This is a genomic window from Brevibacillus sp. HB1.2, assembly GCF_013332495.1.
Taxonomy (GTDB): Bacteria; Bacillota; Bacilli; order Brevibacillales; family Brevibacillaceae; genus Brevibacillus; species Brevibacillus porteri.
This window is the reverse complement of sequence record NZ_JABMIU010000003.1, coordinates 1-57,671: the sequence shown is the minus strand read 5'-3', so window position 1 is coordinate 57,671 and position 57,671 is coordinate 1. Positions and strand designations below refer to the sequence as shown.

Annotated in this window: 48 protein-coding genes and 1 pseudogene (1 of these 49 running past the window's edge); 15 read left to right on the top strand and 34 right to left on the bottom strand. The window is 43.9% G+C overall.

All coding sequences use genetic code 11. The annotated features are described in order from the left end of the window. A protein-coding gene (locus HPY28_RS08355) for an ABC transporter substrate-binding protein (protein ID WP_174230390.1) crosses the window boundary here: on the top strand, positions 1–733 show its 3' portion. It extends 206 nt beyond the left edge of the window; 733 of the gene's 939 nt are visible here — the last part of the coding sequence; the start codon falls outside the window, past its left edge; the stop codon is at positions 731–733. A gap of 1,219 nt (positions 734–1,952) precedes the next feature. On the opposite strand, the gene HPY28_RS08350 is transcribed toward HPY28_RS08355, so the two are convergent. From HPY28_RS08350 to HPY28_RS08315, 9 genes and pseudogenes are all read right to left on the bottom strand, one after another. Next, entirely contained in the window at positions 1,953–2,702 is a 750-nt protein-coding gene (locus HPY28_RS08350; RefSeq protein ID WP_254613086.1) for a TIR domain-containing protein, read from the bottom strand. Positions 2,703–2,945: 243 nt separating this feature from the next. Continuing rightward, entirely contained in the window at positions 2,946–4,694 is a 1,749-nt protein-coding gene (locus HPY28_RS08345) for a DUF2326 domain-containing protein (protein WP_174230389.1), read from the bottom strand. Further along, positions 4,691–5,107, bottom strand: coding sequence for a hypothetical protein (locus HPY28_RS30395; protein ID WP_254613085.1), 417 nt, complete (start codon positions 5,105–5,107; stop codon positions 4,691–4,693). The genes HPY28_RS08345 and HPY28_RS30395 overlap by 4 nt, the downstream gene beginning before the upstream one ends. A gap of 3 nt (positions 5,108–5,110) precedes the next feature. After that, positions 5,111–6,565, bottom strand: coding sequence for a metallophosphoesterase family protein (locus HPY28_RS08335; RefSeq protein WP_174230388.1), 1,455 nt, complete (start codon positions 6,563–6,565; stop codon positions 5,111–5,113). A 491-nt stretch (positions 6,566–7,056) separates the two neighbouring features. Further along, positions 7,057–7,196, bottom strand: a pseudogene (locus HPY28_RS30390) (IS3-like element ISBth8 family transposase); the annotation flags it as partial. Between the two features lie 459 nt (positions 7,197–7,655). Then, on the bottom strand, positions 7,656–8,375 hold the full coding sequence (locus tag HPY28_RS08330) for a YebC/PmpR family DNA-binding transcriptional regulator (protein ID WP_017250864.1): 720 nt from the start codon (positions 8,373–8,375) through the stop codon (positions 7,656–7,658). Between the two features lie 160 nt (positions 8,376–8,535). Continuing rightward, positions 8,536–9,480 (bottom strand): metal ABC transporter substrate-binding protein, encoded by a 945-nt coding sequence (locus tag HPY28_RS08325; RefSeq protein WP_017250863.1) that lies wholly within the window; start codon positions 9,478–9,480, stop codon positions 8,536–8,538. 14 nt (positions 9,481–9,494) lie between these two features. Next, positions 9,495–10,355: a metal ABC transporter permease gene (locus HPY28_RS08320; RefSeq protein WP_017250862.1), complete on the bottom strand. Its 861-nt coding sequence runs from the start codon at positions 10,353–10,355 to the stop codon at positions 9,495–9,497. Further along, on the bottom strand, positions 10,355–11,098 hold the full coding sequence (locus tag HPY28_RS08315; RefSeq protein WP_017250861.1) for a metal ABC transporter ATP-binding protein: 744 nt from the start codon (positions 11,096–11,098) through the stop codon (positions 10,355–10,357). The genes HPY28_RS08320 and HPY28_RS08315 overlap by 1 nt, the downstream gene beginning before the upstream one ends. 416 nt (positions 11,099–11,514) lie before the next feature. Here HPY28_RS08315 and HPY28_RS08310 point away from each other — a divergent pair, with 416 nt between their 5' ends. Further along, positions 11,515–12,885 (top strand): amino acid permease, encoded by a 1,371-nt coding sequence (locus HPY28_RS08310; RefSeq protein ID WP_026043272.1) that lies wholly within the window; start codon positions 11,515–11,517, stop codon positions 12,883–12,885. 49 nt (positions 12,886–12,934) lie between these two features. Here HPY28_RS08310 and HPY28_RS08305 read toward each other — a convergent pair whose 3' ends face one another. After that, the gene (locus HPY28_RS08305; protein WP_174225659.1) at positions 12,935–13,276 is read right to left on the bottom strand and encodes a hypothetical protein; all 342 of its coding nucleotides are present in this window, start codon (positions 13,274–13,276) and stop codon (positions 12,935–12,937) included. A gap of 107 nt (positions 13,277–13,383) precedes the next feature. On the opposite strand from HPY28_RS08305, the gene HPY28_RS08300 reads away from it, so the two are divergent. Beyond that, the gene (locus tag HPY28_RS08300; protein WP_174230387.1) at positions 13,384–15,213 is read left to right on the top strand and encodes an adenine deaminase; all 1,830 of its coding nucleotides are present in this window, start codon (positions 13,384–13,386) and stop codon (positions 15,211–15,213) included. A 56-nt stretch (positions 15,214–15,269) separates the two neighbouring features. Here the strand turns inward: HPY28_RS08300 and HPY28_RS08295 are convergent, their stop codons facing one another. Further along, positions 15,270–15,977 carry a MerR family DNA-binding transcriptional regulator gene (locus tag HPY28_RS08295; RefSeq protein ID WP_174230386.1) on the bottom strand — a complete coding sequence of 236 codons (708 nt, stop codon included), beginning with the start codon at positions 15,975–15,977 and terminating at the stop codon, positions 15,270–15,272. A gap of 165 nt (positions 15,978–16,142) precedes the next feature. On the opposite strand from HPY28_RS08295, the gene HPY28_RS08290 reads away from it, so the two are divergent. After that, entirely contained in the window at positions 16,143–16,778 is a 636-nt protein-coding gene (locus HPY28_RS08290) for a DUF5701 family protein (protein ID WP_174230385.1), read from the top strand. A gap of 24 nt (positions 16,779–16,802) precedes the next feature. Here the strand turns inward: HPY28_RS08290 and HPY28_RS08285 are convergent, their stop codons facing one another. Both HPY28_RS08285 and HPY28_RS08280 read right to left on the bottom strand, forming a co-directional pair. Next, on the bottom strand, positions 16,803–17,405 hold the full coding sequence (locus tag HPY28_RS08285) for an MSMEG_1061 family FMN-dependent PPOX-type flavoprotein (RefSeq protein ID WP_173624190.1): 603 nt from the start codon (positions 17,403–17,405) through the stop codon (positions 16,803–16,805). 90 nt (positions 17,406–17,495) lie between these two features. After that, entirely contained in the window at positions 17,496–17,876 is a 381-nt protein-coding gene (locus HPY28_RS08280) for a MerR family transcriptional regulator (protein ID WP_174225657.1), read from the bottom strand. A gap of 115 nt (positions 17,877–17,991) precedes the next feature. Between HPY28_RS08280 and HPY28_RS08275 the strand changes: the two genes are divergently transcribed. After that, the gene (locus HPY28_RS08275; protein WP_173624192.1) at positions 17,992–18,753 is read left to right on the top strand and encodes an SDR family NAD(P)-dependent oxidoreductase; all 762 of its coding nucleotides are present in this window, start codon (positions 17,992–17,994) and stop codon (positions 18,751–18,753) included. A gap of 59 nt (positions 18,754–18,812) precedes the next feature. Here the strand turns inward: HPY28_RS08275 and htpG are convergent, their stop codons facing one another. Next, positions 18,813–20,693 carry a molecular chaperone HtpG gene (gene htpG / locus HPY28_RS08270; protein WP_017250852.1) on the bottom strand — a complete coding sequence of 627 codons (1,881 nt, stop codon included), beginning with the start codon at positions 20,691–20,693 and terminating at the stop codon, positions 18,813–18,815. 377 nt (positions 20,694–21,070) lie between these two features. On the opposite strand from htpG, the gene HPY28_RS08265 reads away from it, so the two are divergent. Continuing rightward, the gene (locus HPY28_RS08265) at positions 21,071–22,063 is read left to right on the top strand and encodes a GNAT family N-acetyltransferase (RefSeq protein WP_174225654.1); all 993 of its coding nucleotides are present in this window, start codon (positions 21,071–21,073) and stop codon (positions 22,061–22,063) included. A gap of 211 nt (positions 22,064–22,274) precedes the next feature. Here the strand turns inward: HPY28_RS08265 and HPY28_RS08260 are convergent, their stop codons facing one another. The 6 genes from HPY28_RS08260 to HPY28_RS08235 form a co-directional block, all read right to left on the bottom strand. Continuing rightward, positions 22,275–23,438 carry a PstS family phosphate ABC transporter substrate-binding protein gene (locus HPY28_RS08260; protein WP_174230384.1) on the bottom strand — a complete coding sequence of 388 codons (1,164 nt, stop codon included), beginning with the start codon at positions 23,436–23,438 and terminating at the stop codon, positions 22,275–22,277. Between the two features lie 81 nt (positions 23,439–23,519). Further along, a complete protein-coding gene (gene catA, locus HPY28_RS08255) occupies positions 23,520–24,179 on the bottom strand; it encodes a type A chloramphenicol O-acetyltransferase (protein WP_174230383.1) in 660 nt (219 codons plus the stop codon). Between the two features lie 297 nt (positions 24,180–24,476). Beyond that, positions 24,477–25,856, bottom strand: coding sequence for a HAMP domain-containing sensor histidine kinase (locus HPY28_RS08250; protein WP_017250847.1), 1,380 nt, complete (start codon positions 25,854–25,856; stop codon positions 24,477–24,479). Further along, the gene (locus HPY28_RS08245) at positions 25,843–26,550 is read right to left on the bottom strand and encodes a response regulator transcription factor (RefSeq protein WP_174230382.1); all 708 of its coding nucleotides are present in this window, start codon (positions 26,548–26,550) and stop codon (positions 25,843–25,845) included. Before HPY28_RS08245 ends, HPY28_RS08250 begins: the two co-directional genes overlap by 14 nt. Positions 26,551–26,600: 50 nt before the next feature. Beyond that, positions 26,601–28,607 (bottom strand): serine hydrolase domain-containing protein, encoded by a 2,007-nt coding sequence (locus HPY28_RS08240; RefSeq protein WP_017250845.1) that lies wholly within the window; start codon positions 28,605–28,607, stop codon positions 26,601–26,603. 153 nt (positions 28,608–28,760) lie between these two features. After that, on the bottom strand, positions 28,761–29,168 hold the full coding sequence (locus HPY28_RS08235) for a VOC family protein (RefSeq protein WP_174230381.1): 408 nt from the start codon (positions 29,166–29,168) through the stop codon (positions 28,761–28,763). 206 nt (positions 29,169–29,374) lie between these two features. On the opposite strand from HPY28_RS08235, the gene HPY28_RS08230 reads away from it, so the two are divergent. Further along, positions 29,375–30,112, top strand: a complete 738-nt coding sequence (locus HPY28_RS08230; protein ID WP_174230380.1) for a cyclase family protein — start codon at positions 29,375–29,377, stop codon at positions 30,110–30,112. 73 nt (positions 30,113–30,185) lie between these two features. Here the strand turns inward: HPY28_RS08230 and HPY28_RS08225 are convergent, their stop codons facing one another. Then, positions 30,186–31,217: a LacI family DNA-binding transcriptional regulator gene (locus tag HPY28_RS08225; RefSeq protein ID WP_174230379.1), complete on the bottom strand. Its 1,032-nt coding sequence runs from the start codon at positions 31,215–31,217 to the stop codon at positions 30,186–30,188. 336 nt (positions 31,218–31,553) lie between these two features. Between HPY28_RS08225 and HPY28_RS08220 the strand changes: the two genes are divergently transcribed. Continuing rightward, positions 31,554–32,606, top strand: a complete 1,053-nt coding sequence (locus HPY28_RS08220; RefSeq protein ID WP_026043269.1) for a 2,3-butanediol dehydrogenase — start codon at positions 31,554–31,556, stop codon at positions 32,604–32,606. A 102-nt stretch (positions 32,607–32,708) separates the two neighbouring features. Here the strand turns inward: HPY28_RS08220 and mleBRB are convergent, their stop codons facing one another. The 3 genes from mleBRB to HPY28_RS08205 all read right to left on the bottom strand — a co-directional run bounded on the left by mleBRB (position 32,709) and on the right by HPY28_RS08205 (position 36,137). Beyond that, on the bottom strand, positions 32,709–33,554 hold the full coding sequence (gene mleBRB / locus HPY28_RS08215; protein ID WP_174230378.1) for a BRB family alpha/beta fold macrolide esterase: 846 nt from the start codon (positions 33,552–33,554) through the stop codon (positions 32,709–32,711). 382 nt (positions 33,555–33,936) lie between these two features. Continuing rightward, positions 33,937–35,418 carry an ABC transporter ATP-binding protein gene (locus HPY28_RS08210; protein ID WP_174230377.1) on the bottom strand — a complete coding sequence of 494 codons (1,482 nt, stop codon included), beginning with the start codon at positions 35,416–35,418 and terminating at the stop codon, positions 33,937–33,939. After that, positions 35,415–36,137, bottom strand: a complete 723-nt coding sequence (locus tag HPY28_RS08205) for an energy-coupling factor transporter transmembrane component T (RefSeq protein WP_174230376.1) — start codon at positions 36,135–36,137, stop codon at positions 35,415–35,417. Before HPY28_RS08205 ends, HPY28_RS08210 begins: the two co-directional genes overlap by 4 nt. A 182-nt stretch (positions 36,138–36,319) precedes the next feature. On the opposite strand from HPY28_RS08205, the gene HPY28_RS08200 reads away from it, so the two are divergent. Beyond that, the gene (locus HPY28_RS08200; protein WP_174230375.1) at positions 36,320–37,294 is read left to right on the top strand and encodes a helix-turn-helix domain-containing protein; all 975 of its coding nucleotides are present in this window, start codon (positions 36,320–36,322) and stop codon (positions 37,292–37,294) included. 45 nt (positions 37,295–37,339) lie between these two features. Here the strand turns inward: HPY28_RS08200 and HPY28_RS08195 are convergent, their stop codons facing one another. The 10 genes from HPY28_RS08195 to HPY28_RS08150 form a co-directional block, all read right to left on the bottom strand. After that, the gene (locus HPY28_RS08195; RefSeq protein WP_017250836.1) at positions 37,340–37,723 is read right to left on the bottom strand and encodes a DoxX family protein; all 384 of its coding nucleotides are present in this window, start codon (positions 37,721–37,723) and stop codon (positions 37,340–37,342) included. 172 nt (positions 37,724–37,895) lie between these two features. Next, a complete protein-coding gene (locus HPY28_RS08190; protein ID WP_174230584.1) occupies positions 37,896–39,131 on the bottom strand; it encodes a HAMP domain-containing sensor histidine kinase in 1,236 nt (411 codons plus the stop codon). 4 nt (positions 39,132–39,135) lie between these two features. Continuing rightward, complete coding sequence (locus tag HPY28_RS08185) at positions 39,136–39,834, bottom strand: response regulator transcription factor (RefSeq protein ID WP_174230374.1); 699 nt, start codon at positions 39,832–39,834, stop codon at positions 39,136–39,138. A gap of 140 nt (positions 39,835–39,974) precedes the next feature. Then, positions 39,975–41,957 carry an ABC transporter permease gene (locus tag HPY28_RS08180; RefSeq protein ID WP_174230373.1) on the bottom strand — a complete coding sequence of 661 codons (1,983 nt, stop codon included), beginning with the start codon at positions 41,955–41,957 and terminating at the stop codon, positions 39,975–39,977. Between the two features lie 24 nt (positions 41,958–41,981). Further along, the gene (locus tag HPY28_RS08175; RefSeq protein ID WP_017250832.1) at positions 41,982–42,668 is read right to left on the bottom strand and encodes an ABC transporter ATP-binding protein; all 687 of its coding nucleotides are present in this window, start codon (positions 42,666–42,668) and stop codon (positions 41,982–41,984) included. Positions 42,669–42,694: 26 nt separating this feature from the next. Continuing rightward, complete coding sequence (locus HPY28_RS08170) at positions 42,695–43,414, bottom strand: lipoprotein BA_5634 family protein (protein WP_174225641.1); 720 nt, start codon at positions 43,412–43,414, stop codon at positions 42,695–42,697. 183 nt (positions 43,415–43,597) lie between these two features. Then, positions 43,598–44,101, bottom strand: coding sequence for a tellurite resistance TerB family protein (locus tag HPY28_RS08165; RefSeq protein ID WP_017250830.1), 504 nt, complete (start codon positions 44,099–44,101; stop codon positions 43,598–43,600). A gap of 143 nt (positions 44,102–44,244) precedes the next feature. Continuing rightward, positions 44,245–45,627: a TraB/GumN family protein gene (locus HPY28_RS08160; protein WP_174230372.1), complete on the bottom strand. Its 1,383-nt coding sequence runs from the start codon at positions 45,625–45,627 to the stop codon at positions 44,245–44,247. 340 nt (positions 45,628–45,967) lie between these two features. Then, positions 45,968–47,437: an S-layer homology domain-containing protein gene (locus HPY28_RS08155; RefSeq protein ID WP_254613083.1), complete on the bottom strand. Its 1,470-nt coding sequence runs from the start codon at positions 47,435–47,437 to the stop codon at positions 45,968–45,970. 164 nt (positions 47,438–47,601) lie between these two features. Then, complete coding sequence (locus tag HPY28_RS08150) at positions 47,602–48,798, bottom strand: DUF418 domain-containing protein (RefSeq protein ID WP_174230370.1); 1,197 nt, start codon at positions 48,796–48,798, stop codon at positions 47,602–47,604. A gap of 208 nt (positions 48,799–49,006) precedes the next feature. Between HPY28_RS08150 and HPY28_RS08145 the strand changes: the two genes are divergently transcribed. The 6 genes from HPY28_RS08145 to HPY28_RS08120 all read left to right on the top strand — a co-directional run bounded on the left by HPY28_RS08145 (position 49,007) and on the right by HPY28_RS08120 (position 57,599). Continuing rightward, entirely contained in the window at positions 49,007–49,441 is a 435-nt protein-coding gene (locus tag HPY28_RS08145) for an exosporium protein C (RefSeq protein WP_174230369.1), read from the top strand. A 143-nt stretch (positions 49,442–49,584) separates the two neighbouring features. Next, the gene (locus tag HPY28_RS08140; protein ID WP_174230368.1) at positions 49,585–52,680 is read left to right on the top strand and encodes a GNAT family N-acetyltransferase; all 3,096 of its coding nucleotides are present in this window, start codon (positions 49,585–49,587) and stop codon (positions 52,678–52,680) included. 13 nt (positions 52,681–52,693) lie between these two features. After that, on the top strand, positions 52,694–53,551 hold the full coding sequence (locus HPY28_RS08135) for an amidohydrolase family protein (RefSeq protein WP_017250822.1): 858 nt from the start codon (positions 52,694–52,696) through the stop codon (positions 53,549–53,551). A 243-nt stretch (positions 53,552–53,794) separates the two neighbouring features. After that, on the top strand, positions 53,795–54,640 hold the full coding sequence (locus HPY28_RS08130; RefSeq protein WP_174230367.1) for a DegV family protein: 846 nt from the start codon (positions 53,795–53,797) through the stop codon (positions 54,638–54,640). A 1,200-nt stretch (positions 54,641–55,840) separates the two neighbouring features. Then, positions 55,841–56,656, top strand: a complete 816-nt coding sequence (locus tag HPY28_RS08125; RefSeq protein WP_174225636.1) for a DUF4097 family beta strand repeat-containing protein — start codon at positions 55,841–55,843, stop codon at positions 56,654–56,656. Between the two features lie 229 nt (positions 56,657–56,885). Beyond that, on the top strand, positions 56,886–57,599 hold the full coding sequence (locus tag HPY28_RS08120) for a hypothetical protein (protein WP_017250819.1): 714 nt from the start codon (positions 56,886–56,888) through the stop codon (positions 57,597–57,599). Positions 57,600–57,671: the final 72 nt, after the last annotated feature.

Sequence of the window (57,671 nt, the reverse complement as noted above, 5' to 3'; positions counted from 1 at the left end):
GGGAATTCCGCCCGTCGCAGCAACCATGGATAAAAACGGAAAGTTCCCTGCGGAATATCAAGCCATGATCAGAAATGCCAAGCATCTCCCTTATAATATTGCAGATCATCTAGGTGAGCTGGTTGCCCTCGAACCTGACGTCATCATGACAACCGACAAGACCTCCAAGGAAGACGTGGCCAAATTGCAAACTGCTGCATCCGTGATTCCCGTCTCTACGAACGGAGCTCATTGGCAAGAAAACTTGCGTCTGCTCGCTGATGTTCGTGGAAAAGATGCCAATTTGGATACTTTTGTAGGTAAAGTGAAGCTAAACGCACAGGACCTCCGCGACAAGCTCGCCGCCCTTCCAGAAAAGAAAGTGCTGACGCTGTGGTTCCAAGAAGGCTCCTTCTACGTCTATCCGAAGGATGAACGGTACAATTACCTGTTATATACGGACTTGGCTCTGCCTGTCCCAGATGTCGTCGCGAATGTGCAGGAGCGTACCGCGCTCTCAATAGATGCTTTGGCAAAAGAAGATCCCAACTTCTTGTTTGTGATGGTCAACAAAGAAGACCAGCCCGCTTTTAAGCAGTTGCAAGAGCAGCCTGCATGGAAAAACCTAAGCGCAGTCAAAGCGGATCAAATGTATATGAATGCAGTTGAACCAGGATTGGCTGGTGGCACTGCCTACAGCAACCAATCGTTTTTAAATGCAATTCGAAAACAGATGCTAAAAATGAGTGAATAAAAAGATGAGCTTTGCTCATACTATACTCATCGAGCTCGGTGGTGTGTTCTCAATCAGGCTGTAGTCCTTTACGGAGGCGATGTGCCATGGATGATTTACACGATCACCTAGTGAGTAAGGAAAACCGCACACTGCTTTAAGCTTCTAACTTCATACTGGAGGTAGATGCGTCGCACGTGATGATCGGTAACACCTCAAAACTAACGAGCTCGATATATGCCGTCTCCTTTATGGAGGCGGTTTTATTTTTTAAAAACCCGTTTGTCGAGTTGTAGTGGTGGGGAGGAAACAGGAGAAAACGCTCAGCTTCTTGTCCCACCCCCAGGGTAGCGTAAGCTGCCCGGCTCCATGAAAAAAAGCGAAACCCGCGTCCAAAGTCGTCCATTCAAGAGGTGTCTCAGAGGTGGACGCTAAAAGCTTGTTTCGCTTTTTTTCATGGAGCCTCGGTCGGTGTACCAAAGATCTTCGCTTATTTCTCCTGTTTCCTCTACGAGCTTTCCGTGTTATCCATTTTTTTAAATCCTTAAAAGAATAAAGAACCTCATCTGTCACGACAGAGAAGAATATTTCCAGACATAGCGACTTGTGGAGTCCTACCGAGCGGAGAAGGGATTTGCGGGCAAAAGAAACTCAACGTGCCCACGCGACGAAGCGGCTACCACTTTTGCGTTTCCCCGCGAATCCCTTCGGAGCGGACAGTCTTAGCCCCCAGCAGGACGGAGCCTGGAGCCTAGACTGGAAATATTCTTCTCTTCACCACAGCAACATAAAAAAAGACCTCTGTTCTTAACAAAGGTCTCCTCCATTGAAAACATTCTTCACCTAAATCAACGCCACCATTTTTGACCTGCTTCCCAATATACATACAATCATAGCAAGTAATAATTGAAAAAGTGGCGTGGTATCTACCTTGTAAGTCTAATGCCATTGTATTACCCATCTCCGAGCTACAGTTTAGGAAACCGTTGCTCTATCCTGCTGAGCTACGGGGATGCGTATAACTGCATTTATTGGCTTTTAGCCTAGCCTAAAGACTGTTGTTACTCCAAAAGTCTCTCGTTTCTTTATCACACAGTTTTAGTATACATTATTCAATTCAAATACAGAAAGAAAGACAAAAAACACCAAACAAATGGTGTTTTCATACTTTGATATTAAAAGCCTTCTGACTTGTGTATCACGCTGACTTCATATTACTATCGTCTGTCTCAATTACTTGCTAAAATGCTTGGAACTGCAAATTAGCTGCCTTAAGTTCCTTTAGTAACGCCATTTCGATTTCTTCGACCGATTGATTATAAGGTAGGTAGGCTACACCATTGATGTCTGAGGGTAATTCTACATTTGACTTATAAATACAACACACTTTAGAACGTCCCAGTTTCCCATAGAAGAAGCCCAATTCAAATATCACGTTTTGTCTTGCTCTAAACCTATAATTAGGATAGTCCTCGTTTAGTGCACCTATATCATCGGGAGTAAGTAAAACAACCGCATACTTTACATCAGAGCACTTTTCGAACTTTTCAATCAGTGTCATCCCGTTGTTTGCCATTCGATGTAGTACCACAGGCTCCAAACCTATCCTTCTTAATAAACTCTCTGTTTCAAGTAATGCAGTTCTATCCCTACCGTGAACTACAAAAACCTTTTTCGAATCGTTGCCTTGTGATTTTGAACTTGATTGGGTATTTTGTCCCGTAGTGGATATAGAAGGTAACATACTTTCCAAAATGGCAATATGATTCATAAGGGACTCATAACCATTTTCATTGATTGTTTTACCAGTGTATGAATAATGAAAATCCTCAAACTTAAACTCTACTAACCCTAAATCTTTTGCCCACTTATTCATATCAGAGACATATTTATTAAAAATGTCAGACTTCTTCCATTCTCCTTTGTATCCTCTGATATCTTGAAGCATTTTTTTCAACTGAAATACCGCCACATCTATATTCTTAATCAAAGGATTCACCCCCTAGAACAATTTTCCATTATCTTATTATACTTTGGGAGCATTTTGGAGAACAAGTTTTTAGTCCTCTTTACCACACAAATACATGTGAATGTAAGCGCTCATCAAAACTTCCAAAAATGCAGTGTGGAAATGATGACCTAACAAAAGATACTGAAAATTATACCTAGCAAAAGACATGTAAAATACAGAAGTATTTGTAATTTAAAAAAGAAAAAGAGAGGTGTAATCCTCTCAAAATCTAATACCTAAAAACCTATTTTCATCTTTGCTTCTATCCAACTTGGCTACTATCAAATTACTATCAGTAAGCTTCTTTATATCTTCGTCTAACAATTCATCAATATTAATTGTTACAAAGTACTGACCAAATTTGAAATCACTCAATAAAAAGTTAACATACTCAAGTAATTTAGGTTTAACTACTACATCAGGTTTTGAATATGAACCATCATGTATCAAAAAATTAATAGCCCGTCTCTGTTCAACTCTGTATAAAAACCAAGTCAAATCGAACATATTTATTTTCATATATAGCCTACCATGTGAGTTTTCATCAGGTATAGAGCAGTTTATTTTTATTCTACCAGTTGGCATGTTACTTCTTGCTGAGTTTTCGTATTCAAAATTCAATACACCTGCTTGATTATATGTCTCAGCCGTTAGTTGATTAAAAACAATATTTAAGTAATCTCTTTGTTCTTCAAATGAAGCAAATTCATCGTTTCTAATAGCTGTAACTCTGAGCTTTTCAGCTTCTAGCATATTAATTTTTTCATTAATACTATTTTTTCTGTTGTATTCCGAAATTCTTACTTTTACTTCCGCAAGTTCTAACTGCTTACTTTCAAGCTCCCTCATTGTGGAAGTAATATCTTCAACAAAATCATTATTAACTATTAACTCACTAGCATACTTTAATTCATTTTCCAGTGTTGCTTTTTCATGTGTTAAATCTATTATTTGTAGCTGAAGTTTTTCAATTTTATCATTGAAATATTTGCCGCGATTTTCAACCATAAACTCATAGAACTCTTCAACTTCTTTGTAATTTTTACTAATGTTATCTGGAAAATATCCAAGTAATTGTTGATAAAAAGGTTTTACATCCTTCAATTCTTTAATATCTTTAGTTTTAATCGTTAAGTTTTCAATATTTTTTTTGTATTGTTTACAGATATGTTCTGCCTCAAAAATTTGTTTTTGAATATTATTTAGCTTAGTTTTAATGTCAGAATATTTAATGGTTTGTTTATTATATTGTCCTGACATATCAAACGTATTAATCGAAGCTTTTATACTATTTATTTCAGATTTAAGCTCTTCTTCCTTGATTTTCAAATTATTAATTTGTACACCGATATTTTCGATAAGTTTAATCTGTTGCTTATACTCATCAATTTCTTTTTTTATATTATTAATTTCAGATTCTGAATTATGTGGAAGCCCAAATAGATACGCCAGATATGCGTAATTATTAGTTGCATTTCTTCCAATTAAAGTTATATCATTAAATCCCTTTTTTTCGTCCCTTATAATGTATTCTCTTAGTGCTGAAAATGAAAAATCACAATATTCATCTTTAAATACTAAATCATGAATGATTTGCTTATACTCGGTGAGAGTATGGGTTTTCCAATCTGCTAAATCAAAAGATAATATACTATTTGTTAAACTAAATCCCTTCTTGGGCATATTGAACAATCTAGCAAAATACGCGGTATTTTTACTTGCTTCGATTTGAAGAATTAACATAACGTTTTCGACAATTAATGTTTCATTCTGCTCATATATTTTATTCATTGTCTTACCTAGTAACATCTCGATGCAATCAACCATTGTAGTTTTACCAACACCGTTTGTTTCATCCTCTTTTGACCGCTTTTCACCAAGAATGATGTTAACACCATATTCATTAAAATCGTATTGTTTAAGTATTTTTTCTTGCTTGAGACTGTAGATATACAATTTTTTTAGAATCATAGTGGGTTCCTCTTTAACATATTTTGATTATTTAATACTAGATTCATTGAAAAAAGCAGTGTTAATGCTAAATATAAAGTTCTTTCAATATTTAAGTTGAGGGTAATATTTCTTTTTTGGGCATAAAGCAAGAACAATTCATCTACATGAAGTTCTTTTTCCAGTAGCTCAAAAAGCACTTTCGAAGTGTAAAGTATATTTTCTTCAACGATCTGATGCTTTGAAACTAAGAAGTAATCATGTTCAGAAATTATATACTCCATATCCAACTGCTCCCTTTTTTCTAATAAAGCAGATTTAAAATCTACAATGTTGTCCAGTAATGATGTAATAAACTTTGTCTGATTAGATTTCAAATACCTTAAGGATGGAATTTTATTATACCTTGGTGCAGAATCAGGAAGCGCCTCCATTCCCTACACCACCTTTATTGTATTCTTCTTTTCATTAAAGATACCGCAATCATAAATACACCATGCAATAAGTATCCTAATGTATCTACGTGTCTCGTTCTCTGTATACGGTAATCTCATTTTAATTGTATTATTAAAGATTATGTCAACAAGATTTATAAAAATTTCATCACCTGTGGAGTAACTATTATGTATCCCAAAGTACGTTTCAATAATGATTTCAGATAAGATTTCTTTCTTCTCTGACTCGATGTATGAAGTTGTATTCATTATTTCTTCAATAGCTGAGAAATACGTGGCATACCTAAGAAACAGGTTTTCAAAAGATTCACTGCACCTCATATTTTCAAACTTTTGTTCTATTTCCTCTTTCTTTGTCTCGTATTTTGATGTATTTCCTTTTTTCTGAGGATGTTGATGAAAATCAATAATAAACTGCTTAAATTCGTCCTCATTTAATTCATTGTCATATTCTTCAACTATGTTTTGAGATGTAGTAACATCTTGTTTTTTTATTCTATCTAAAGGGAATGATAAAATCCCAGTACTAGCTTTTCTTCCTACATTATTATTAATAGTCCAATAATGTGAATCTCGGTTCCAAGAATGATAACGTACATTAATCGTCCCAGTATCCAAAGTTACATTAGCAGTCACAAACCCTCCATTTGCATAAGAGTCAAGTAATCCTGCCCCACTAACAACATTCAGAATAGAAGTATTACCATTTGCTTCAATATGGTATCCCGGTTGATGAACATGACCAGATAGATACATATCTATGCAATAATCTTCAAAGTTTGATTGAATAGCATTTTTGTCTACTGGAAACATACACCCTAAGGTATGGTGACCAATAGCAATGTTTATTTTATTTGATGTATTATCAAGCTCATCTAAACATTTCAATAATTTTTGTTTTCCAACAAGTAAAGAGCCTTCCTCATTCGATTTGTAAGCAACTAAACAAGTATTAATATGAACAATATTGTATTTGTCTGAGCCTTTAATAAAATGTATCTCTTTTTTTGGATAATCTTCGCCTATGAAATCTTTATAAAACTTAAAAAAGTTACTGAAGCTCTTTAAAAGAACTTTATTTGTACTTGTTGATCCGAGAGATTTATCAAGCTCATCAGAAGAAGCCCCATTAGATTTTATTCCTTCAATTACAAGCCCTCTTGTTTCATCTCTATTTAAATCGTGATTACCTGGGACTATATATACATTTTTTCTAGTTAAATTGATCGATGCCAATACTTCATCTAAATAGTCTTTAATAGATTGCTTAAATCTTGAACCTTTATGCGTTATATCACCTGTAATAACTAAAAAATCAAATTGCGTTGTTTTTGACATTTCTGAAAGGTACTTCAACAACTCTTTACGCATTTTTTCAGACTCGTAGTTATTGAAGTGAAGGTGTAAATCTGAAATCTGAACAAAATTTATCTCCATAAATCCCATCTTTTCCTAGTGTAATTTTTTACATTTGATTGGAAAATACGACAAAATAGTTCAAATTCCTCTTTTATAAATTTTCATTGATTTATTTTACAACTATGTTTTTAACTGTTCTGAATCAACATTTTGCTTGTATACTCTATTACCTGTCTGTAAAAAGTATTAGGCTACATATCAATCAAGTCTCTTTATACATTCTCCCGCAGTAATACTGCCTGTTTTCCATTTTCCATTCGTTATACAAGGAAAGAAACGCATCTGACACAAGTCCAAGTAATAATGCACAGGATCGGAGTGTCCATAACTTTATTAAAATCAATCTGTACATAGTAGCTAAAGTTGAAGCTTAATACTGATCGAAGATACCTAGGGGAGTACTTCACAGTCATAGACACATTACATCTAGCTGGAACAGTTTATACACTTTAAAACGTTTTCCCTACAGGCAATATTCCCGATACGAAACCCCTTATAACAATCACCTAGATAATTTGGGCATGACCCTTAATCCCTAATCTTCCTCGAATTACGCATAGGTCAGCCGCTCTTCAAGTCGTAATCGAACAGCTTCTTTCTTGAGTTCATCGCTATAACGCAAAAAGACTTGTCCTTTTTTGGGTGGCATGAAAAAACCCCTCCGGTCAACAGTATTGAGTCCATCGTATCATGAACTCTTTATTTACTGTCTACCATAAGGGGATAATACCAAGTGTCCCAAAGATCTTCACTTATTTCTCCTGTTTCCTCAACGATCTTTCCGTTTAAACGGGTTTTAAATATATTAAAAGCTTGGAGAATCGTATCAGTTCCGACAGGAGAAGAATATTTCCAGACGTAGCGACTTGTGGAGTCCTACCGAGCGGAGAAGGGATGAGCGGGAAATAGAAACGCAACGTGCCCGGGCTACGAAGCGGCTACCACTTTTGCGTTTCCCCGCGAATCCCTTCGGAGCGGACAGTCTTAGCCCCCAGCAGGACGGAGCCTGGAGCCTAGACTGGAGATATTCTTCTCTTCACCGCAGCCAATACGCAGCCACATAAAAAAGACCCTTGTCCTAAAACAAAGGTCTTCTCCATTGAAAACATTATTCACCTAAATCAACGTTATGGTACACCTGCTGCACATCGTCCAGGTCTTCCAAAGCATCGATCAGCTTTTCGAATTGAGCTTGTACATCTTCTGTCAGCGTTACTTCGTTTTGTGGCAGCATGGTCAGTTCAGCTACGGTAAACTCATTAACGCCACCATTTTTGAGTGCTTCTTGAACAGCATGGAACTGTTCTGCATCTGCGTAAACAATGACAGCACCGTCTTCATCCAAAATGTCGCGCACGTCTACATCCGCTTCCATTAAGATTTCCAGCACTTCATCAGAGGTTTTACCTTCCAAGCCAAATACCGCTGTTGGGTCAAACATATAAGCAACCGAACCGGATACGCCCATGTTTCCGCCGTTTTTGTTGAAAGCGGCACGTACTTCAGGAGCTGTGCGGTTTACGTTGTTGGTCAGTGCATCCACGATGATCATGGAACCGTTTGGCCCGAAGCCTTCATAGCGCAGATCGCTAAACGTTTCATCAGAGCCGCCCTTTGCTTTATCAATCGCGCGGTCGATAATCGCTTTCGGTACGCTGTATGTTTTGGCACGCTCCAGGACGACCTTCAGAGCACGGTTGGACTCTGGGTCCGGCTCGCCTTGCTTTGCCGCTACGTAAATTTCCTTTCCGAACCTCGCGTAAATACGACTGGTGCTTGCGTCTTTAGAAGCTTTCTTCTCTTTAATATTGTTCCACTTACGACCCATAATCCCACTCTCTTTCAATATGGCAGATTAAATATGATTACTCCGGATTCCTTTTACACACTAGCCTATTATACCTCAATCTTATGAAATATGTTAAGCAGTGGAAGAATTTAAAAGCACAGCCCCTGATTAGGAGAGCTGTGCTTTGCTTTTACGAATCTTACTTCTTGGTCAATCCTTCGTAAATCGTCTTGATATTCCATTCCATCATTTTGATGTACGTATCGCCATCTTCTCCCGGCTTTCCGAGAGAGTCCGTAAATACTTTGCCGACAATCGGTACACCAGTTTCATTCGATACCATCTCCATGCTGCGCGGATCGATACTCGTCTCTACGAACAGGGCCGGGATTTTTTTCGCACGGATCGTATCGACCACCTGTGTGACCTGCTCTGGTGTTCCTTGGTTCTCCGAGTTGATTTCCCAAATGTATGCCGCTTCAAAATCGTAAGCTTCGCTGAAATATTTGAACGCTCCCTCGCTCGTCACAAGCATACGCTGTTCTTTCGGAATCTGGCTGTATTGCTTAACCGCGTCCTCGTGCAAAGCAGTCAGCTGTTCGATGTACTTCTTGGCGTTTTGCTCATACGTTTCCTTGTGCGCTGGGTCCACCTTGATCAAGGCATTTTTTGCATTCTCCGCATACTTGATGCCATTGCGTACATCCAGCCAAGCGTGCGGGTCTTCTTCGCTCTCTTTGCCTTTGGTTGTCAAGTGCTTAGCCGCTACGCCCTCACTGAGTCGGAACACGGGTGCATCCGGACCTGATTTGCCTGCTGTGTTCATGAGATTATTGAACCAAGAGTTGCCCGCCTCCAGATTCAAGCCGTTGTAGAAAACCGCGTCTGCATCCGTCGTTTTTTGCACGTCAGCAGGCAGTGGATCATATTCATGTGGATTGGAACCAATCGGAGCGAGACTATGGATCTCTACCCGATCTCCCCCAACGTTTTTTACGATGTCATACAGGATGGAATACGTGGTCACGACCTGTAGCTTGTCACTATCTGATTTCGTGGGCTCGTTCGCACTTTGCGGAGCACCACACGCTGCCATTAATACGGTTGATACTAGAAAAACGAAAAACAAATTCCATTTCTTCATTACGATATTCTCCTTTACTTTGAGAGCTCGACTCGTTTTTGTCGGGCTCGGATTGATTTCCATACCACCCCGTGTTTTCGGGAGAAGAGAAAGGCCAGGAAGAATAACACAGTTGCAACCACGACAATCGTGGCACCAGAGGCCAAATTATAAGTAAAGCTAAAATAAAGGCCGATAACCGAAGACAGCATCCCAAAACCGCCAGCCAAAAAGATCATGATCGACAAACGGTCCGTCAAAAGATAAGCAGTAGCAGCCGGTGTAATCAGCATGGCCACGACTAACACGATTCCTACGGTTTGCAAGGAAGCGACCGTTACCATCGTCAACAAGGTCATCAGCAAGTAATGAATGAGGTTGTTACGCAAGCCGTAGGCAGCAGCAATAGTCGGATCAAACGAAGTCAGTAACAGTTCTTTGAAAAAAGCGTAAACGGTCACGATGACGACGATCCCGATGCCAACCGTCACCCACATGTCTGACGAACGTACAGCCAATACATTCCCGAACAAAATGTGATACAGATCGGTACTGCTTTTCAGCATCGTAACCATGATGATCCCGAGCGCAAAGGCGGACGTGAACAAAATCCCAATCGCTGTGTCGTTCTTGATGCGGCTATTTTGGCTTACGTAGCCAATTCCAACCGCGGTGAGTACACCCGTTAAAACAGCGCCCACGAAGAAATTGATTCCAAAAGCATAGGAGAGGGCCACCCCAGGTAAAACAGCGTGTGAGATGGCATCCCCCATCAAGGACATCCCCCGCAAGATGATAAAGCTGCCAATGACGCCGCAGATTAACCCAACCACTACGGACGTAAACAATGCTTTTTGCAAAAACTCATACTGTCCAATTGCCATCAAGAAATCCATTATGCAAGCACCTCGGTCTTTTCGAGAAATGGTAGTTGATAGGAATATGCTCTCGACATGACTTCTCGATTTAGCACTTCATCGACCGTACCGAACTTGATCAATTCTTTATTCATTAGAAGAAGCTGATCAAAATACGCATATGCTTTGGACAAGTCATGATGGACGACGACAATCGTTTTGTCCTGAAACTGCAGCTCTTTCAAAATGCGAATGATGGTGTCCTCGCTCGCCACATCAATCCCCACAAACGGCTCGTCCAGAAGCAGTAGCTCCGGTTTTTGCGCAAGTGCCCTTGCAAGGAAGACACGCTGTTGCTGCCCGCCGGAGAGCTCCCCGATTTGCCTGTCGCGGAAATCCTCCAACCCTACTCTTCTCAAGCATTCCAACGCCCACACTTTTTCCTTTTTTTTCGGAAATTTGAACAGTCCGACACTTGGGTATGTCCCGATCAGCACTGTATCCATGACCGTGATCGGAAACGTCCAATCAATCATGCTCCGCTGTGGTACATAGGCAATTTTCTTCCGGAATTCATTTGTCTCTTTCCCAAAAATCCGTACATTCCCCTTATCTCTCGGAATGAGGTCCAAGAGCGCTTTGATCAGGGTTGACTTCCCTGCCCCGTTTGGACCGATGATTCCAACCATGCTCCCTACTTCAACTTCAAACGAAACATCCCGAACAACTTCATTCCCAAAATAAGAGACATGCAGGTCCCTTACCGTGATAGCAAATTCCATAATTCTTCCCTCCAATAATAGCCCGTTATATGTTCCCGTCCAAAAACCGATGGTGAAACGGGTAATTCCTCTATGCACATATGCCTACACACAACAATGTAGTCTTGTACCAATAATATTCACCTGAGAAAACTAATATGCATTCGTATAAAAAAGTTGCCCTAATGCAAAATTAAATGATTTCCATTATCATGTCAATATATTCTTTTTTCTGAAATACAAAAAAAGTGCAGCCTCTGTTTAAAAGAGACAACACTTCCAAAACATTCCTATTTCGTTCATAATGAAAAGCTTTTTTTCTATAAAAATAAATAAACATATGTGAAACAACAATAGTTATGTTAATATGAACATTATCTGTTTGATAAAAATCTAAAAATTGAAAACTAACTAAAAATAAGAAAGAGGTGGATCGTATGCAGGATCAAAACTTGGCGAGAGGTCTAAAAAACAGACACGTACAACTCATCGCGATCGGCGGTGCAATCGGAACAGGATTATTTTTGGGCGCAGGAAAATCGATTCATTTGGCCGGCCCATCCATCTTATTTGCTTACTTGATTACGGGCATCATCTGCTTTTTAATCATGCGCTCACTCGGGGAGCTCCTCTTGAGCAATTTGAATTACCATTCTTTTGTGGATTTCGTCAAAGACTATTTGGGGAACATGGCCGCATTTGTCACGGGCTGGACTTACTGGTTTTGCTGGATTTCCATCGCCATGGCCGACCTGACAGCTGTTGGTCTGTATACGCAATTCTGGTTTCCGGAAATACCGCAGTGGATGCCAGGCTTAATTGCCCTCGTGATTTTGTTAATCATGAACCTAGCTACGGTGAAGCTTTTTGGAGAAATGGAATTTTGGTTCGCGCTCGTAAAGGTCATCGCGATTCTCGCCCTGATTTTTGTCGGCGTCTTCATGATCATCAAGGGCTTTTCTACGAACGCAGGTGCGTCTAGCTTCACGAATCTCTGGAGTCATGGCGGTATGTTCCCGAACGGCTTCAATGGGTTCCTTCTCTCCTTCCAGATGGTCGTGTTCGCATTTGTTGGGATCGAGCTTGTCGGTCTAACAGCTGGTGAAACAGAAGACCCAAAACGAGTCATTCCAAAAGCAATTAACCAAATCCCGATTCGGATTTTGATTTTCTACGTTGGCGCTCTCATCGTCATCATGAGCATCTATCCTTGGAACGCGATCAACCCGTTGGAGAGTCCATTCGTGCAGGTCTTCGCAGCGATTGGTATTGCAGCCGCTGCCGGTATCGTCAACTTCGTTGTACTGACATCCGCTGCTTCCGCATGTAATAGCGCCATTTTTAGTACAAGCCGGATGGTTTACTCCCTTGCCAAAGAAAAGAACGCACCTGTGCCTCTTACCAAACTGACTGCCAACAAAGTCCCGGCAAATGCACTACTCTTTTCAACAGTTGTTATCCTTATCGCCGTTGTATTGAATTACGTCATGCCAGAAGGCGTATTTACGCTGATCACAAGCGTTTCGACCGTTTGTTTTATCTTTATTTGGGGAATTACCGTCATCTGTCATTTGAAATATCGCAAAACGAGACCAGATTTAGCAAAAGCGAATACATTTAAAATGCCGCTCTATCCTTTTGCCAACTACCTGATCCTGGCATTCCTTGCCTTCATTCTAGTCGTGCTGGCACTCGCGGAAGATACACGAGTCGCCTTGTTCATCACACCTGTATGGTTTATTCTGCTCGTCGTGATTTACAAACTGCGGAAAACGAAGACAAATGAAATAGAGGTAGCAGAACACTAAGCAGCGCCTCCTGTTTTCACTTTCAACATCGGTGAAAATAGGAGGTGTTTTATTTTGGTATGTCCTCGAGTTGTTCCCCTTCAAATACCCCTTCGATCACAAGCCCTTTCTTGCATTTGAGATAGTACATAAACGGAAAATAGGAAACGAAGCCAAACAGAACTGCGCCCATCCCATACAGCAACGGTACAGAAAGCAAATGCAAGATTCCCGCTACCCACCCCTTTACCTGCATACGGAAGAGCAAAGCTTCCGATGCGCTCAATTGCCCCATTACGAGTAAAAGTAGAAAACGGAAGGCCCCATCCAAAACCCCGATCGAAACCCCAGCTCCCACGCACAGCTTTAGATAGGACGATATTTTTATGTATTTGACCTTTACTCTCGTCATCCACTGCACCCCTTTTTCAAAATTTTTTCTAAAAGAAAACTAGCTTCCTTCCGCTTCGATGTGTACTATATGTAAAATACCAAATCCAGCATGAGGTGATAGTAAACATGACACAGCAGCATTCGTCCTATGCAAGACCTCCACTCGCAGATTGTATTCCTGATCTCGTTGCCTTTTCCAGAGGGGAGAAAAAAGCGACCCTCTTCATTCATAATGGCACGCTCGTCAATGTTCTCTCCGGTGAAATCTTGCCGAATATGTCCGTCGCTGTCGTTGGTACCCGTATCGCTTATGTCGGTCCTTATGTGGAAGGGATGACAGATGAATCCACCAAGATGATCGATGCAAAAGGAAAGTATATGGCACCTGGACTGTTGGACGGGCACTGTCATATCGAGAGCAGCATGCTGTCCGTGACGCAGTTCGCCAATGCGGTACTGCCGCTCGGAACAACAGGCGGCTTTTTCGACGCCCATGAGATCTCGAATGTTCTCGGTCTACCTGGTTTACGTATCATGCTGGATGAGGCGAGACAAACACCGATGGCTGCTTACATGCAGGTCGCTTCCTGCGTTCCTTCGACGGATGCTTCCTTTGAAACGGCTGGGGCAGAATTCGGACCAGCAGAGGTCGCAGAAGCATTGAGCTGGGGACCGGATATGATCGCACTCGGAGAAGTCATGAACTTCCCTGGCGTCGTGTACGGTGACCCGAAAATGATTGGAGAGATTCAAGCGACACTGCGGGCAGGAAAAGTAGTGGATGGTCACTATACATGGCCTTCAAGCGATCCGCGTCTGGCTGCTTATGCCGCTGCGGGTGTATCCGGTTGCCATGAGTGTGTGACCAGCGAAGATGTCGCACAGCGCGTACGGCTCGGCATGTATGCTAAAATGCGCCGCGGCTCTGCCTGGCACGATGTTGCAGCAACGATCAAAGCACACACCGAACAGGGAATTGACTCCCGCCGGATGATGCTCGTGTCCGATGACCGCATCTGCGATTCGTTGAAAGAAGAAGGACATATGAACTTCATCGTCCGACACGCGATCTCGCAAGGAGTGAAGCCCGTTACTGCCTTCCAGATGGCGACTATCAATACAGCAGAACGATTCGGTGTCGCAAGAGATGTAGGCTCGATCGCACCTGGTATGATTGCCGATATCATTTTGCTCGACGGAAATCTGGCTGATGTGAATGTCGTGATGACGATCGCGCGCGGTGAAGTAGTAGCAGAGAATGGTGAAATGACGATCGAACTACCTCCGTTCCCTTACCCTGCGTTTGCTGTCAACTCAGTGAAAATCAAGGCTGATCTCACGCCATCTGACTTCATCATCAAGACCCCTGTTCCATCTGGGTCGATCAAGACGCGCGTCGCAGGTGTCCGCGAAAATCATGTAGAGACGGATGAAGTATTTGTGGATATAGCTGTCGCAAATGGTGAGCTTCAGATTACGCCAGAGAGCGCCTTGTGCAAAATGGCTATTTTCGAGCGTCATGGGAAAACTGGCGGCTCTGCCATCGGGATTGTCGGCAATGTCGGATTTAACCAGCCAGCAGCGATTGCCATGACTGTCGCCCATGACTGCCATAACGTGCTTGTCATCGGAAACGATGATGAACGGATGGCACAAGCAGCAAATGCTGTGATCGGCATGCAAGGCGGTATCGCTGTCTTGACTGGAGACGGCAAAATCGTGGAGCTTCCGCTGCGTTTAGCCGGACTGATGTCGACTGAGCCTTATGAAACAGTTGTGAAGCAATCCATGGAGATTAGCCAAGCGTTGGTGAAGGCTGGCTGCACGATGAACTACGCCTTTATGACATTGTCTTTGCTTGCTCTGGTCGTCATACCGACCTTGCACATATCGGATACGGGCTTGATTCGCATTTCAGATGCGGGATTTGAGCGGGTATCACTGTTTGTGGAATAACGACGACATCCCCTCTTTTGCGAATGTGCAGGAGGGGGTTTTCTCTTTTGGCTACCTTATTCTTCGACCAGCTGAGCCACTTTGCATAATTGATAGAAATAGAAAACCCCACGCATTTGTACGCGATTCATCTGATCTAGATAACGCAACGTTTCCAAAGCGATGTTTCGCGCCTCTCTCACATCCTCTTCATTCATGTTCGCGATGGCTTCCTTTAGCTCCACAACCGATAAGGAATAGACAGCAGGTCGCAGCGTACGAAGCAGCATGATTTTGCGGATTTGCGAGCGATTGAATAGGCGGTAGCCATTTTTCTCATCACGGGAAGTCGCAATGAGCCCAACCTTTTCCCAGTGACGAATGGTTGAGCTGGGCAGGGAAGTCATGGCTGCTACCTCCCCAATCGTCATCCATTCGCTGTTTCCAGCTTCCTCGTACTTTCCTGCTCCACCGTCTTCGAGCATTGCCAAGTTTCGTTCGGCTATCTGCTTGTCCCTCTGTAGATTGGCCTGAGCCTCATTCACACGCCAAAGAGCAGCCTGCAACTGTCTATCCTGGATCAGTCGCATCACCTGCGCTGTCACTTCCATCCCAAATCCGGGAGACATGGCTTGAATACAGGTAAAATAAGCGACATGTTCCTCCGAATACTTCCGGTAGCCACTCGCTGACCGTTCCACAGGCGGAACCAGCCCATGTGCTTCGTAATTGCGCAAGGCGCTCGTGCTCAGCTTCAGCTTACGTGCAATATCAATGGGGCGCATGGCAACCACCAGCCTCCTACCCGACTTTCTTCGATGAAGATTAAAGCTTAGTTGTAAAGTTATTTCAATCTTAACCCGCTTTATTCCTTTTTCTTTGGTTAGACCTTAGAATTAGCTCGAATGTTGTAAGATGAATGTGACAAGTGGAAGGAGGCGCATTACCCCATGCACAAAGCTGAATTCGAACGGCAACTGACAACGCTCATTCAAAAGGGCTATCCTGAAATGGCGGGCATGACAGCAGATGTGTTTAGGAAAAATCTGGACCCCCTGCAATCACTGACAGAAGCTCTCCCCATTCAAGAAGATTCCCAACAAGAGGGCCTCGTCCCCTTTGTTCTCGTTGTGAAAGGCGATTGGTTCGACGGAGAAAAAGCGATGCAAGCCATCGAGCGTCAAAAGAAAGCTGGCTTCAGTGTCATGGATGCAGAAGAAATTCGGCGCTTTACACCCATCGAGGGCATCGAGATTCCTACAGGAATGGCTTACCTAATGACCGGAATTGATACAGGAAAAGAGACGTTGAACGTCACTCCGAATGACGCGATGCCCATCCTCTTGGAGCAACAGCGTTCTCCGCTCACGCTGGAGGAAGGGATTGCCCTGATCACTCACTTCCCGGATCTGGTAAAGAAAAACAACGGCTTTTCTCTGCTCGGATCGCGTTGTGGCGACCGACGCGTAACGGCCATGTGGATCAGTGAAAATAAACCGAAGCTAGGTTGGTGCTGGAACGGCAATCCTCATACGTGGCTCGGATCAGCTTCCTGCCAAGCTCGTTTGGACGAAAAAAAACCTTGAAGCTCATTCAAGGTTTTTTCTTTCTTATTCTTTTTCATTCAACGTAACACCATTTATTTTCAAATGAGCGCGAAACATTTCCAACATCGAAGGCATTGCCTCTTTTTCTGGCCATGAATCCGTTTTCCACAAGCTTGCTTGTTTAAATGCGCGCGGGCAATGGAGGAAGCACTCCTCTACCTTCACGATCACGCCGATGCCGCTTGTTTTACCCTTCCATTCTTGCGCGGCGAGTAGCTCTGCATCTTTTGTAATGTGGGCTGATCCGTTAATACGCAACACTTCTTCCAGACCTGGAATCAGGAAAATCATTCCCACCTGCGGATTGGCAATAATATTTAGCAAAGAGTCGACCCGTCTGTTCCCCATTCGCTCGGGAAAGATAATATGGTGATCATCCAGCACTTTAACGAAACCCGGCTCGTCGCCTCGTGGGGAAACGTCACATCTGCCTGAAGCATCTGCTGTGGACAAGAAAAACAACGGCGACATAGACACATAATGGATCACATGCGTCTCAACCTGCGCGATGCTTTTTTTCACAACCGCCTCTTGCGGTTCTCCTACCAGGCTTTTTAGTTCGTCTGCACTGGTTATAAGATCTTTTACTTCCAATGGATTCCACATAGGTTCTACTCTCCTCTCTTTTGTGTATATCCCTGTCTATCATCATAAGTCCCTTGGGAATGGAAAATCAATGTCTACAGCAGCAAGTTTTTAGTCTGCCGGTGTTTTGGCTGCTCGTTTACTGATGAAATCTTTGTAAGCAACAATCTTACGTTCTAGCATATCATCCACAGCGATTAACGTTTTTATTTGTTGCTCAATATATCGTTTATGTTCTTCTAAAAGACCCAATCGAGCTAAGGTCGTATGTTCTCCTTCTACAAACAGGGAAGCGTACTGCTTTATTTTTGAGATCGGCATTTGCGTTTCTTTTAACTTGATAACGAATTGCAGCCATCGAATATGTGAATCGTTATATCGCCTGTCACCGTTTTCATCGCGATCAGGAATAATTATTTTTTCCTTTTCATAATAACGCAACGTATGTGTGCTTATCCCTAATAGCTGTGCCACTTCACCAATTGTGTACATAGGAAACCTCCGCATTGATCTAATACCCTTGACTTAGAGTTTACTCTAATCAGTATAATCAGCTCATCGTTACTTCTCAATGAAAGCTAGTGAATAAAATTCAGGAGGGATTTTCATGAAATATACGGTTATTACGGGAGCAAGTTCAGGAATTGGCTTTGAAACCGCTCTGGCATTTGCTGCTCGCGGAAAAAACTTAATTTTAGCAGCTCGTCGAACGGAGGAATTAGAAAAGCTACAATCAAAAGTGGCTGAAATCAACGCAAAATTGGATGTCGTCATTCGAACCGTTGATTTGAGTGTGAGCGCAAATGTGCATGATTTTTACGACAGTCTAAAGGATTATGAGATTGAGACCTGGATCAACAATGCGGGGTTCGGAAACTTTGCTTCTGTTGGGGAACAAAACTTGAATAAAATTGAGTCTATGCTTCACTTGAATATCGAAGCACTCACGATTCTATCTTCTCTTTATGTTCGTGACTATGCACATGTTGAAGGAACGCAAATCATCAATATTTCTTCAGGCGGAGGCTACAAAATTATTGCTGACGCCGTCACCTATTGCGCAACGAAGTTCTATGTAAGTGCCTTTACGGAAGGTCTCGCACAAGAATTGAGGGAGCATGGAGCAGCCATGCAAGCAAAAGTCTTGGCACCTGCTGCGACAGAGACCGAATTTGCGAAGCGTTCCTTTGATATTGATCAATTTGAATATGCTGGTGCAGTTCCCAAGTTCCATACAGCTGCTGAAATGGCAGGTTTCTTGCTCGATTTATATGACAGTGAGAAGGTAGTAGGAATAGTGAATGGAGCGACATATGAGTTCGAGCTAAAGGATCCGATCTTTACGTATGTGTCGAAGTCAAGAAACTAGTCGAGACGTTATTTTCACATAAAAAAGAGGATGCGCAAGCCGCATCCTCTTTTTTTGAATTACACCATGACTTTGCAAATGTCGTTCGTAAACTCTACCGGGTCTTGAATCGGCAAGCCTTCGATCAAGAGAGCCTGATTGTACAGGAGAGCCGTATACAGATTAACCTTTTCCTTGTCTGTGTCAAATGCACCCTTCAACGACTGGAACACCGCATGGTTCACATTGATCTCCAGTACCTTGTCTGCCTTCACATTCGAATTGTTCGGCATCGCATTCAAGATTTTTTCCATTTCGATCGTTACTTCACCCTCGGTCGACAAGCAGACAGGGTGTGACTTCAAGCGTTTGGAAGCTTTCACCGCTTTGACTTTTCCTTCGAGCAGCGATGCCATATAGTCGAACAGCTCTTTGTTGTTCTCGTTTTCGGCTTCGGCTGCTTTTTCTTCTTCGCCCGGTTCGATTCCCAAATCGCCGCTCGACACGGATTTGAATTCCTTTTCCTTGTAGTTCATCATCATCTTGATCGCGAACTCATCGACGTCATCTGTGAAGTACAGGATTTCGTAACCTTTCTCGGATACGAGCTCTGTTTGCGGCAGCTTTTCGATTCGCTCGATCGACTCGCCAGATGCGTAGTAGATGTACTTTTGATCTTCTGGCATTCTCTCTACGTACTCTTCTAGCGTCACCAGCTTTTTCTCTTTGGAAGAGTAGAACATCAACAGGTCTTGCAATGTTTCTTTATGCATTCCGTAGTCGCTGTACATGCCGTATTTCAGCTGTCTGCCAAACGAATTGTAGAACAGCTCATATTTTTCCCGCTCTGTTTTCAGCAAGCTTTGCAGCTGGCTTTTAATTTTGCTCGTGATGTTTTTCGCAATCAGCTTCAATTGACGATCATGTTGCAGCATCTCACGAGAAATGTTGAGCGACAGGCTCTCGGAGTCAACCATCCCTTTGACAAAGCTGAAGTAGTCTGGTAGCAGGTCCGCACATTTGTTCATGATCAGTACGCCGTTCGCATACAGCTCCAGACCTTTTTCATACTCCTTCGAGTAGTAATCAAATGGCATGCTCTCCGGGATGTACAAAATCGCCTGATAAACAACGGCTCCATCTGCACTGATGTGGATGTGCTTGAGCGGCTTGTCGAAGCCGTAATGCTTGCTCGCATAAAACTGCTCGTAATCCTCAGTTGTCAGCTCGCTTTTATTTTTTCGCCAAATCGGAACCATGCTGTTCACGATTTGTTCTTCCGTCACTTGTTCGTACTCGTTTTCGCTGCCCTCTTTTGGCTTATGCTGCGTAACGTCCATTTTGATCGGGTAACGAATGAAGTCAGAGTACTTTTTGATAATCGCTTGTAAACGGTACTCTTCCAAGAAGTCGTCGTAATTCTCTTCTTCTGTATTCTCCTTGATTTCGAGAATGATCTCGGTCCCGACGGAATCTTTGTGATAAGGCTCGATCGTGTAGCCATCCGCACCACTGGACTCCCATTTGTACCCAGTGTTGCTGCCCAGTGCTTTACTGATGACCGTAACCTTGTCGGCAACCATGAAAGCCGAGTAGAAACCTACGCCGAATTGACCGATGATGTTGTAGCCATCTTTCGCGTCGTTTTCTTTTTTGAACGCCAACGAACCGCTCTTCGCAATGACACCCAGATTGTTTTCCAGCTCATCCTGCGTCATCCCGATCCCTGTATCTGTCAGGGTCAGCGTTCTCGTGTCTTTGTTAACCGCTACTTTGATGTAATAGTTCTCTTTATCGAACACCAATTGATCATCGACGAGCGATTTGTAGTAAATTTTGTCAATCGCGTCACTCGAATTGGAGATCAACTCGCGCAAAAAGATTTCCTTTTGTGTGTAAATAGAATGGATCATCATTTCCAACAGACGTGTAGATTCTGCTTGAAACTGCTTTTTTTCCATGAAATACCCACCCTTCCGGACTTCTTATATATTCCTTTTCCAATGTTAGCACTCTCATCTCGCGAGTGCTATTCACTATTTTTATAACAGTCTTAGATTTTTCTGTCAATATGAACCAGCTAGAAAGAAAAACCGCCAGCGTGACGGTTTTCGAAAGACTGCGCCTATCCAGGAAGTAATCCAACTTTAACAAAATGGAATTTCATCTAGTCAACTTGGTAAAATGGCCGGGACATATTAGTAAAAAGCAGTATGGTAATAGTCTTGGTTTCACTCAAATTGAGGGTTAATGTACGTTTGATCAGTTGGATTAAGGAAACGAATTGCAATAGATGAAGAGCAGCTTTATGATGATAAAAAACAGAGGTGTCCATTTCATGTATTTCATACCATTTACTGATGAGTTAATCTCAGAGGCTGGGCAACTATTGTCCAAACGTCATAAACTAGATCGAGAAATCCTTTCGGTACTACCAATTGAATGTGAAGATGAAAATTATGCAACGACTGCTGTTAAAACGATATGGTCAAAACCAAACAGTAGCGGAGTCGCAGCAATTGAAGATGGTAAATTAATCGGATACCTAATTGGACAAAAGATTGAAAACCCTCTTCGGGATCGACATGTCTGGATGAAGTTGGAGGGGCATGCAATTTCTCGCAATACCTCCGTTGAATTATATAGAGATCTTTATTCAGAGGCTTCTCAACTATGGGTAGATGAGGGGTATTTTAGTCATATTGCGCTAATTCCAGCCAGTCAACCGGAATTACTTCATTCTTGGTTCCGTTTAGGTTTTGGCTTTGAACAAACACATGCATTACTCTCATTACTTGATCGGGAATCTCCCCTTCCCTTGAGCATTCCAGATGTTGAAATTCGCTTGGCATCCCCAGAAGACCGTAGTTTGGTAGAGGATATTGCAAATATTATTAGAACTCATCAAAATAAGGCACCCGTTTTTGGTTATTCTTTACGTGATGACCCTCAGGAATTACGTAAAGGCTATGCAGGTCTCCTTGATGATCATGATGTCGATTTCTGGATCGCCTTAAAAGATGGAAAAATTGTTTCTTTCCAAGGATATTTCCCCTTAGATAAAAGTGATGTAAATTTGAATGTACCGGATCGTTGTGTTGAATTAGGAGTTGCTGGTACTCTAGATCAATATCGCGGACAAGGTATCAATTATGCACTTACACTACATGGACTTGCCCATGCGAAGAAAAAAGGATATGTCTACTGCATGACAGATTGGAGAGAAACGAATTTACAATCTTCACGTTTTTGGCCCCGTCAAGGCTTCCTTCCTGTTTCTTACAGAGTTTCTCGCCTTATTGATAGCAGAATAACTTCGGTGATAGAGTAATTCCAAATTCCCGTCCTCTCCTATTTTGAAATACGGTATTCAAATAATCGTTTCACGAATCCGTCTAATTTTTTCAAATTTCCTTCTAAGCTGATCGGTACGGAGTGAAAGTGATAATGAACCAGTTCACGATCCCCAGATCGAAACAAAGAGAGAACGAAGAAGAAACCCTCGGGTCAATTGCCCAAGGGTCTCCTTTACATGCTGCTTATTATTTCACCGGAATATAGCCCGTTTTTTCTACTAATTCTTGTCCCTGTGGAGACAAAATCCATTCGATCAGTTTCGCTGCATTCGGATTGTCCGTCCCAGCTGTCACTGCGTAAAACTCGGCCGAAAACGGATACGCTCTGTTTTTTATCGTTTCCTTATTAGGCGCAACCCCATCAATTGCGAGAAGACGAATGTTTCCGTTTCGCACCATTTCAGTGGCATAAAACAAGAACGAGTAACCGATGGCATTCGAATAATTTTTATAGTTGGCTGTTTGCTCGATGATTCCACCCATTCCTGTTACCACGTCTTCTTGTGGCGCGGTCATGAGTTCTTTATCCCCCATGATCTTCTGCAGCATCGTCTGACTCCCGCTATTTTCTGGACGCTGAAAGGCGCGAATGCGCTCATAGCCGCCCCCGACTTCATCCCAAGAACTGATGTCTCCCACATAGATGTCCTGAATTTGCTGGGTAGTGAGTCCTTGAACAGGATTCTCTGTATGGACGAAGAAGACAAAGGCTTCCCTACCGATTGGTGTCAGCTTAAGCTCTACTCCTTTTTCTTTTGCTGCTAGGAGCTGCTCCTCAGAAGGACCTGCTACAAAGATGACATCGACCTTGCCATCCAGTAAGTTATCGTACGCTTTTGGCGTCTTACTTACCATGACTTCGCTGTCGTAGAGGTCGTATGTCTTGTCGGGATAAACAGCCTGCACAAAGGAGGCATAGAGAGGATACAAAGCCGTCGCCCCATCTATTTTGGGCAAATCAGACTGTAACGACAGTGTCGCAGGATGATCAAGTTTATTGACCTTGGAATCTGCACCAAACGGTTTATACTGTTCCAGATCGACCTCTGCCTCACTGACCACAGGAATGCTGTTATGGTAATAGCTACTGATCTCATATCCTGCAACCGGCAGCGTACAAAAGAGAAAATAGACAAAGAGGGCTTGGTTCCATAGCCGACTCTTTTGCAGGGCGAACATTTGTCCGATGATGTAGATGATAAAAACGACCGTCGTGACAGCCACGAGAAGGGAATAAACTCTTCCCTGTGCGTTCAGGGCCGTCATTACCACCGCCACGACTCCAATCACAGTGATGATCGCACCCAAAACGATACATCCAAAGATTTTCCCTACCAATTCTTTGTTCATTCCTTCTCCTCCCAGTTCTCCTACCGTTATTATAAATGATTGGAAGAGATTAGGAAGGAGAAGCATACCAAACGAGCCAATTCACTCGACACCTAACCATTCCTTGTAATTTGTCGCCCACTTTTGCAAATCATTGATGAACAGGCTGGCGTGATATCCATCACAAACAGCATGATGGACTTGCAAAGAAACAGGCAATAACGTTTTGCCTTCTTGTTCGAAATACTTTCCACTTGTAATGATTGGCAGCAAATACCGCCCATCTCCCGAAATATTCAGATTAAACCCACTGAAGCTAACCCAGGGAATACAAGAGACAGGGAAAGTATAAGGCGGTTCCAATTCTTTCGCCACAAGACCTTTGTTGTCCCCGTACTGTTTCATATCCGCTACGTAATTTCGATAAAACACAGGGAACTCGTCAGCGAATTCCGTCCACATCGTAGAAAAAGTTTGATCGTCCTGGTGAAAAAAAGTATAGCTGGGTATCATCCTCTCCCAATAGCCCAACTCGCCATCCGCATGAAAAGAAGTTCGAAATTCACGATGCGCATTGACAACGTTTGTCACCATATACAGAAAAGCCGGATACAGCTTCATCCCCTTTTGCCGTAGAGCGGGGAGCAACTCCGTTATATCTATATTGGCAGTCATACTGAAGGTGCAATTCACTCGGTTCAGATAATGCTCGAAATAAGGCTTTCTGCTCCAATTATTTAGATCGATTCGCTGAAATTTCATTGGGTATCCCTCCTAAAATCGAAAACATGATGATTTTAGGAGGTGATTTTGCGTGTCCTTTTCATAACACCATCCCCTTCTCCAATCCTGCCTTACCCCTCCAGCATACCATTTGCATCTCTTCCTGACATCAACCTGTGTATAGCTGCAATGTTTAAGTAGAAATAGGGAAGGGTTCAACTCCCGTGCCTATACAAGCCAGTCAGTTCAGCGATATCCCGGATGGACATTGGGCTCGGGAATCCATTGATTTCATTATAAAAACGACCGTCGTTACATCCACAAGAAGAGTACCGTTCATTCAAGAGGCAAAGTTATTTTAAAAAGAGTCGTATACCGTTGATTCCTTTCCAAATGAATGGTCCCCTGATGTAACGTTATAATTTTTTTACAAATGGCTAGACCGAGTCCTGTGCTATCTTTCACAGGATTACTCCCTTTTATGAACTCTTCAAAAATGTGTTCCCTAACATTCTCTTGAACACCTGTACCGTTATCACCCAACCACAGAACAACGCCGGTCTCTATTTTCTCGCATGAAACGAATAGCTGCGTTCCCGGCGGATTATGTTTTAGCGAGTTACCGATCAAATTCGTAATAACGCGGTTCATATGCATTTTGTCGAACATGACAAACAGCGGCTCCTCTGGAATTTTCACTTCCAACTGAAATCCCCTATCTTCTATTTCTGGATAAAATTCCGCAACAAGCTGCATAAACCACTTACTAATATTCACCTTTTCTTGATCCAGTCTCACGTGCTGGTCTTCCAGCTTTGCCAGTTCGAACAAATTTTGAATCAAATGGGCCATATAAGACGATTTGTCGTTAATATATTGAACATACTGACGCCTTTGCTCTTCTTCTAGCTCCGGCCTATCCAGCAACAACTGAGAATATCCGAATACAGAGGTAATCGGTGTTTTCAGATCATGAGACAAATGCAACAGCATGTTTCTTTTGTTGTTCGCTACCGCTTCTATCTCTGCAGAGGTCTGCTGTAGTCGTTCTGCCATTCCGTTAAATGCTTCTCGGATTTCTGCAAATTCCATTTCAGCCGAAAATGTAAGCCTCTTCTGATAATTGAAGCCTTCCATCTCTTTAATGCCCTCTACAATTTGCCGGAGAGGCTTCTTCATCTGCAAGACGGAGTACCGGGTGTAGAAATAAAGGGCGATGAACAACAGAACGACAAACAACGCTATTAAGATTCCAAACGTCAATGATATAATTTCCGACCGCTCAGGAAATTTCCATAACAGAACATAGTTTTCACCCTCTGGCCCTTGAGCTTGAAAGGCATGGTAGAAAAGTGAATCATCATTTCGCAGTATGTCCACTTTAGCGTACAGCATTCCATCGCTATATGTCATAATATTGTCTTCCTTGTTGCCTTTTACATAGATGACTGTCCCCGATTCATCCACGATCTCGAACCAGCCGCCGTACTCGTCTAACAACCGACCATCAATCTTTTCAAAAGGGTACTGGTATATTTTACTGCCATCCACTTGGGTCAAATCGGGCGTTTTATTAAAATAGTTGTCCATCAACAGGTCTGTCCCCAAAAGAGCAACCATAATCACACATAAGAACAAACCGCTTATCACAACATAATGCCGAAAAAACAGTTGTTTTAACGGCCGCTTGTCGGGGATGCTCTCATTTTTTTTCAAAACGGTAGCCTAACCCCCTGATCGTAATAAGATAAACTGGCTTTCTTGGGTTATCCTCAATCTTCTCCCTGAGTTTGCTGATATAGACCATGATGAGGTTTTCATCCCCTATGTATTCCTGCCCCCAAACATGCTCGTAAATGGATGCTTTTGTAAAAACTCTCCCCGCATGCTTCATCAGTAAAGACAAAATCTTGAACTCGTACGATGTCACTTCTTTCTGCTGTCCATTTTTGTACAGCTTACAGCTCACCAAATCGAGCATGACATCGCCAATTTGTATGATTTCATGGTTCGGCTTTTCACCTTTAGAAAATACATCCATTCTTCTGAATAACGCTTGAACTCTGCTGACGACTTCTATGGGGTTAAAAGGTTTCCCCACATAGTCGTCAGCGCCAAGCTGCAGTCCAATAATTTTATCCATATCGTCCGATTTCGCGGACAGGAACAAAAACGGAACTTCGGAAATATGTCGCATCTTTTTTAATAACTCGTATCCATCCATCATCGGCATCATAATATCAGCAATAACCAGATCGATTTGCACGTTGGAGAATACAGCCAGCGCATCAACCCCATTACCTGCTTCATAAGTTGCAAACCCGTAATTTTTCAAATAAATACTGAGTAGTTCACGAATTTGTGCTTCATCGTCGATGATCAGTATCGTTTTGATTGTACTTCCCTCCATCGCCTCATGTCGCAACGAAGCACAAACAAGAAGTCACGGCTTGTTGTACACTAAAATAATTGGTCTGCGAACCGAGATAGTAACGCAGCCGCTTCTTTCCTTACCATCGGCTGCTCTGATTTATAATCGAGACTGCCATCTCTGCCTTTCACCACTTCTGGTCCGTATAATCCTTTTGCCACTACGAAATGGACTCCCTCTAAAGCCCAAGCATCTGTCCTACCACTCAACTTGGCTTTTTTCGGCTCTGCATGAAAATAGCCAAATGCCATGCGCCATACGATGGTTGCTGCTTCTTGACGCGTCAATGGCTCGTTCGGATAAAATTTGCCATCAGCAGATGCTTTTAGTAAACCTAACTCGTAAGCTGCTTGAATTTCCCGCGCATACTTGTTACCCGAAAGATCCGTGTAAATCGGTTTATGCTTTGATGGGGCAATGCCACTCCACTTGATGAACCAGCCAACAAACTCTCCTTTTGTTATCTGTTGTTCGGGCGAAAAGCGATTGTCTCCTTCCATATCAGCAAAGACACCGATCTGTCTCAGGTGATAAATATAGGACGCATATGGATGGTCATTTTCCACATCCTGATAACGTTGCGGCTCAGGCATTTTTTCTGCCCAACTATCTGATTTTAACTCGTAATAAAAAGCCTGCACATCTCCGTGATCGTTCAGCTTAAAAGCAGCTTTACTACCTTGTTCATCCTGGAATAAGAGTGGCTCCACCTCATATAGGACATGTTCTCCCAGCGAGTCTTTTACAATGAGTTTGCCGCCTTCAGCACGTATACGAGTCGTCCACATCCGGTTTCGCAAATCGCTGTATGTCCCTTCAAACTTCGTGAGTTCTTGTTTCGCTAACGCAAACGCTCCCCTTTTCTGCTCATTTTTCGGGTAGTAATGATCCATAAACGCTTTAATCAAAGGCATACGAATTTCGAAGTCCTTATTGACTGTAACAAATACTCCCACTTTTTCTTCCGGGATCAACCACATCCCGGTATGGTATCCTTGTAAATCCCCTCCTTTTTCAATAACATATTGTCCATTGTAATTTTGCTGGTTGACAAATTCGAAACCAAGCGCCATGTTATTCAGCTTTGGATGCACGGAAAGATGAGGTCTCTGCATTTCTGCCGCCGTTTCTTCTTCCATAATCGTCGCATTCCCAAGCTTTCCTTTATTGAGATGAGCAATCATGAATTTAGCCATATCAGAACCAGTTGAGAGCATTCCACCATCAGGAAGCTCAGTTGGTACCATTGCATAAGTCGGGATCGGCTGTCCGATAATATTATAAGGTACAGCCAACTCTTTGACTATTGAGGGTGTAAGTCGAAAATCACTCTTTTCCATGCCAAGTGGCTTAAAGATGCGTTCCTGCACGTATTCACCAAATGGTTTTCCTGCTACTTGTTCTACAACATAACCTTGAATGGTGAAGCCGAGGTTGTCATATCTGTAAAACTCTCCTGGCTTGCGAATGACATTTGGGAGATTGTCCATAACGTATTTCTTTAAAGAAACCTCCCGTTTCAAGTCGGTTGTTGAACCGTCAGAAGTGTCTCCAAAGTCAAATCCAGTGGCGTTCGTTAACAGATGTTTCATTGTAAGAGGAGTGCCTGTCTTATTCGGAATCCGGGCACCCCCCATATATTCGGATACATCTTTGTTCAAATCTATTTTTCCTTGCTCCACCAATTGCATAACGGCTGTAGCTGTAATAACCTTGGATACTGACGCTACACGGAATACAGTCCGATCAGGATCGACCGGAATCTTCTTCTCTACATCCGCATATCCATACCCTTTTTTCAAAAGGACCTTGTCTCCTTTTACAACTACAAACGAAGCTCCTGCCAAGTTGTTCTTAATTTCTGACCGGTTAAAAAATTCATCTGCAAATTGCTCTACCTCTTTCGGATCATCCGGCCCAGATACAGAAGATGCGAACACTTTGGTTGGAGAAACAACTCCGTTTACAAGGCTGACGCTCATAGTAAATACAAGTACGGTCGCCATTAATGTCTGTAACTTCAAAAATATTTTCATAAGATTGCTCCTCTCCTTTACCCTTATTTCCTTCTCTAGAAGAGTAAGCAATCAATCTTAATCGCATTTCTATACAACCTTAATAGAACATGAATTTTTGCTTGTTCATGCAAAAACCCCTGATTTCTCAGGGGCACGCCTTCTTTATTCTCTCTATATCTGTCTCATATCCATATACAGCACATTCCACCGATGACCATCCAAATCAGCGAAGCCTGCCCCATACATCCCCGGACCATGCTCCCGAGGCTCACTGAAAACAGTGCCCCCAGCCTCTTTCACCTGATTCACCAATTCATCCACTGCTTCTCTGCTTTCGGCATCGATCGAAAACAATACTTCCGTGCCGCGCTTTGTATCTGCCAGTTCATTTTGCGTAAACGATTGGAAAGTAACCTCAGGGAACAGCATAATCAGCATATTTTTTTCGCCGATGACCAAGCCCGCTACATCTTTGCTATTCTCATGGCGAGGATGAAAAGAGAATCCGAGTGCGGCAAAAAACGATTTGGACTTTTCGAGATCCTTGACAGGCAAATTGATCCAAAGCTCTTTTGTCATGGGAATTTCTCCTTCGCTTTTTGTTTGGATGATACTCATTCTTCTCCTTTAAAGCATAGCAGAATCATGCTTGAACGCTTCTTCTCGATTGCTATTTTTTGTTAAATTATTTCCGATATTGACACTCGGAATTAGAAACGATAAAGTATTGGATAAACTCGGTTTTACAAGCGCGAAAATTCTAAAAACAGTAACGAGGTGGGCACATGGCAAACGAGCTGATTCAAGCAATTACCCTGTTAAAACAAAAAGAATGGGTAGATCTCACGCACACATTCGGTCCGGAATCTCCGCACTTCCACGCCTTTGACGCCGCCGAATTCCAAACACTGTTCACACATGACGACGGCTTCTTCGCCCAGCGCTTCTCTTTTCCTGGGCAGTACGGTACGCACTTGGATGCACCAATTCACTTCGTGCGCAACAAGCGTTACTTGGACGAAATCGAACTAAAAGAACTCGTATTGCCACTTGTCGTCATCGACAAATCAAAAGAAGCCGAAGCCAACAACGACTATTCACTTTCCGTGGAAGACATTTTGCATTTTGAAATCGAGCATGGTCAAATCGAGAGCGGCTCCTTCGTCGCCTTGCGTACAGATTGGAGCAAGCGCTGGCCAGATGTGGAAGCCTTCAACAACAAGGATGCAGATGGCAACAATCACGCTCCTGGCTGGTCATTGGAGGCTTTACAATTTTTGTTCGAGGAAAGACAAATCAAAGCAGTCGGTCACGAAACCTTCGATACAGATGCGACTATCGATTACCGAAAAAACGGAGCGCTTTTGGGTGAGTATTTCGTGCTCGATCAAGACACCTATCAAGTAGAGCTACTCAAAAATCTCGATAAGCTCCCGGCAAAAGGCGCTGTCATAGTAAACATTACACCCAAGCCTGAAAAAGCCTCCGGGTTTCCGGTTCGCTCGTTTGCCATATTGCCTTAAATTCAAAGCCGAGGAAACGTCAGGTATCATCACCGATCACCTGTCTATCACTCGGCTTTTCAGCTGAAAATGTCTACGTATCCAACGAGGATTTACGGATAACCGCCACACTGGAATCCCTCACAATCAGTCGCGGCTCGAACTGTACGCGTTCGTACGCTCCTGCCCCCTGCTCTCGAATCCGTTTCAGCAAAAGCTCAGTCGCCAGTCGTGCCACCTCTTCTCCCATGATCGAAACAGAACTGATCTGCGGAGTCGTAATCGTCGTCCACACATTGTTGTCAATTCCCACGATCGCGACATCTTCTGGCACGCGGACTCCAAGCTCCTTGAATCGATTCACGATTCCGATTGCCACCATGTCATTGACCGCATAGATAGCGTCTGGCATGTTTTTCAGGCTATAAAAGTAATCAGCAGCACGAAGGCCCGTCTCAAACGAGAAGTCTTCACCAAAATACACCAGCGAAGGATCGACGTGCTGTAGCGACGCCTCATAGGCAAAATACCGCTCCTCGATCTTGTCCTTTGGCGCACCTGCGTAAGCGATTCGCGTACGGCCAATTTTGATCAGATGCTCCATGACGAGTCGCCCTTCTTGACGGGCCATGCTGACCACATCTGCTTTCACACTATCTTCAAGCTTTTTTCCATAGTTAATAATCGAAACGGGAACACTCGCTTTGTTAATCATCTGGACCAACGTCTTCGGATAGGCGAGTGGCATGATAATCAGCCCGTCTACATGCAGCTTTTTGACCTCACGCACAGTCTCAAGCTCCATTCGGGCATTTCCTGCTGTATTAATTTGTACGACACGGTAGCCATGCTGCTTGGCCGCTTGCTCGACCGACCAAGCGATATCTGGAATGATCGCATTGCGAATGTCAGGGACAGCCAGTGCGATTTGATAGGTTTGGCGCACCTTAAGACTTTGCGCAGAAGTGTTCGGAATAAACCCCAGCTCGTCGATCACTTGCAAAATCAACGCTTTCGTCTTCGGACTGATCCCCCCACTGTCATTGATGGCCCTCGATACCGTTGCGATTCCTACGCCCGCCTTCTTCGCTACGTCTTCTATTGTCACTTTATTTTTTGTATCCAACGCCTTGCTTTCCTTTCCATATCGGAATCGTTTTCTATGTTTCCGAGCTAAAATGTGTTTTCCTACCGCTATTATAGCATACACAAAACCAAGGGTAACGTGGCGTGAGCAAAACATGGCAGGCAACAACGCACCTGTTGCACAACACGTTACATCTTCTCAACTTTGCTAGAATCAGCATCCTTCCCTCAACCGATTGCACACCACCCACAACTCTTGCCTAGGAAATCAAATTGACAAGATGCCAAACTTATGACATATTATTTTTCGGAAACGTTTCCTATTTTACTAGCTGAATTTCATATAGAATCCAAATCAAACGAGGAGATGGCAGATATGAAAGCGTTACGTTGGCACGGTTTGAAAGACCTCCGTATGGAAACCATTTCGGAACCGATTGCGTCCAAAGGTAAAGTGAAAATCAGAGTCGAGTGGTGCGGTATTTGCGGAAGCGACTTGCATGAATACGTTGCTGGCCCGATCTTCATCCCACAGGGAGCTGAGCATCCGCTTACAAGCGAAAAAGCCCCGATTGTAATGGGGCATGAATTTTCCGGACAAGTGGTGGAAATCGGGGAAGGCGTGAACACCATCAAGGTTGGCGATCGCGTCGTTGTCGAGCCGGTTTTCGCATGCGGAACATGCGCTGCGTGCAGACAAGGCAAATACAATCTTTGTGAAAAAATGGGCTTCCTCGGTCTGGCCGGCGGTGGCGGTGGCTTCTCGGAATACGTGGCTTGCGATGAGCACATGGTCCACAAAATCCCAGACAGTCTCTCTTATGAGCAAGGCGCTCTTGTGGAGCCATCTGCCGTAGCCCTTTACGCTGTCCGTTCAAGTCAGTTGAAAGCTGGCGACAAAGCTGTCGTATTCGGTGCCGGTCCTATCGGCTTGCTTGTTATTGAAGCACTGAAAGCAGCAGGTGCGGCTGAGATTTATGCAGTGGAGCTGTCCCCCGAACGTAAAAACAAAGCAGCTGAGTTGGGCGCCATCGTCATCGATCCAAAAGAATACGACGTAGTCCAGGAAATTCACAACCGAACAAATGGCGGCGCAGATATCGCCTTTGAAGTCACAGGTGTGCCTCCGGTCCTCACGCAAGCCATCGAATCTACCAAAATCGCTGGACAAATCATGATCGTCAGCATCTTCGAAAGAGAAGCGTCAATCAAACCGAACCACATCGTCATGAAAGAGCGCAACATGACAGGTATCATCGGCTACCGCGACGTTTTCCCAGCTGTCATTAGCCTGATGGAAAAGGGCTTCTTCCCGGCAGACAAGCTGGTCACCCAGCGCATCAAGCTCGACGACATCGTGGAGCATGGTTTTGAAGCACTGCTGAAAGAGAAAAACCAGGTGAAAATTCTCGTTAGCCCGAGAGCATAAGCGAAAACGATTCCAAGAAAATACACCATTCCGCTACAAAAAACGGAGAGAAAGCAGGATTCATTCCTGTTTTTCACTCCGTTTTTTCTGAAGGATGTGTAATTACGCTTCCTTTTCTTGCGTATGCTCCAAAATCGCTTCGATGACAACATCCCAATCCCCATGTGGAAGCTCATGCCCTGTCCCTTCCAACGCGAGCAAGTCCGCTCCTGGAATGGTGTCCGCAAGATGTAAGGCATGCGCGAAAGGGATGAGCAGATCTTCTGTACCGTGAATCACGAGTGCTGGCACAGCGATTTCACCTGTCCGCATCAAGTACGTTTCACTGGCCGTCACAAAGGCGTGGTTGTTCTTACTCGCATAATGATTGCTTCTGGCGATATCGATTTGGGCCAATTCACGGACGCGTGCCTCGTCAAAAGGATACTTGGAACCGATCAAAACTTTCGAACTCGCCACGGCAACCTCTAAAACCTCCTGTTCATCCTCCCAGTTGATTTCTCCCATATTGCTGAAAAACTCCATCAGCTTCTCATCAATTGGCGGGAGGTCAGGGGCAAAATTCGACGTTGCATGCAAGATGATCGTGCGAACTCTTTCGGGATGTCGCAATGCAATGAATTGCGTCAACATTCCGCCCATGGACATACCAACGATGTGCGCCTGCTGTACACCAAATGCATCTAGGACGTGAACAGCGTCATCCGCCATATCTTCAAATGTATAGCCTGGTTCCCCAACCTCGTAGGTCGTGGAGCGTCCGACATCCCGATTATCAAAACGAATAACAAAGCGTCCAGCATCGGCTACTCGCTGACAAAATTCTTCCTCCCACCAAAGCATGGACATCTGGGCTCCCATAATCAGCAAAATCGCCGGATCTGTGGGCTTCCCAAAGCTTTCCGCACATATTTCTACACCGTTCACTTTTAAAATCTGTTCTGCCATTGTATGTTTTCCTCCTAAACGAATGGAAATAAAAAAACACAGGCTAGACTGCCTGTGCTTACGTCATCGAAAAAGGAAGAAGAAACGAAAACCATAAAATCAGATACCAAAATCTGATTGTACAAAGATTGGTTCCATTCTCTTCGCAGATCATGCAAATAGAGGAGGTCATCACGCTTGCCTTCCTCACTCCATTTGCCCATGATTCAATTGGGTTACCGTAGCGGCAATCCATTTTTCGATTCGTATGCACACAACATAGCCTTTTCACGCTATTTCATTGATTGTGTTGTGCGAATAAAGTATCGAAAAATTAATTTGCCACACGTACCCCTCCGTCCCTGATAAGTTGTGACCATCCTACCACATGCTTTTTCTTCTGTCAACGATTGGCAGTTTCAACGGTTGTTCGTATCCCTGGCTCCGCAAAAATCGTTTCAACATCTCGGGTAAGCCGCAACTCAACCACTTGATCACATGCCAGCTTGGAAAGAATCTGGTCATGCGTGATCATGACGACCGTTTTGCCTGCTTCAGCCAGCTGTTTTACCCATGCGGCCACCTTCAGCACTCCATCGCCGTCAAGTCCGCTTGTCGGTTCATCCAGCACAATCAGTTCTGCGTCAGAGCAATAAGCGGCTGCCATCGTGACCCGCTGCTTCTCTCCACCCGATAATGACGCCGGATGCCGATCGCGAAGCTCGCGCAAACCGAAAGCATCCATCGCTTCATACGCCTTTTCGCGGAGCTCTTCATTCAAGATTTTTCCCAACACGATTTCGTTTCCGACACTGTCTGCGTAGAGCTGGTAGTCCGCATCCTGCATCACCAAATAGCTGACAGCTCGTCTTTTGCTAGCGGACAGTGAACGACCTTGGCTGACAATCGTTCCTTTTCGCTCACGAAGAAGACCACATAAAATTTTGCATAGCGTCGTCTTGCCCGTACCGTTTTCTCCAGTCAACGCTGTTACGCTCCCCTGTGGAAGCGAGATGTTGATATCGGTGATTCCGTCGTTTTTCTTTTTATAAAAATAGCTAAGCCCTCTACCCTCCACCATGAATTCGGACATTTCTGGCTGCTCACGTTTCTTCGCTGTCTCGGGAAGCGTCATGTCAGGATGGCGCAGACCATACATACGCACGTCATCATGAGACAACTGGCAGAACTCGTCCTTCGTCCACGTACGTGCGATTTTGCCATTTTCCATGCAGACAAACAAATCGACAACGGGTAGAAAAGGAGCGAGCCGATGCTCGCTGATGAGCAGGGTGGTACCGTTTTGCTTGAGCTTGCTTACGATTTCAATCAGGTTTTGCGTAGAGGAAGCGTCCAGATTCGCAGTAGGCTCATCCAGCAAAAGAAGTGGCGGTGTCAAAACCGATGCGGCCGCTATCGCTACCCGTTGCTTTTGCCCGCTGGACAGCTTATGTAAAGAGGTATCGAGCAAGTGGGAAATCCCGAGCTGGCTCGCCTGCCTATCCATCCGGCTTCGAATCTCGTCTGGTGCCATGCCGATGTTTTCTGCGGAAAACGCCAGCTCATCCCGGACGGTTTCCATAAAAAATTGGCTGCGGGGGTCTTGAAATACGACGCCCATTAGCCGGGTACGTTCCTCGGGCAGCATGCTCGCAGGACTTTTGCCGCCAACGCTTACCTCACCCGTGAGACGTCCGGCATAAAAATTCGGTGCGAGACCATTGACCAGCCTCACAATCGTACTCTTGCCGCAGCCAGACCGCCCACATAGTACGACACACTGTCCAGCTTTTACAGATAGGCTTATCTTTTTCACGCCGGTCTCCGTGTCATGTCCCCCATCTTCCTGACCATAATGAAACGTAACATCGTTTAGCTCGATCACGAAATCATCCCTCCCGTCCAGTAAATTGCTGAGCCTATCAGCGCATACAGCCCTACGACGATGCCATCCATGATCTTGAAGCCAACTGGATAGATAGAGGTCCGCGCGTTTGTGCACTCGATGCCGCGGAGCTCAGCAGACGACGCCAGTTCTGAAGACAGCTTCAGGCAACGGACGACCAGCGGCATAAAAAAACATTCGTAGGCCATGGCCGGATGCTTCAGTACGCTGTACCAATGCGGAAAAATCCCTCTGGCGCGGATCCCGTCACGAATCGCTTTCATTTCCAAAATGACCACGGGGAAAAAACGGATCAAAATGCATATCATCACCAAAATCGGTTTGGGGACTGACATCTTCTCAAACGCACTCATGATACTACCAGGTGGCGTATAGATCAGAACCGTGCCGATCATGATGACAGGCATCATTCTCACCATCGTGTAGACAATGAGCTTCATCGTTCCCAATGCCAACACATTCGGCATGAAAAACACAAAAGCCATGCACACGCAATAGAACACAACCAGTTGAAACGCCTTTCTGGACAGGTGATTCCATACCAAGTACACTACACTTAATGCCACCAGTAAGTGTACCTGTATATCATCACGAACGGTCATGGCCAAGATACTCGCTATTACCAGCACTAACAGATGCGTTCTGGGACCGAGACGTCTTGTACGCGCTGTTTCTTTTTCATAAGCTTTTTCCTTCATCCGACAAACACCCCTACAACCGAGATCACACACAACCTGATAAAGGGGACATGGAACATTGCTGAAGTCCTCCTTACAAATCGTAATGATAATGATGATCATAATCTCTAGCAATACGACAGGTAGACATACGTCTTTTCGAAGTATGTTTTCGTCCGATCACGGCATGGGTGGTGACTATAATGAAAGATATTTTGACGGAACTGCATACGCCGTGTTTAATGCAATGCGGCTTTTATCGTGACGACGACCACGGTCCATACAGTCGCGAGGGTGTTTGCTTTTCTGTTTTGCCAGAGAAAGGGCAGGGGCGCTACTGGACTTATACCCGTGACAACCTGTTTTCGATTTCGATCCAAGATTTCGTCTTTTACGAGGATTTGTTTCTGGAGTTCCAGCAACCCAAGTACCTGAGCTTCAATTATTACGATTCCGTCTCTGGCGAAGAATTCAACCCATATAAACGATTGTCATGCGGCTGCATCCGCGTCCATATCGGCTATAACAATTTGTATCGGGCCAGTTATCGCAAAAACATTCCCATTCGCTCGACGGCTATTGAAATCATGCCGGAGTATTACGAGGATTATTTGAAAAGCAAATATCCAGTAGAGTATAAGGATCTGCGCTCGTCCTTTATTACGGTAGATGGGATGACGAATTTCGCGGAGCTTGTTTTCGTGCTCCGACAGATACGGAATTTTCGGGGAACGGGAATTGCCGCAAAGCTGTACTACGAGGGAAAAGTCGCAGAAGCAGTATCACTGATCGTGGAGAAAGCCAAAGCACACAAAAAAACGCATCCAACCAAAAGCATATCCCAACAGGACTTGGACGGCCTGACAGCTGTGACCGCCTACATTGACGATCACTTCGCATCCGAAATACACTTGGAGCACCTCGCCCGGATCGCCTGCATGGGACTCACCAAGCTGAAATACACCTTTAAGCAAGCGAACCAATGCACCATCACCGCATATATCCAAAACAAGCGAATGAATCACGCCGAGCAACTGCTTACGAGCACCGATTTACACATTAATCAGATTGCGTATATCGTGGGCTACCATAACTCCAGTCGCTTCTCCCAGCTGTTTCGCAAAAGCACCGGGTTGTTGCCCAACGAATACCGGAGATTCACGGTTATAACCAAATAGGATCATCGAAAAAGCTGTAGCCGATGATGTGGCTACAGCTTTGCACTAAATAAACAGTTTTCGCACTCGCTCATCCCGCAGCCACAATCCGCCCCACATCAAAATCGCGAGGTAGACAGCAAACAGCGTATGGGAAAAGAGTGGCGCGTCTACACGGATCTGGGTAGCGATGACCCCACCGAAAAATCCAGTTAACAGAAGTGCACCCAAAACTGCTGTTCGTGGTATCGCATACAACACCGTTGATACAAGGGCGAGAATTCCAATCACGCCAATGTGATGCTCCGCATAGCCGAGTACGAGAGTTCCCTCTACGACAGGAGCAGGCTGGATGAGTTTGAATACACCGTCAAAAAGCATAAAAAGAATGACAAGTCCGCTCATAATCCGTGCAATCCACAGTCGTGTTTTTGAAATTTGACTCTGCATGGGTGTCCCACCTTTCATTTTTTCCTAAACAAATCGTAGCACAATCAAAGCGGCGACATTTCTTCTGTATTGCTCTTTTGAGGATCTCCTCATCAGGTCAATAAAAAAATGACCCCTGATGAAATTCAGAAGTCATCGTTACGCATAAGGAACAATTTTATTTCTTCTGTCCCTAAAATTTTATAAATGTAATCGTAAATTTTGTATAGCTACTTTTCTCACTCTCTACTTTAATCAAGGCATGATGTGCTTCGATAATGGCTTTGACCAGCGCCAATCCAATCCCTGACGAGTCATGCTTCTTTGAACCTCTTGCTTTGTAAAATCGATCGAAAATATGCGGCAATTCCTCAGTTGCAATTCCTTCCCCAAAGTCTTGAATCACCAATTCTGTAAAGATCGGCGTATCTTTGACATGAATCATGATTTTACTATCGGGTTTGGAATGCTCGATCGCATTCTTCAGCAGGTTTAACAAAGCTTCCTGCATCCATAGTTTATCGTGAACAACGATTATTTCCTCCGGGGCATCCCAGTCAATCGACATATGTTTATCACTGATCATGCTCGCCAAACGATCCAATACTTCCTCGATGGTCTCCACCAAATTTGCTGGTTCTTTATCAAATGATATGGCTCTGGCGTCGATTTTCGCTACCTTTAGCAAATTTTGAATCAAGACATTCATTCTGGAGATTTGAACTTCATTGTTTTGCAGTAGTTGAACTTGCTGCTGCCTGGGCAACTCTGTATTCAACATCATTTCATTGTAGATGGATATTGTGGAAAGAGGCGTTTTTAATTGATGGGAGATATCTTGCAGCATTTGTCCTAAAAACTCTTTCTCTTCCAGTAGATCCTGCATGCTTTTTCTAATAATATCTTTCATAGAACGAAAGGAAGCCGCTAGTTTGGCGAGATCCCCTTCTTTATTTTCATTGATGACAACCGAGTAATCCCCATCGATTATTTTTTTGGCTGCGGAAGTAAGTTGTCTAATTTTATGGAAGACCAACTTATGCTGCATATAACTTGCCCCAAACAGCATCAATCCGAAACAAAGCAATCCCCAAATAATAAATTGATTATGGCTGAAAATATGTTGATTTAAAAGCGGAAAAAGCTCTGTTTCCAAATCTTCATATAATCCGTACTGCCTAAATATCTCTCTTCCTTTTTCCTGATACTCACTTGAATCAGAAGTGTGCATCGTTATGACTTTCATAATTTCTGCTTCATTCTCGGGATTTAGTTCAACCAATCTAGCAGTAATTTCACCCCAGCTTGAAATGTAATCGCGTTTCAAATCATCATAAAACATTTGATGTGCGATAAACTGGTAAATGGTAAATAGAGATAACAGAACAGCCAGTATCGTTATATACCCTTTCCATTCGGTATTCTTCATCATCTTACTCTCTGTTCACATCCTTATTCCACCGATAACCCAATCCTCTTTGGGTGACGATAAACTGTGGATTCTTGGGGTCATCTTCAACTTTGTCTCTTAAACGCTTAATGTATACAGATAACGTGTTTTCATCAAAAAAAGCATCTTCTCCTTCCGATACTTTCATGAGGATCTCATCTCTTTTTAGAGCTTTATGAGGGTTCATCATGAAAGTTAGCAGAAGCTTATATTCTAGATTCGTTAATGGAATATTTTCATGATTTTTATAAGCCTTGATTAGGTTCGTATCGATTTTTACATTCTCAGACGCCAAGATCATGGAAGAAGTTTCCGACCGCCTTTGTTTGCGCATTTGCACTTTCACTCTGGACATGAGTTCCTTGACTCGAAAAGGTTTCGTTATATAATCGTCCCCACCAATATCCAGACCCATTACCACATTTGCTTCTTCATCCAGCGCGGTTAAGAAAATAATAACCGCTGACTCTTTTTGTTTTTTGAAATGCAGACATAAATCATAGCCGTTTCCATCTGGAAGGCCAATATCGAGGATAGTCAAATCAAAAGTATGATGATCAAACTCGTGTTTCGCTTCTTTTACGCTAGAGGCTCTGACCACCTCATAGCCTTCATTCTTCAATGAAAATTCGATGGCTAGACCGAGAGCTTCATCATCTTCAACAAGCAAAATTTTATTCAAGAAGTCCCCTCCTTTTGACCAATCCGAATAGCCCGACTATCAAATAGCCAGGCCTTTTTCTGTGAAAAACGTCTCAACGCTTTTCATAAAAAGTGGGTGTGACCGCTTGCGGTCAGCAAAACAGTCATGACCGTTTTTTATTATTGTTCCCTGATAATATCGATAATATTATCTTTTTGAATTTTTCTCAGTGGGATTAGAACCGCTAAAAAACTGATGAACAAAGCGGAAACAAATGTAATGATACAAGCTTCATAGGGGATCATCCATTCGATCCTCACGATACCAGAAACAGCCAAATAGATAATATAAGAAAGTATACAACCGAAAAAGATCCCTTGCAAACTTCCCGAAAAACCGTAAATCAGCGCTTCATAGATGATCATTTTTTTCAAATCCCTTTGTGACATGCCTATGGATTTTAACGCAGCCAATTCTTTTCGCCTGATGATAATGCTGATCGTAATCGTATTGAGGATATTGAGACTGCCAATCAAAGAAATGACCGCAATGAAACTATAGACCAGCACTTTTATTACCAGCTCAGAATCCCTCTTTACTTTATTCTCATCCATGTGATTCGCAATAGTAATGGAGTGTTTGATTCCGACAGTCTGCTTGATGTCAGCAACAGTAGCAGAAGACTGAGTTGCATCCTTCAAATTGATTTCAAAACGGTAGTCCTGTTCCTTCACTTCGGATATATTTTCAAGCCACTTCAATCGCTCCAAAATTTGCTGTCTTTCTACGGAAGAATCCTCTTTATCCTGTTCCAGATAGATGGTCAGATCCGATGTAGCGGATAAATCTTTCACATACTTGGATGCAAAGGCGATATCCATCAAAGACGAGAAAGTAATAAACAATACGCTGGATATAATGATGGATAGAATCGTAATGGAATACCGATTTTTATTTCTTTTGACATTTTTCAAGGCCAGGCTCAAAGGAAAAGAGAAAGGCTTTTTCAACACGTCTTTGTTATGTTTTTTGATCGCCTCTTTCTTAATGGATAACCTGCTGCTGATTGCCAGCAAAGGGGATATTCTGCCAGCAAAAAAAGCCGGGTAATAACTGGACCCTAATACGGCCGTCAGGGTAATGATCGAACTGATGAATAAAATCTGCCAATCGATATGAAAAAAAGAAACACCTTCACTATCTTCTAAAAGGATCGAGAAGATGAATTGGAGAGCAGCAACCGCTAATATGCTGCATACTAGCCCAATCGGTATGGCGATGACAGCCATCACTGCTGCTTCTCTCATCACGATTTGTCTAATTTGCTTTCGTGTAGCACCGATGCTTCGGAGCAAGCCGAATTGCTTCATCCGCTCTACAACGCTGATTTGAAAAGCATTGTAAATCACAACAACCGTCGCGATCACAACAATACTGACGACGATGACGAGCATGGCGAAAATCGATTGGTTCGATCCCGGTTTCAAAACTTTGATCAATTCGTCATTGATCACAATATTCTCGTCTTGCGTAAGTGATTTTATTTCCTCTACAACCTCTTGAAAGTCCGCTTTCTCGTTTATTTCGAGTAAAATCCTGCCTTCGCCAATAGCGAAATCACGTTTATAGGTTAAGAAACGGCCCTCTTTATTCTTCTGAGTGAACGCGCGATTATCCAGCAACCCAACCAGTTGATAGGTTTTACCATCCAATTCAAATGAGTCGCCGATCTGAAGACCATTTTTTATAGAAGGAAGCACCCATGAATCAACAACTGCTTCCTGATCATTGGTTGGTAATTTACCATCAGCGAGGCTGTACGTTAAAAACTCCAAGGCGCGATGATCGGCGAAATTCATTTGCACCGAAACTTCTCCAACTGGAACAATGTTGCCTTGAGACATCAAACCAAACGATTTAATCTGGGGATTATATTTGATTTTATTTAATAACGCATTATCGTAATTGGAAATACCGACATGAAAAGAATGCCCGTTTATCTTTTTAATGTTCTCAATTTGGGAGATTTGTGATCCTTTCATAAAAAGGCCGATCGTGGAAATTAACGCTACAGAGAGTATGATTCCGACCAAGGTCAAAATGGTTCGTTTTATATTCCCTTTTAAATACTTGCTGCTTAATTGTTTATAACTGCTGATCAAAATCATTCACCTCCAGTCTTTTGGCTAATTCGCAGCAAGCCGTTGATCTGAAATGATCGCACCGTCTTCTATCGTAATAACACGGTCAGAAGCCGATGCAATAGTAAGATCGTGCGTAATCAATACGATGGTTTGATTGTATTTTTTTGCAGTCAATCTTAATAAATCCATGACTTCCTTCGTATTTCGCGTATCCAAATTACCTGTGGGTTCATCCGCCAGAATCAAATGCGGCCGATTAATTAAGGCCCTGCCTATGGAAACTCGTTGCTGTTGGCCGCCCGATAGTTCGGAAGGCAAGTGGTCTTTTCGTTCATGGAGCCCCAGGATTTCAATAATTTCATCCAAATACGTCATATCGATCGGTTCGTCATCCAATAACATGGGCAACGCGATATTTTCCTGGACATTCAATACGGGAATCAAATTAAAGAACTGAAAAATAAACCCGACTTTTCTTCTTCTGAATATCGAAAGCTCATCATCTGTATAATCATAAAGATTATGGTCCCCAATAAATACTTGCCCTGAACTTGGCCGATCCAACCCTCCTAAAATATGCAGCAGTGTACTTTTTCCAGAGCCGGAAACACCTACGATTGAGACAAACTCTCCTTGCTGAATAGAAAGGTCAATCCCTTTTAACGCATCTACCCTGTTGTTGCCTTCCCCATAACTTTTTACTACGTTTTCCATCCGTACAACTTCCATACAGCTCATCCTCTCATCACTCAAACTCAATCTTGTACATCTACAAAATTTACTTTGTTTTCGCTATCTGCATAAACGTTCCCGATTTCCTGTAAGACCTGGTTCACGTTATCTTTATTCTTATAATCGAAGCCGCCATTTCCAAACTGGATCAAGGAGAGCGTTGACTCTGCTTCAGTTAATTGGTTGTAAGTTTTGTCGTCAACAATAACAAGATCCGCTTGTGGTATATACCCAATCCACATTTGATGGTTCACATACGCTACAGGTACCATCTGACCGTTCAAATCGATTTGGTTATTCTTCATGTCTGCATCACTTATAGAGTAAAACAGATTTTGACCATTCGATAATTCTTTGATGCTGGTAACAGGGTCTGAAATAATAGACGTGCTTCTTGGATCTTGTCTGGCTCTGAGAATCCCCTTCTTGACGAATTGCTCAGCTGTAGATCGATTCACAACCGAATACTTAATATCTCGGCTATCAAATTCTTGACCCGTTTCCTTCTGATCTTGCTCTGTCAATTTCGTGATTTTTGTTGTTGTAACCAATTTCAGTTTGTAGTCGCTTGTTTGTTTGGTGTTATCTTTATACAACTCTTTGACCTTATTCGTATCTTTCTCTGTGCCGATAACGAGAACTCCATTGACCGGTTGCGATGGACCTTCTACATATCGTTTTACGCCAAACCCTATGCCTACAAAAAGAGCGATAACCAACACGAATCCTATTATTTTTTTCATCTGAACATCTCCTTGAAAATGATTTATGTCTGGATTATAGACGAGACTCTCATGCAAATGAATGACTCCTATCTAACGATTTCGCCCTCTCTCTTACATTTTAGTAAGAAATCAAATGAAAAGGCTGTCCCTCAGTCATTGTTCATGACTTTTGGGACAGCCTCTTTACATTCGTATCAAAGATTAAACAGGAAGCGTCACTCTGTAACCTGGTTGGTTCTTAGGATGGTTTTGATTCACGAACACACCACGGTCATTTTTCAACACGATTACTTCAAAGAATGGACGGAATCGATCTTCCGAAATACCAAATGCAGTCAAGAACTTGCCAAACAGCTCTTGCTCTTCACGCTCAGGTTGGCCATCTGCCAGGGAGGAATCGATCAGGTTAACCAGGATGCACATTTTTTGAGCATCCGTGAGCAATGGAGTTACTTCGCCCAGGAATTTCTCGATAGAGTTATTGCGTGTATATTTCATTGCGTTTTCGAGCAACTGTCTGTTATTAGCACCTACACCAATCACGCCGTTGCTTTCTTCACCGCCTAATACAGCGAGCAATTGACCGATTTCCTCGTGGTCCATTTCTCCATCCGATTTCATCATGTAGAGCAAGGAGCATGCGAATCCAAAATGAGGGGTCATTTCTTCCCCTTTGTCTGTCTTAAACATATCAAACAAGCCCACGCAAAATACCTCCTATGTATGCCTAGATAGTATAATTTTACTATCCGCTGGATAATGTTAGCAACACTTGTCTGGGTAAGCAATTTTTCTGGAAAACAAGGAAAGGAAGTGCCAGCCTGCGCCGACACTTCCTTTTCTCTCTCTTATTTCAATTGCTGCACGTCATAGCCTTTTGCCCTCAAGTGATCGATAACCATGCCTTTCATCGAGAAGTGGGCAGCACCGACCACGACAAAAGAAGTCGTTTCCCCTTTTTTCTCCAACACTTCTGCGAGTTTAATAGCCATGTTTTTGTCTCGCTCACCGAGCAGACGCTGATTCACTTCGCCTTCACCGAAATCGCCATGCGTCGTCATGATTTGGGTAAATCCATTCAGATCGCCTTCTACCCATTCTGTCTGCATGTCTTTTAAGAGTTTTGTGCTTTCTTCCAGCCCTTTTTCGGCCATAACACTATCTAACATGATGTTCAATTCTTTCTCCTGCTGCTCTGCAGGAACACCTGACAGCAAGTCCGCTTGCAGCTTAATACCTTCCAGCTCGTTGATCGGCTTCTCATCCAGCATCGCCTTCGTCAGGAAGTACCTGTCGATGCCGGATAGCATTGCGAACTGAAGATCCGTTTCGCCGTCCACGTAGCCAAGCGTTGGCACAGACAAGGAAACAGCAAACGGCTTGTAAACGTCAAAAGAATTGGCTGGCAGTTGCAGCTTTGCAAGCAATTTTTGCACCTTTTGATACGTCTCAGCGGATACATGATCCTTCAGTGTCGTGCCATCGGTGTATACCATTTTTTGTGTCATATAATCAGTGTCACCGTTGATAATATCGGCTTCCACCCACAGTTCATCCGACTCTTCATACGCTTCCCGGATGTCTTTTTGCATCGGGTACATATCTGCGATCCCCATGTGAATCGAGCCAAGCAAGTACATGGTGTTTTTGCCGTTGGTCACTTTCCACATGAGACCTTCGGCACCGCCGCCCACCGTATCGTATACGAACTCGACCAGTCGGCTGGCCATCACCGTTGCTTGTTCAACCGTGCTTGGCTGATTCAGCTCGAGACCAGCGCTTGTCCCTTTGACCAAGCCTTTTTTCTTCATATAATCAATCGGGTTATCCCCGGTCATTTCGAATGCTGCTGGCAGTTCGTAGTTCGCCAAGAGTTTGTATAAAGAAGTAATGACTGCTTCTCTCGTAATGACCTTATCAGTCGGAAAGGATAAGGAAGCGTTCTTTTTCTTCATTCCCAGAAGATCCAGCTTTTTCGCTGTCCCCTCCATCAAGGTAATAAATTTGTCAGCAGGAATGGATTGCTGAAAAGAACTCTCTTGATACCACTCCAACGGAAAAATTCCGTATTTCTCCCCTTCGTTCAGCGTTGTTACCGACCAAGGGCTGATTGGGAGAGCTGCGGGTGTCTGCCCGTGGACTGGAAGCACATACCCGAGCAAAAGCGCCAAACTGAGTGCACCTGTACCCGCCCAGCGAGTCAGCTTGCTCCAGCGTTTGTTTAGTTTCATGAAACTTTCTCCTCTCGATTCTAAGCTGAATGATTTTATGCCATTCTATCTTAGTGGTAGATTATACCACATTTTTCTGGAAGAGATAACCGAATGATAGAAAAGAATAGAAAATGCAACCATTTTCACTATACATAAAAAGCATCGACATTATCGTCGACGCTTTCGCAATGAATCCGCAAGTTATCGATTCGGTTTGGTCAAATACAGACGCATTGTTAGCGGAGCAAATATGACCATGAGCAGCAGACATAATGCACGAATCCTGACATCATGTGTGTCAGGATTATAAAAAACTCACCCTCTTATTTACAGGAGGGTGAGTCCTTTTTCGAAATCGTTATTGAACGGATGCTTCTTCAATTTCTTTATACGCCCAATAACCAGGTGCAACATCCGGCCATCTTTGCAGGCCAGCTTGGTTCTGCGGCACGCGATTCAGCACGCGATTGAGAATGGTTACAGCTTCGGCACGAGTCAGCGCTTTCTCTGGCTGGAAGGTGCCGTCGGGATAACCTGTCATGTAGCCTTTGGCAACAACCGCTGCAATGATTGGAGATGACCAGTGATCTCCCCTCACATCAAAAAAGGCAGTGCCCCCTCCCGCACCTTGCAAGGCCTTGTACTTATAGATGACCGCGGCTATTTCCGCTCGGGTAATGTTGGCCGATGGACGGAATGTGCCATCTGGGTAGCCGCTCATCATACCCGCTGCACTTGCTTGATGAATCGAATTTACTGCCCAGTAGTTGTCGGCTACATCGAAGAACCTTCCCTTATTCGCAGAAGACTGGCTCACCATTCCAGCGTTCAGTAAAATGGCAGCCATCTCCGCACGTGTCACTGTACGATCCGGTTGAAACGTTCCGTCAGGATAGCCATTCATATAGCCACGTTGGCTCTTACTTTTTATATTGGTTGCAGGGAGAACCACTTTCTTATCTGCAGGGCTACCACCAGTGAAAAAGATGGTTGTCGGCGTGGTATAGGAACCCTTTCTACTGTCTTTATCCCGATCCCGGTCTCTGTCTCGATCATCATCCTCTAGATTTCTCCATGCTTTTCTCAAATCGTACAGAGCATCATCTACTTCAGACTGCGTAGCATGTGGATCGTCAATGACATCCCACGCTTGTTCAAGCGCATCCTCCAATTTGCGCCAGCTCGATCTGGTGTAGTCGTCTTCATCCAAGTCTTTGTCCTCGATCTCTCTCGCTTTGGCCCTCAGCTCTCTTTTATAGACAGCGTCATCTTGTCTCTTCAAATCTTGTCTCGCTTTGATCAGTTTCTCCAGGGCAACATCTACGACAAGCTGGCTCGCATGCGGATCATCCAGCACAAAGTAAGCATTCCCTAGTCGATTCTGCAACTCTTTCCAACTGTCCCTCGTGTAATCTTTTTCTTGCAGCTTTTCCACTGCAATTTCCTCTACTTTCGTTTGCAGTTTACTCTTGTCGATTGTACCTTCCTGCTTCTTCAGCCCTTCTCTTGCTAGGACTAACACGGACAAGGCACCATCGATTTCTGCTTGGGTGGTGTTTGGCTTCGTCAGTACGGCTTTTGCACCATCCAACGCATACACCAGCTTGCTCCAACTGTCGGGCGTATATTTTTCCTGGATTAAATTCTCGGCGTTAATTTCATTGACTTTTCCTTGTAAGTGGCGAAGATCTACAGTGGATTCTACCGCGGCAGGTGTTTCCTCTTCACTTGCTGCTTGGCTTACAGGCACGAATATGGATGCTTGGAAGATCAAGCAAAAGAGGCTAAAGAAAACAAGACTCGTTACTGCTCTTGGAAAACGTCCCAATTCCCATCCTCCGTTCTTTACGATGACCCATCTGATCATCTTTTTCCAATCGTTTACATTATATGATGGAGACCGATCAGAGGATTCATATTTTTAGGAGGCCAACAATCAAACAAAAAACCAAGTAGCCCATAGAGCAGCTGCTTGGTTTTTATTCTCTGGTGCTAAGCAGAAATAGGTTTTTCCGGGCGTTGCTTTGTCTGGCCGGAGATTGAAAAATTCGTCCACATCCGCAGTAGTCGTTCCACTGGGCCATAACGGAACCGCTTTAGATACAATGGGCTTATGAACAGCTGTCCCGCATAAATCACAATCGCTAATCCGCAGCCAGCCAATACCCCGATCTTTCCGAACCATCCGAGTCCATAGCCATAGAAGATCGTCGTACAAATGACGGTTTGCAAAAGGTAATTCGTTAAGGAGAGTTTACCCACGGCTTGAAATCTTGGCAGCCAAGTTGATTTCGTACTTCTGGAAAAGAACCAAACAAAGGCGAAAATGTAACCGATGGCAAGGATGGTCCCCCCCGATATCTCACCGACGCCACTCCACCAAGTTCCCGGCAGATACACATGCAGCGCTTTTAACAAAAGTCCCGCTGGCAAGAAGATCAGCATGTTTCGGAGATACGAGGTTCGTTCTTCCTCTGGCTTCTCGAACCACCTGCGCTTCGCAGCATACATCCCAAAAAGGAACATGGGTGCGCTCATAAGCGGCGCCATCAACAATAAAGCAACCATCATGTATTCTGGCAAACCAAGCGGATCTTCACTGCTTCTGTGATGTACGATTTCCTCGTATGTGCCCGTGCCATAGACGGTCATGGTTTTGACGACATAAGCTTCCATACGGGCAGAATCGGTAATACTCGTAGGATCATTCGGATCATCTGGAGCAAGCCCCATTAAGCTGATGAGGCAGAGTAAGACAATCCCCCAAATGAGCAGAGTTTTCGGTTTACGGTTCATGAACAGCAACAGAAAGAAGCCCATCATGCCATAAAACCCCAAGATATCCCCTTCCCATAGGAAGTACGAATGAAGGAGACCAAGTCCGATCAGCATCAAAAATCTGCGGGTAAGGTAGCGTTTTTGCTTCAAACCTTTGGCGGCCAAGCTTTGCTGCATCTTGATCATGCCAAAACCAAACATGAAGGTAAAAATCGGCATAAAGCTGCCTTCCACAAATATTTTCACAAGCTTATAAGCTGTCATTTCATAATCAGGGAGGGCGTATAAATCCATTTCTTGGCTTCCCCAAATCCCATACTGGAAAATCAGCATATTCGCCATCAAAATCCCTACTAAACTAAATCCCCGCAAGCCATCGATAATTCGGACGCGGTTCTCTTTTAGCTCCATGACTATCACCTCATGCCTGATTGTATCGAGCTAAGCTTAATGGCTTCTAAAGGGCACCTTATCGTTACCTTAATTTTACATCCCTTTTCTATTGTTTACCCAAACAAAGATAGATGACTTAATTTTGAATAGTATCGTGAACTCGTCCAATCACTCCCCCATTGTCCAACATAATTTGAGGTATCAAAGTAAAAAGGGGGTGATATTATTGGTACGTATTCTCGATAAAGCAGCCGTTCAGCCACGCCGTCGATTCAACTTGGCAAATTCCTTTACCATCAGACGCTCGCCAGGAAGGTCTCGCCTCGCCACTATCCGAATCAGAATCCCATCTAGGCATTCCCAACCGAATCGTGTTGAATTAGTTGCTACGGTTGGTGTTCGGGGGATTACCGGTATTGCGCAAATCCTCTTCCGTATATTTCGTGATGGTAGAGAGATTTTCAACACCCTCCAAGGTATTGAATCTACTGGTTCTGAACAAAACTATGCTGTCACCTTTCAGGCAATCGATCGAAATGTAAGAGCTGGTACCCATATTTACACAGTAACCGCAGAAAACCGAACGGCAAATACCAGAGCTGATGTTGTTGGGCCTGTTACGTTTAGTGGACTCGCAGTAAAAACGAGAACGAGAACCTGAATGCGTTAAAAAGCACCTGAATAAGGTGCTTTTTTTGCACATGCGCTGATTCTTTTTCCGAAAACTAGCAACAATTCTGTCGATCAAACGTACAACTCTTAGAAGATACATAATTTAACAATGTAATCGAGGTGTTAACAAGCATGGAAGCATCAATCTCAATTGTCACCTACCGCCCTGAGCTGGCCGCAGCGGTCGCAGATATGTGGAATGCCAGCCGAGATAGCTGGGGAGGCGGAAATTCGATTACGACAGCGGAACAAATTAGACAAGAAGAAGCAGCCTCTGACGCTATCACCGTCTATCTCGCTATGGAAGGTGAAACGGTCGTTGGTTATTGCAGCCTGGCCGAATATCGGGAAGATACCGGTGCCCTCTACATCCCGTTGCTCAATGTACGTCCCGACTATCATGGAAAAAAAGTCGGCCGGATGCTGCTTTCATGCGCACTGGAGAAAACGATTGAGCTGGGCTGGCCGCGACTTGATCTGTATACGTGGGCAGGAAACACGAAGGCTGTTCCGTTGTATAAGAAGTTCGGCTTTTTCTGGGAAGACCGGGACGACGCCACCCATCTGATGAACATGATTCCTTCTGTGCTCCGTACCGAAGCGATCGCCCACTATTTTGAGGAGCTTGACTGGTATCAGGACTCCACGCGGGAGATCGTTGTAGAGCCAGATGGACGCAAGGAAAACGGCTTTGATTACTTCACATACTCCTGGGCAAAAGGAGAAAAGAGCTTGCACGTGGAGTTTGAGCGGCGGGGGCGAGGCATGCGCCTCATCGAGACGGAGGATTATCTCGTGTCTGCCGAAGCAGAAAAGCTGGAGCTGGTCTTTGGACGGGAGTATCAAATTCACTACCGGATCGTCAACAAATCAGGCAAGCCGTTACAGATTTCGTTAAACGGGCAACCGAGCGACACGATCCGCTTTGATTATCAGCACGAGCTGGCTGTGACAGGTGAAACGACGCTGTCAGCTACCTTTTTTGTCGATCCAATCACAGAAGAGCAAAGCATCTGGCGCACGCATCCGCGTGTTTGTACCCAGCTACTGATTAACGGCAAGGCAGCGCTATTTGAGGTAGGAATCCTTCCCAAGTTTCCTGCTACCCTTTCCTTGCATGTACCTGGCCTCTCCTATCCGGGACAGACAAAGCTGTTTTATTTGGACGTGGAAAACAACTTTACGGATGAAGCGGAATTTTCATTCGAGCTGCCCGTTTGTTCTTTTTTTGGCTTACAAGAGCAACGCCACACTTTGAAACTATCTGGCAAAGAGCGCATTTCGCTTCCGCTTAACGCTGACCTGTATGAACACGGCTTTTACGAAGCCAGCGTACAGGTGGAGGCAAAGCTCGCAGATGGCAGATCGGTTTCTTTTGCCAAAAAAATCGGAGCTGCCTTTACGGGACTTGGTGCGATGGTGTCTGGAGAAACGGAACAGGCTTGGCAAGTTCACCATGGCCGCCATACGCTCTACTTGAACAAAGAAGATAATGAGATGACCGTTGTCGGCGGGACAGGTGGGGAGCCAACCAACTTCCTCTATCCCAAGCTCGGCAAACCGTTTTCTAGCGAGTTCTCGAAGAAGCGTGCCGAGAATGTTGCGTTTATCGTGGAAAAGGGAGCAATCGGCATCCATGCAACGTATCGCTCCGGGGCATACCCGCAAATTGCCCTGGTTAGCAAAACGCTCCTGTTCGGAGATGGTACCGTTGAACACGGATTGGAGATAGAAAACCACTCTGCTGACAAGCTGACTACTGAGCTTTGGCTTAACCAAGGATTTAGTCACAGTTTTCATCGCCCGATTGTGCCGTATCAAGGCCGTTATGTTGAAACACCATCCTCCTATGGCAGCGATATGGATTATTGGGATGCAGAGTTAGTCAGTGAAAACTGGCTATTTACACAGGATGAAACGGCCCCCTGGGGAATGTGCTGGCCTCCTGAATACCGTTTTGATATTCAAGGCTGGTATGTCACACTCGAAACCAATCTCGGCATGCTTGCTCCACATGAAAAAAAATCGTTTGGTCCCTTCCACTTCTCACATGGGGGCTATGCTGACTGGAAAGAGTTCCGTGCCTTTGCCCGTAAAGAACCTATGCCAGCAGACCTGACCTTGAGCTCTCATCTAGAGTTGAGCGCTAATGGGCAAAATCCTTTTGTCACAAGCAAGGAACTGGATGTACAGGTGAAAGAATACAAGCAACAATATTTGGACGGAGAACTGATCGCATCCCTTTTGAGCGAGTCAGCTTCCGAACAAGCGCAGAGCTTTACAGAAGATGAGGAAGAGACGGAATCTGGCTTCTCTTTCAAGACGCCGGAAAAACCATTTGACCTCGTGCAAGTAGAGGGACGTTTTGCCACGCATGTGTCGCATTTGCAGAGCGCGATTTTCCCAATCGGTCAAGGCAAGGTCATACAGGAGCAAACAGTGGAAGAAGGACAGCAGGTCTATATCGCGGACAATGGACGATTGCGGATCAAAGCCGCTCCAGATTTTGCTCCGACGCTCTACTCGCTTACAAGCAATGGGCAGGAGTGGCTGGACAGCGCCTTCCCTGAGCGGAAGCCGAAATCTTGGTGGAATCCGTGGACTGGTGGAATCGGCAACTATATGGAGGAGTTAAGCGCGTTTTCACTGGTTAAGGAAGAGCGGACGGCTTCCTTTGTCGAGCTAATCGACAACAAGCAAAATGCGTGGCAGGGAATCAAGGTGAGCTACCATGTGAAAAAGCAGGAGAAGTATCGCGGGTTGACTTGCCATCAGTATTACTTGCTGCTACCAGGAGTACCTGTCCTCTGCCATACAGTAGAGATCGAACAAAATACTGGAACGTACTTTGCTGGCAAAGAATTAGCCACTGACATCTTTTTGCAGCCAGGAACCGAGGAAGAGGCGGTATGGCTGAAAACTATTGGTACGAATGGTGAGGAGCTCAGCTACAAGCTGGCACAAGGTGAATTGGATGTCCTTGAAGTTTCCGATTATGTCCTCGGGCGAGCATCCAGCAACGATCAGATGCATATCGTTACTGACCTCGATACTGCGGACCTCCAAGTATACGCAAACAAGGAAGTCGCCGTAGCTTCTGTCATACGCGAACTGAATCTGCCAAACAACAGCTCTACCTTTACTCCGCCTGTCTTTTTCCTGTTTGCCGACAACACGCTTCCTTCCAATGCCTTATCTGACTTACGGACGATACGCTTTGCCAAATAAGGGAGGGCTTCTAATGAAAATCATTGATGCGCACATGCATTTATCCCATATCGAGGAATTCAAGCGGACAGCGGCAGAAAAGTCGTTTGTCGATTACTCCGTCGCTGGTCTCTTGCAAGAATATGCAGAGAATGGCGTGGTCCTTGGGATAGGCATGGGCTTGACAGAGACTCAGCCAGACGGCTTTCCCGATGTGGAAGCTGTCACTCCCATGGGACTAGACCTGACAGACGAGCTGCCACCACAGTTCGTCTATTGTCTGGGAATCAACCCATTCAAGATGGATGAAACGGCAGTGGCACGCTTGGAAGCTGACCTGCAAAAGCCCAACGTGGTCGGGTTGAAAATCTATCTGGGCTACTATCCCTTCTACGCCTACGATAGCGTCTACGATCCCGTCTATGCGCTCGCAGCCAAATATCAGGTACCTGTCGTCTTTCACACCGGCGATACGTACTCGGAGCGTGGGCTCTTAAAATACTCCCACCCTCTCACACTGGACGAGGTGGCTGTGAAGCATCGAGACGTTCATTTCATGATGGCACATTTTGGCGATCCGTGGGTACTCGATGGGGCAGAAGTCGTTTATAAAAACCGCAACATGTTTGCAGATCTCTCCGGCTTAATGGTCGGTGACGCAGCCAATTGCAAGCGACTCGCGGACTCCCCTCTCTTCTTCTCTCATCTACGACACGCGATCACCTATTGTGATCATTACGACAAATTTTTGTTCGGGACAGACTGGCCGCTGGCGCCAGTGAAGCCGTATATCCAATTTGTACAGGAGCTAATCCCAGCGGAATATCACGAGGATGTGTTTTACAAGACAGCATTGAAGGTGTTTCCCAAAATCAAGCCGTTAGTTGAATAGACGATACAAATCCCATGTCTCTTCCCCTCGAAGAAGCATGGGATTTTTCTTGTCTGTGCCCTCTTCCCCATTAATCTCCTCTCATTTGTTCAATAAAACTCCTTCTATTTGCGACAAAAAACGACAGTTTTCGTATTATGATAGAATATGCGAGTTTGCTTATACAACATCCGTAACGAACAACCATGAAGCTTTCGCTAGTAAAGATAGAACACGCATTTTAATGGGGGAGGACATGTTTCCTTGAAGAAAAAAATTGCCTGGGTTACAGACAGTACCGCACTCATACCTGATCACATTCTGGAAGAGCATGATATCTACGTCGTTCCACTGGAGATTATCTTTGAAGATGGCACTTTTGAAGACGGCATTGATTTAGCACCTGAACAGCTTTATCAAAAAATTGTGCAGGCCAGTTATGCTCCCAAAACGTCACAGCCTTCCTTAGGAAAATTTGTGACGCTCTACGAACGATTAAAGGAAGAGTATGAATGCGCGATTGCTGTCCACCTCTCCTCTGATCTGAGTGGGACCTACAATACTAGTGTAATGGCAGCCAAGATGGTAGACTTCCCTGTCGAGCCGGTAGATTCCAAGCTGATGTCGTACCCGATTACCTCGATCATCTTAAACGGAATCGAGCAAGCCAAAGAAGGAAAAGGCTATCAGGAGATTGCGGCTTCCTTGCGTGAGGAATACAAAAAGTTTGAGAACTATATCCTGGTTGGCAGTCTCGACCAGTTTTACAAGGGCGGCCGAATGACCGGTTTGCAATATTTTATCGGCAATCTGCTTCAGATCAAGCCGATTTTCCAAATTAAAGATGGGCTGTTTGGAGTATATGAAAAGGTTCGTACCGAAGGCAAAGCGATCAAGCGTATGCTGGAACAGCTGGAGAAAGCCAAGCAGACTTACACCGTGAAGCACGTGCAGATTTTGCATGGCAACGTCTTGGACAAAGCGCTGGAACTGAAAGAGAAAATTCAGAGCAAGTACTCCGATGTCGAGGTGTTGGTTGGACCGATCAGTTCCACGATTGGGGCGCATGCTGGGATGGGGACGCTGGCGTTGGCTTGGCGGAATGAGTAAGAGTTAAATGGAGCAGTCTCACATGCCGATTTTTTCGGCAAAGAGCTGTTCGTTGAAAATAATGTAATAGACTGGAGTTGTTGACTCTATGTAGTTCTTGGATAAAAAAATCTCCAGACTCAGAAAAATTAGTTTTAGACTGAACCCGAATAATAAAACAGCAGCGACCTAAGACCTGAAAAAAAGTCTTAGATTCGCCGCTGTTTTATTACGCTATCGATCACGTTGGTTGAACGAAACTCATTATTTTTTTGTGCACTTTATAATAAAAGCAAGGGGAATTAATGTTGCCTTTTTATGCGTGTACCACACTGCGGGATCTCCCGATTTAAAAGGAAGTGGCGTATACGCGCGACTTCCTTTTCTTTTCTCTGTGAGTTGTTTCAGGGCGACTCGATTTCTCTGAGCGTTACCCCTGAAACATCTTTAGAAATGGTTCCGTTTGGATCGATTACTTTGTCAAAAAAATAGGTACTTACTAGCCATAGTTAAGTCGGTCTATACCTTATGGACCATGAACGTTTAACATCATCATCGTATTCAAAAGTAGACTGATCATTATTTCTTTGCTGGTTTACAGTGTAAGTTCTCGTTTCAACAGGTATGTATGGCTTCGTTTCAACAGGTATGTATGGCTTCGTTTCAGAAGAAGCAACCAGGCTATTAATCGAATAAATAATAGACATAGCGGTTAGAAATAAAATGGCTATACATAGAATTTAAAAGGAATATTTAAAATATTCCACATTCAATATCCCACTCCTCTTCAACCTTCTTGCTCCATTGAACTATTAATGGCGCTTATAGTTACCTGCCGTTAAGTTAATTCAGTAGCCGATTTTAGACAACGTTCTGTTGGCTAACCTCATGAAGTTGCTTAAAGTTGCTAACGGGAATCGTTAGAAATACGATGATTAATCATATTGCCATACGAGCTGTCCTTTTAGTGGTAAATTCACCCGTTCCTAGTCTTACAATTTGCAATTCATAGCATAACTCTATGAGTATACCGAGTATTCGATTCATCATGTGCCTCTAGGTTTAAAGGCGGAGGCTCTTTCTAGACTTAAGTCCAGTTCTTATTCAAGCCAAAGTCCGTTACCAAATCTTTCTGACCACTGTACGATTAATGTACAAACGGATCACGTAATTTGAAATGACGATCTGTTTAGCATATGCAGAAGAAAGGAAGATAAACGTTTGAACAACAACATGAAGTTAGCAATGATTCTCCTGGCCGCTGCCAGTATCGGAATCGCTGGATGTACGAAGGAATCCTCCGTCACTAGTACACAAAGTTCGTCCCAGCAAAACGCTACTATACCGACGAACACAATTGCAAATTCAGAAACATCGGACATTAAGAATGTCTCGAATGCAGTAAATGGGGATATTTCTCAAATAGATGTAACTAACATTCATTCCCTAAAAATTCAGAGTAACGCTGCTATAGTTAAAGTCATAGGAGACAAACAAATCAATCAAGCAGAATGGGAATTATCCAAGGGCAATTCAAAAGGAATGGATACCAACGTGACTACGTCGATCCAAGATGGAACATTACAGATTATGCTTAAACAGGAACAAAAGAAGTTCATAAATACGGAGCCATTGCCATCCTTAACGATCCATCTTCCTTATAAAGACTTCAAATCCCTTGAGATAGATAATGAAGTTGGCAACATCTTCATTGAGTCAGAATTGTCGGTCCAACATTTAAATGTGAGCAGCAATGCTGGCAACATCACCGTAACGGATGTAATTGGCAAGGAAAGCAGTAACATATCTACTAACCTTGGAAACGTCGAATTCGCTCTACCGGATCAATTAGCACCTCTATATGTAAATCTATCAACAGAAATGGGGAATATTGATAATCAAGTTAATCTTGAAAAAGCAACAAATACCACATCGGTTGTTTCCAAAGAACTCCATGGATATGTAGGTGAGGCTCAATCCGAGAATGCAACGCTCAACATTTCCACACAGGTGGGCGAAATTCTATTCAAAAATTAAGTGTCATCATCGTACCAGGCTTGCCATAATCATGATCAGGCCTGGTATTGTTAGCATCCATTTTTAGATCAACGGACAGATGTTCATTTATAATAGAGTTTTAGACTGACTCATTGAACTATCGAAACCCGTTAGTTCAATACTGGACAAATGACTATCCACTTTTTGATTCATAAAACACCTCGCATAGAATTTACCAATACACAAAAGATAGGTAAGGAGGTGCTTTATGCAGAAGAAAGTTATCTTGCTCTTTGTTACATTGCTTATCGGTTTTGCTTCTGTTGCTGTGGCTATTCAAGACGAGGAGGTCGAACCGTTTACTTGGGATAGACAGTATGTTGATGAACTAAAAAAAGTAGATGTTGCTGTGTATGTTCCTTCTTATGTAGCTTCATCTGAATTTTCTCGAAAGCTTGGTTCTTTATTTGTAAGCAAACTTGAAGTAAGTAAAGACCATTATTTATTCGAGATATCACGCCAAAGAGTGCGTGATGGGGAATCAAAAATGCTTACTTTTGACGTAATGACAATGTCAGCAGGTACTCTTCCTAGTTACCGAAAACAGCCTTTCTCTACCTATGAAATGTTCGAAATACCAGAGGGAGCCACTAAATTTAACGGGTATGATGTAAAGTATTCTGCTAATAAAAGAGCATTTATCTGGAAAGATAACGGCTGGGAATACTTAGTATGGGCAGAGAATACTAACAATGCTATTAATATCATGAAGCGTGTCATGGCTACAATACCAAAGGGAAGTAATCCAGTTCATGGTGCAATAAATGGACAGATTACAGCAATTGATACAAATGAGGGTGTCCGTTCGGATGCTGGTTGGTCTTATGATAATGGAAAAACGTGGTACATAATAACTGGGCGAACTACACCAGAGCAATTATTAAAAGTACTAAAGTCTATGGTTAGATTGGATACTAAATAATAATATTAACCGATGGTATGCTAAGGCCCCTTGAGGACGGGCCTTTTCTATGTTATTACACTATTCTGCCCG

Excerpts from the sequence above, each read along its gene's own strand:
- HPY28_RS08345 (WP_174230389.1), bottom strand. The coding sequence starts at position 4,694 with ATGATTCTAAAAAAATTGTATATCTACAGTCTCAAGCAAGAAAAAATA.
- HPY28_RS30395 (WP_254613085.1), bottom strand. The coding sequence starts at position 5,107 with ATGGAGGCGCTTCCTGATTCTGCACCAAGGTATAATAAAATTCCATCC.
- HPY28_RS08335 (WP_174230388.1), bottom strand. The coding sequence starts at position 6,565 with ATGGAGATAAATTTTGTTCAGATTTCAGATTTACACCTTCACTTCAAT.
- HPY28_RS08330 (WP_017250864.1), bottom strand. The coding sequence starts at position 8,375 with ATGGGTCGTAAGTGGAACAATATTAAAGAGAAGAAAGCTTCTAAAGAC.
- HPY28_RS08325 (WP_017250863.1), bottom strand. The coding sequence starts at position 9,480 with ATGAAGAAATGGAATTTGTTTTTCGTTTTTCTAGTATCAACCGTATTA.
- HPY28_RS08320 (WP_017250862.1), bottom strand. The coding sequence starts at position 10,355 with ATGGATTTCTTGATGGCAATTGGACAGTATGAGTTTTTGCAAAAAGCA.
- HPY28_RS08315 (WP_017250861.1), bottom strand. The coding sequence starts at position 11,098 with ATGGAATTTGCTATCACGGTAAGGGACCTGCATGTCTCTTATTTTGGG.
- HPY28_RS08310 (WP_026043272.1), top strand. The coding sequence starts at position 11,515 with ATGCAGGATCAAAACTTGGCGAGAGGTCTAAAAAACAGACACGTACAA.
- HPY28_RS08305 (WP_174225659.1), bottom strand. The coding sequence starts at position 13,276 with ATGACGAGAGTAAAGGTCAAATACATAAAAATATCGTCCTATCTAAAG.
- HPY28_RS08300 (WP_174230387.1), top strand. The coding sequence starts at position 13,384 with ATGACACAGCAGCATTCGTCCTATGCAAGACCTCCACTCGCAGATTGT.
- HPY28_RS08295 (WP_174230386.1), bottom strand. The coding sequence starts at position 15,977 with ATGCGCCCCATTGATATTGCACGTAAGCTGAAGCTGAGCACGAGCGCC.
- HPY28_RS08290 (WP_174230385.1), top strand. The coding sequence starts at position 16,143 with ATGCACAAAGCTGAATTCGAACGGCAACTGACAACGCTCATTCAAAAG.
- HPY28_RS08285 (WP_173624190.1), bottom strand. The coding sequence starts at position 17,405 with ATGTGGAATCCATTGGAAGTAAAAGATCTTATAACCAGTGCAGACGAA.
- HPY28_RS08280 (WP_174225657.1), bottom strand. The coding sequence starts at position 17,876 with ATGTACACAATTGGTGAAGTGGCACAGCTATTAGGGATAAGCACACAT.
- HPY28_RS08275 (WP_173624192.1), top strand. The coding sequence starts at position 17,992 with ATGAAATATACGGTTATTACGGGAGCAAGTTCAGGAATTGGCTTTGAA.
- htpG (WP_017250852.1), bottom strand. The coding sequence starts at position 20,693 with ATGGAAAAAAAGCAGTTTCAAGCAGAATCTACACGTCTGTTGGAAATG.
- HPY28_RS08265 (WP_174225654.1), top strand. The coding sequence starts at position 21,071 with ATGTATTTCATACCATTTACTGATGAGTTAATCTCAGAGGCTGGGCAA.
- HPY28_RS08260 (WP_174230384.1), bottom strand. The coding sequence starts at position 23,438 with ATGAACAAAGAATTGGTAGGGAAAATCTTTGGATGTATCGTTTTGGGT.
- catA (WP_174230383.1), bottom strand. The coding sequence starts at position 24,179 with ATGAAATTTCAGCGAATCGATCTAAATAATTGGAGCAGAAAGCCTTAT.
- HPY28_RS08245 (WP_174230382.1), bottom strand. The coding sequence starts at position 26,550 with ATGGAGGGAAGTACAATCAAAACGATACTGATCATCGACGATGAAGCA.
- HPY28_RS08240 (WP_017250845.1), bottom strand. The coding sequence starts at position 28,607 with ATGAAAATATTTTTGAAGTTACAGACATTAATGGCGACCGTACTTGTA.
- HPY28_RS08235 (WP_174230381.1), bottom strand. The coding sequence starts at position 29,168 with ATGACAAAAGAGCTTTGGATCAATTTGCCTGTCAAGGATCTCGAAAAG.
- HPY28_RS08230 (WP_174230380.1), top strand. The coding sequence starts at position 29,375 with ATGGCAAACGAGCTGATTCAAGCAATTACCCTGTTAAAACAAAAAGAA.
- HPY28_RS08220 (WP_026043269.1), top strand. The coding sequence starts at position 31,554 with ATGAAAGCGTTACGTTGGCACGGTTTGAAAGACCTCCGTATGGAAACC.
- mleBRB (WP_174230378.1), bottom strand. The coding sequence starts at position 33,554 with ATGGCAGAACAGATTTTAAAAGTGAACGGTGTAGAAATATGTGCGGAA.
- HPY28_RS08205 (WP_174230376.1), bottom strand. The coding sequence starts at position 36,137 with ATGAAGGAAAAAGCTTATGAAAAAGAAACAGCGCGTACAAGACGTCTC.
- HPY28_RS08200 (WP_174230375.1), top strand. The coding sequence starts at position 36,320 with ATGAAAGATATTTTGACGGAACTGCATACGCCGTGTTTAATGCAATGC.
- HPY28_RS08195 (WP_017250836.1), bottom strand. The coding sequence starts at position 37,723 with ATGCAGAGTCAAATTTCAAAAACACGACTGTGGATTGCACGGATTATG.
- HPY28_RS08190 (WP_174230584.1), bottom strand. The coding sequence starts at position 39,131 with ATGAAGAATACCGAATGGAAAGGGTATATAACGATACTGGCTGTTCTG.
- HPY28_RS08175 (WP_017250832.1), bottom strand. The coding sequence starts at position 42,668 with ATGGAAGTTGTACGGATGGAAAACGTAGTAAAAAGTTATGGGGAAGGC.
- HPY28_RS08170 (WP_174225641.1), bottom strand. The coding sequence starts at position 43,414 with ATGAAAAAAATAATAGGATTCGTGTTGGTTATCGCTCTTTTTGTAGGC.
- HPY28_RS08160 (WP_174230372.1), bottom strand. The coding sequence starts at position 45,627 with ATGAAACTAAACAAACGCTGGAGCAAGCTGACTCGCTGGGCGGGTACA.
- HPY28_RS08150 (WP_174230370.1), bottom strand. The coding sequence starts at position 48,798 with ATGGAGCTAAAAGAGAACCGCGTCCGAATTATCGATGGCTTGCGGGGA.
- HPY28_RS08140 (WP_174230368.1), top strand. The coding sequence starts at position 49,585 with ATGGAAGCATCAATCTCAATTGTCACCTACCGCCCTGAGCTGGCCGCA.
- HPY28_RS08135 (WP_017250822.1), top strand. The coding sequence starts at position 52,694 with ATGAAAATCATTGATGCGCACATGCATTTATCCCATATCGAGGAATTC.
- HPY28_RS08120 (WP_017250819.1), top strand. The coding sequence starts at position 56,886 with ATGCAGAAGAAAGTTATCTTGCTCTTTGTTACATTGCTTATCGGTTTT.